This window comes from Flavobacterium saliperosum (genome assembly GCF_900100625.1).
Lineage (GTDB): Bacteria > Bacteroidota > Bacteroidia > Flavobacteriales > Flavobacteriaceae > Flavobacterium > Flavobacterium saliperosum.
The window spans coordinates 237,111-294,781 of record NZ_FMTY01000003.1; the positions used below are offsets into that span (position 1 = coordinate 237,111).

53 protein-coding genes (1 of these 53 only partly in view) are annotated in these 57,671 nt (G+C 40.4%); 29 read left to right on the forward strand and 24 right to left on the reverse strand.

The features are described 5' to 3' along the window. On the forward strand, positions 1-218 hold the 3' portion of the coding sequence (locus BLQ05_RS07390) for a 3-oxoacyl-ACP synthase III family protein (RefSeq protein WP_035654800.1). The gene continues 790 nt to the left of window position 1, outside the view; only the last 218 of its 1,008 coding nucleotides appear in the window; its start codon lies beyond the left edge, outside the window; it ends in the stop codon at positions 216-218. Between the two features lie 94 nt (positions 219-312). Here the strand turns inward: BLQ05_RS07390 and BLQ05_RS07395 are convergent, their stop codons facing one another. Next, entirely contained in the window at positions 313-2,820 is a 2,508-nt protein-coding gene (locus BLQ05_RS07395) for a TonB-dependent receptor (RefSeq protein ID WP_035654798.1), read from the reverse strand. A 295-nt stretch (positions 2,821-3,115) separates the two neighbouring features. On the opposite strand from BLQ05_RS07395, the gene argS reads away from it, so the two are divergent. The 18 genes from argS to BLQ05_RS07480 all read left to right on the forward strand — a co-directional run bounded on the left by argS (position 3,116) and on the right by BLQ05_RS07480 (position 22,670). After that, complete coding sequence (gene argS / locus BLQ05_RS07400; protein WP_023577173.1) at positions 3,116-4,891, forward strand: arginine--tRNA ligase; 1,776 nt, start codon at positions 3,116-3,118, stop codon at positions 4,889-4,891. Positions 4,892-4,988: 97 nt separating this feature from the next. Next, on the forward strand, positions 4,989-6,440 hold the full coding sequence (locus tag BLQ05_RS07405; protein ID WP_023577172.1) for an SGNH/GDSL hydrolase family protein: 1,452 nt from the start codon (positions 4,989-4,991) through the stop codon (positions 6,438-6,440). Next, positions 6,430-7,851 carry a GDSL-type esterase/lipase family protein gene (locus tag BLQ05_RS07410; protein WP_035654759.1) on the forward strand — a complete coding sequence of 474 codons (1,422 nt, stop codon included), beginning with the start codon at positions 6,430-6,432 and terminating at the stop codon, positions 7,849-7,851. The genes BLQ05_RS07405 and BLQ05_RS07410 overlap by 11 nt, the downstream gene beginning before the upstream one ends. 1 nt (position 7,852) lies before the next feature. Further along, complete coding sequence (locus tag BLQ05_RS07415) at positions 7,853-9,538, forward strand: MBOAT family O-acyltransferase (protein ID WP_023577170.1); 1,686 nt, start codon at positions 7,853-7,855, stop codon at positions 9,536-9,538. 64 nt (positions 9,539-9,602) lie between these two features. Beyond that, positions 9,603-9,935: a hypothetical protein gene (locus BLQ05_RS07420; protein WP_035654758.1), complete on the forward strand. Its 333-nt coding sequence runs from the start codon at positions 9,603-9,605 to the stop codon at positions 9,933-9,935. Between the two features lie 67 nt (positions 9,936-10,002). Beyond that, positions 10,003-10,194 carry a hypothetical protein gene (locus tag BLQ05_RS07425; protein ID WP_023577168.1) on the forward strand — a complete coding sequence of 64 codons (192 nt, stop codon included), beginning with the start codon at positions 10,003-10,005 and terminating at the stop codon, positions 10,192-10,194. 232 nt (positions 10,195-10,426) lie between these two features. Continuing rightward, positions 10,427-10,762: a hypothetical protein gene (locus BLQ05_RS13710; protein WP_143000921.1), complete on the forward strand. Its 336-nt coding sequence runs from the start codon at positions 10,427-10,429 to the stop codon at positions 10,760-10,762. Between the two features lie 76 nt (positions 10,763-10,838). After that, complete coding sequence (locus tag BLQ05_RS07430) at positions 10,839-11,192, forward strand: hypothetical protein (protein ID WP_143000922.1); 354 nt, start codon at positions 10,839-10,841, stop codon at positions 11,190-11,192. 7 nt (positions 11,193-11,199) lie between these two features. After that, the gene (locus BLQ05_RS07435; RefSeq protein WP_023577166.1) at positions 11,200-12,801 is read left to right on the forward strand and encodes a hypothetical protein; all 1,602 of its coding nucleotides are present in this window, start codon (positions 11,200-11,202) and stop codon (positions 12,799-12,801) included. Positions 12,802-13,014: 213 nt separating this feature from the next. Further along, positions 13,015-14,328 carry a TolC family protein gene (locus BLQ05_RS07440; RefSeq protein ID WP_023577165.1) on the forward strand — a complete coding sequence of 438 codons (1,314 nt, stop codon included), beginning with the start codon at positions 13,015-13,017 and terminating at the stop codon, positions 14,326-14,328. A gap of 10 nt (positions 14,329-14,338) precedes the next feature. Next, entirely contained in the window at positions 14,339-15,424 is a 1,086-nt protein-coding gene (locus BLQ05_RS07445; protein WP_023577164.1) for an efflux RND transporter periplasmic adaptor subunit, read from the forward strand. Positions 15,425-15,463: 39 nt separating this feature from the next. After that, positions 15,464-18,652, forward strand: a complete 3,189-nt coding sequence (locus tag BLQ05_RS07450) for an efflux RND transporter permease subunit (RefSeq protein ID WP_023577163.1) — start codon at positions 15,464-15,466, stop codon at positions 18,650-18,652. A gap of 2 nt (positions 18,653-18,654) precedes the next feature. Next, on the forward strand, positions 18,655-18,960 hold the full coding sequence (locus BLQ05_RS07455) for a hypothetical protein (RefSeq protein ID WP_023577162.1): 306 nt from the start codon (positions 18,655-18,657) through the stop codon (positions 18,958-18,960). Positions 18,961-18,962: 2 nt separating this feature from the next. Then, entirely contained in the window at positions 18,963-19,151 is a 189-nt protein-coding gene (locus BLQ05_RS07460; RefSeq protein WP_023577161.1) for a YgaP family membrane protein, read from the forward strand. Positions 19,152-19,248: 97 nt separating this feature from the next. Beyond that, positions 19,249-19,719 carry a hypothetical protein gene (locus BLQ05_RS07465; protein ID WP_023577160.1) on the forward strand — a complete coding sequence of 157 codons (471 nt, stop codon included), beginning with the start codon at positions 19,249-19,251 and terminating at the stop codon, positions 19,717-19,719. 119 nt (positions 19,720-19,838) lie between these two features. Continuing rightward, positions 19,839-21,179, forward strand: coding sequence for a signal recognition particle protein (gene ffh / locus BLQ05_RS07470; protein WP_023577159.1), 1,341 nt, complete (start codon positions 19,839-19,841; stop codon positions 21,177-21,179). A gap of 117 nt (positions 21,180-21,296) precedes the next feature. Further along, positions 21,297-22,178, forward strand: coding sequence for a bifunctional 5,10-methylenetetrahydrofolate dehydrogenase/5,10-methenyltetrahydrofolate cyclohydrolase (locus BLQ05_RS07475; RefSeq protein ID WP_023577158.1), 882 nt, complete (start codon positions 21,297-21,299; stop codon positions 22,176-22,178). Beyond that, positions 22,179-22,670, forward strand: a complete 492-nt coding sequence (locus tag BLQ05_RS07480) for a GNAT family N-acetyltransferase (RefSeq protein ID WP_023577157.1) — start codon at positions 22,179-22,181, stop codon at positions 22,668-22,670. Between the two features lie 31 nt (positions 22,671-22,701). On the opposite strand, the gene BLQ05_RS07485 is transcribed toward BLQ05_RS07480, so the two are convergent. The 4 genes from BLQ05_RS07485 to rluF all read right to left on the reverse strand — a co-directional run bounded on the left by BLQ05_RS07485 (position 22,702) and on the right by rluF (position 27,393). After that, positions 22,702-23,412, reverse strand: coding sequence for a sterol desaturase family protein (locus BLQ05_RS07485; protein ID WP_081711862.1), 711 nt, complete (start codon positions 23,410-23,412; stop codon positions 22,702-22,704). Then, positions 23,412-24,668, reverse strand: coding sequence for a radical SAM/SPASM domain-containing protein (locus tag BLQ05_RS07490; RefSeq protein ID WP_023577155.1), 1,257 nt, complete (start codon positions 24,666-24,668; stop codon positions 23,412-23,414). Before BLQ05_RS07490 ends, BLQ05_RS07485 begins: the two co-directional genes overlap by 1 nt. Continuing rightward, a complete protein-coding gene (locus tag BLQ05_RS07495) occupies positions 24,661-26,346 on the reverse strand; it encodes a hypothetical protein (RefSeq protein ID WP_035654755.1) in 1,686 nt (561 codons plus the stop codon). The genes BLQ05_RS07490 and BLQ05_RS07495 overlap by 8 nt, the downstream gene beginning before the upstream one ends. 219 nt (positions 26,347-26,565) lie before the next feature. Then, positions 26,566-27,393, reverse strand: a complete 828-nt coding sequence (rluF, locus tag BLQ05_RS07500) for a 23S rRNA pseudouridine(2604) synthase RluF (protein WP_023577154.1) — start codon at positions 27,391-27,393, stop codon at positions 26,566-26,568. Between the two features lie 94 nt (positions 27,394-27,487). Here rluF and BLQ05_RS07505 point away from each other — a divergent pair, with 94 nt between their 5' ends. Beyond that, a complete protein-coding gene (locus BLQ05_RS07505; RefSeq protein ID WP_023577153.1) occupies positions 27,488-29,149 on the forward strand; it encodes a S8 family peptidase in 1,662 nt (553 codons plus the stop codon). A gap of 2 nt (positions 29,150-29,151) precedes the next feature. Here the strand turns inward: BLQ05_RS07505 and BLQ05_RS07510 are convergent, their stop codons facing one another. From BLQ05_RS07510 to BLQ05_RS07520, 3 genes are read right to left on the reverse strand one after another with little or no spacing between them, the layout of a single operon-like run. Further along, complete coding sequence (locus BLQ05_RS07510) at positions 29,152-30,006, reverse strand: alpha/beta fold hydrolase (RefSeq protein WP_035654753.1); 855 nt, start codon at positions 30,004-30,006, stop codon at positions 29,152-29,154. Positions 30,007-30,041: 35 nt separating this feature from the next. Beyond that, a complete protein-coding gene (locus BLQ05_RS07515) occupies positions 30,042-30,821 on the reverse strand; it encodes a zinc ribbon domain-containing protein (protein WP_023577151.1) in 780 nt (259 codons plus the stop codon). A 3-nt stretch (positions 30,822-30,824) separates the two neighbouring features. Beyond that, positions 30,825-31,940 carry a Nif3-like dinuclear metal center hexameric protein gene (locus tag BLQ05_RS07520; protein ID WP_023577150.1) on the reverse strand — a complete coding sequence of 372 codons (1,116 nt, stop codon included), beginning with the start codon at positions 31,938-31,940 and terminating at the stop codon, positions 30,825-30,827. Positions 31,941-32,022: 82 nt separating this feature from the next. Between BLQ05_RS07520 and lpxK the strand changes: the two genes are divergently transcribed. After that, positions 32,023-33,048, forward strand: coding sequence for a tetraacyldisaccharide 4'-kinase (lpxK, locus tag BLQ05_RS07525; protein ID WP_023577149.1), 1,026 nt, complete (start codon positions 32,023-32,025; stop codon positions 33,046-33,048). Further along, positions 33,020-33,832: a purine-nucleoside phosphorylase gene (locus BLQ05_RS07530; protein WP_035654750.1), complete on the forward strand. Its 813-nt coding sequence runs from the start codon at positions 33,020-33,022 to the stop codon at positions 33,830-33,832. Before lpxK ends, BLQ05_RS07530 begins: the two co-directional genes overlap by 29 nt. On the opposite strand, the gene BLQ05_RS07535 is transcribed toward BLQ05_RS07530, so the two are convergent. Genes BLQ05_RS07535 through lipA form a run of 3 tightly spaced genes read right to left on the reverse strand, consistent with a single transcriptional unit; the run spans position 33,819 to position 37,928 of the window. Further along, the gene (locus tag BLQ05_RS07535; RefSeq protein ID WP_023577147.1) at positions 33,819-36,014 is read right to left on the reverse strand and encodes a tetratricopeptide repeat-containing hybrid sensor histidine kinase/response regulator; all 2,196 of its coding nucleotides are present in this window, start codon (positions 36,012-36,014) and stop codon (positions 33,819-33,821) included. The two genes, BLQ05_RS07530 and BLQ05_RS07535, sit on opposite strands and share 14 nt — an antisense overlap. A gap of 33 nt (positions 36,015-36,047) precedes the next feature. Beyond that, the gene (gap, locus tag BLQ05_RS07540; protein ID WP_023577146.1) at positions 36,048-37,049 is read right to left on the reverse strand and encodes a type I glyceraldehyde-3-phosphate dehydrogenase; all 1,002 of its coding nucleotides are present in this window, start codon (positions 37,047-37,049) and stop codon (positions 36,048-36,050) included. Between the two features lie 6 nt (positions 37,050-37,055). After that, positions 37,056-37,928: a lipoyl synthase gene (gene lipA / locus BLQ05_RS07545; protein WP_023577145.1), complete on the reverse strand. Its 873-nt coding sequence runs from the start codon at positions 37,926-37,928 to the stop codon at positions 37,056-37,058. Between the two features lie 157 nt (positions 37,929-38,085). On the opposite strand from lipA, the gene nhaA reads away from it, so the two are divergent. Next, entirely contained in the window at positions 38,086-39,246 is a 1,161-nt protein-coding gene (gene nhaA / locus BLQ05_RS07550) for a Na+/H+ antiporter NhaA (protein ID WP_023577144.1), read from the forward strand. Between the two features lie 36 nt (positions 39,247-39,282). Here the strand turns inward: nhaA and BLQ05_RS07555 are convergent, their stop codons facing one another. From BLQ05_RS07555 to recF, 7 genes are all read right to left on the reverse strand, one after another. Then, positions 39,283-40,116: an energy transducer TonB gene (locus tag BLQ05_RS07555; protein WP_023577143.1), complete on the reverse strand. Its 834-nt coding sequence runs from the start codon at positions 40,114-40,116 to the stop codon at positions 39,283-39,285. A 167-nt stretch (positions 40,117-40,283) separates the two neighbouring features. Next, positions 40,284-40,802 carry an RNA polymerase sigma factor gene (locus tag BLQ05_RS07560; RefSeq protein WP_023577142.1) on the reverse strand — a complete coding sequence of 173 codons (519 nt, stop codon included), beginning with the start codon at positions 40,800-40,802 and terminating at the stop codon, positions 40,284-40,286. A 38-nt stretch (positions 40,803-40,840) separates the two neighbouring features. Beyond that, entirely contained in the window at positions 40,841-41,947 is a 1,107-nt protein-coding gene (locus BLQ05_RS07565) for a glycosyltransferase (RefSeq protein ID WP_023577141.1), read from the reverse strand. A 90-nt stretch (positions 41,948-42,037) separates the two neighbouring features. Beyond that, a complete protein-coding gene (locus tag BLQ05_RS07570; RefSeq protein WP_023577140.1) occupies positions 42,038-42,652 on the reverse strand; it encodes an FMN-binding negative transcriptional regulator in 615 nt (204 codons plus the stop codon). A 218-nt stretch (positions 42,653-42,870) separates the two neighbouring features. Beyond that, positions 42,871-43,905 (reverse strand): UDP-N-acetylmuramate dehydrogenase, encoded by a 1,035-nt coding sequence (gene murB / locus BLQ05_RS07575; protein ID WP_262486495.1) that lies wholly within the window; start codon positions 43,903-43,905, stop codon positions 42,871-42,873. A gap of 171 nt (positions 43,906-44,076) precedes the next feature. After that, positions 44,077-44,772, reverse strand: a complete 696-nt coding sequence (locus BLQ05_RS07580; RefSeq protein WP_023577138.1) for a thioredoxin domain-containing protein — start codon at positions 44,770-44,772, stop codon at positions 44,077-44,079. Positions 44,773-44,797: 25 nt separating this feature from the next. Then, entirely contained in the window at positions 44,798-45,877 is a 1,080-nt protein-coding gene (recF, locus tag BLQ05_RS07585; RefSeq protein WP_023577137.1) for a DNA replication/repair protein RecF, read from the reverse strand. 134 nt (positions 45,878-46,011) lie between these two features. Between recF and BLQ05_RS07590 the strand changes: the two genes are divergently transcribed. The 6 genes from BLQ05_RS07590 to BLQ05_RS07615 all read left to right on the forward strand — a co-directional run bounded on the left by BLQ05_RS07590 (position 46,012) and on the right by BLQ05_RS07615 (position 52,163). After that, the gene (locus tag BLQ05_RS07590) at positions 46,012-46,803 is read left to right on the forward strand and encodes a tetratricopeptide repeat protein (RefSeq protein WP_023577136.1); all 792 of its coding nucleotides are present in this window, start codon (positions 46,012-46,014) and stop codon (positions 46,801-46,803) included. Between the two features lie 75 nt (positions 46,804-46,878). Further along, positions 46,879-47,373, forward strand: a complete 495-nt coding sequence (ribH, locus tag BLQ05_RS07595) for a 6,7-dimethyl-8-ribityllumazine synthase (protein WP_023577135.1) — start codon at positions 46,879-46,881, stop codon at positions 47,371-47,373. 189 nt (positions 47,374-47,562) lie between these two features. After that, entirely contained in the window at positions 47,563-49,443 is a 1,881-nt protein-coding gene (gene mutL / locus BLQ05_RS07600) for a DNA mismatch repair endonuclease MutL (RefSeq protein WP_023577134.1), read from the forward strand. Continuing rightward, a complete protein-coding gene (locus BLQ05_RS07605) occupies positions 49,440-50,186 on the forward strand; it encodes a rhomboid family intramembrane serine protease (protein WP_143000923.1) in 747 nt (248 codons plus the stop codon). Before mutL ends, BLQ05_RS07605 begins: the two co-directional genes overlap by 4 nt. Before the next feature lie 69 nt (positions 50,187-50,255). Beyond that, positions 50,256-51,116, forward strand: a complete 861-nt coding sequence (locus BLQ05_RS07610) for a rhomboid family protein (RefSeq protein ID WP_023577132.1) — start codon at positions 50,256-50,258, stop codon at positions 51,114-51,116. A gap of 9 nt (positions 51,117-51,125) precedes the next feature. Beyond that, positions 51,126-52,163 carry an endonuclease/exonuclease/phosphatase family protein gene (locus BLQ05_RS07615; RefSeq protein WP_023577131.1) on the forward strand — a complete coding sequence of 346 codons (1,038 nt, stop codon included), beginning with the start codon at positions 51,126-51,128 and terminating at the stop codon, positions 52,161-52,163. Here the strand turns inward: BLQ05_RS07615 and BLQ05_RS07620 are convergent, their stop codons facing one another. The 6 genes from BLQ05_RS07620 to BLQ05_RS07645 form a co-directional block, all read right to left on the reverse strand. Further along, the gene (locus tag BLQ05_RS07620; protein ID WP_023577130.1) at positions 52,164-52,775 is read right to left on the reverse strand and encodes a WbqC family protein; all 612 of its coding nucleotides are present in this window, start codon (positions 52,773-52,775) and stop codon (positions 52,164-52,166) included. It lies immediately after the preceding gene. A 67-nt stretch (positions 52,776-52,842) separates the two neighbouring features. Continuing rightward, on the reverse strand, positions 52,843-54,534 hold the full coding sequence (lepB, locus tag BLQ05_RS07625; protein ID WP_023577129.1) for a signal peptidase I: 1,692 nt from the start codon (positions 54,532-54,534) through the stop codon (positions 52,843-52,845). A 170-nt stretch (positions 54,535-54,704) separates the two neighbouring features. Further along, entirely contained in the window at positions 54,705-55,409 is a 705-nt protein-coding gene (gene dapB, locus BLQ05_RS07630) for a 4-hydroxy-tetrahydrodipicolinate reductase (RefSeq protein ID WP_023577128.1), read from the reverse strand. 10 nt (positions 55,410-55,419) lie between these two features. Beyond that, positions 55,420-55,986, reverse strand: coding sequence for a DUF5683 domain-containing protein (locus BLQ05_RS07635; RefSeq protein WP_023577127.1), 567 nt, complete (start codon positions 55,984-55,986; stop codon positions 55,420-55,422). A 1-nt stretch (position 55,987) separates the two neighbouring features. Beyond that, positions 55,988-56,887 carry a ParB/RepB/Spo0J family partition protein gene (locus BLQ05_RS07640; RefSeq protein WP_023577126.1) on the reverse strand — a complete coding sequence of 300 codons (900 nt, stop codon included), beginning with the start codon at positions 56,885-56,887 and terminating at the stop codon, positions 55,988-55,990. A gap of 7 nt (positions 56,888-56,894) precedes the next feature. Then, entirely contained in the window at positions 56,895-57,662 is a 768-nt protein-coding gene (locus BLQ05_RS07645; RefSeq protein WP_023577125.1) for a ParA family protein, read from the reverse strand. Positions 57,663-57,671 lie beyond the last annotated feature (9 nt).

Consider the following 57,671-nt stretch of genomic DNA (forward strand, 5'->3'; position numbering starts at 1 on the left):
CGAATTTGCGTATCTCTCAGTTTATTCAGCAGAAATTCCAATTAACCGACGATCAGGTATATAACAACATCCAAAAATACGGAAACACAACAGCCGCTTCTATTCCGATTGCTTTAACTGAAGCATGGGAAAAAGGAAAAATAAAAGAGGGTGATTTGGTGGTTCTGGCAGCTTTCGGGAGCGGATTTACCTGGGGAAGTGTGATTATCCGCTGGTAAAAAACGGATAAATCAAACTACAATAAAAAACCTCGGAGTTGACCATCTCCGAGGTTTTTTGGTTAAATATAATTGAAAAACTAAAAACTCACATTTAGAACATTCCGCCACTACCTTGCGTTTCGTTGGTATCACGTTGTTTGCGTTGTAATTCTCTGTTCTTTCCACCACCGAACATTAGGTTAAACCCAACATATAAGGTTTGGCTCTCCCAGTAAAAAGCCCCGTGTTGTCTGTACGGAATATCGCCGTCAAAAGCAAAACGCATGGTGTTGAAAATATCATTGGATCGGATCGTAATCGTACCTTTTCCTTTCATCACATTATACGTCATCCCTAAATCGGCTTTGTACATTGGCTTTCTTTCGAACTGAAGACTCAAGTCGCGTCCTCTGTACATTCCGAACAATTGAACACGTAAATTTTTGTTAAGTGTGAACGTATTGTTTAGTCTCGTGTTGAATGTCGTAACATCCACTTCGGCATTTTCAAATTCGTCAGTAGTCGCGTTTTGAACCGTACCGCGTACTGTTTTGAAATAGGCATCAGCACTAGCATTAACCGCCCACCATTTTGTGAATTTAAGGTTGCCTGAGGCTTCTACACCGTAGGCATTATTGTCGTTGAAATTGTCGAAAGAAAGTATTTTTCGGTTTTCATCGTTCGGATCATTAAACACTACTCTTGAAATTTCATCATTGATTCTTCTGTAGAAAACACCTGTGGTAACAGAACCCAATTTGGTGTTTCTGGTGTAATTAATTTCAAATGAATTCGTGAACTGAGGTACTAAATCCGGATTACCTCTTGATTCCATCGTAGGCGTTGTCCACTCTCTGATCGGATTGATTTGTCCAATACTTGGTCTGTCCACTCTTCTGGAATAATTGAAGTTGAAAGAGTTTTTCTCATTTACAGTGTATGTAAGGAAAGCAGACGGATAGGCTGTGAAAATATCATCGGTTACCGTTTGGGATTTGTCGTCAGCCGGATTTGTGGAAAGCGTTTCAAAGTTGGCTTCAATTTTATATGCCTCTACACGTACACCTAATTGTGCGCTCCATTTGTTCCATTGCTTGCCGTAATTGGTGTAGACTGCATGGATATCTCTTTTGAAATCGAAATTATTGGCTGCAAAATACGTCCCGGAAACATTGTCGAAATTACTGTCGGTTTTTTGCAATCTGGTTTCGGCTCCCACTTCGATTTTTGAAGTTTCCGATAACGGATTTACATAATCAAGGTTTAACTGCGTATAATTCGTTTTCGTGTCGATTAAATTGGTTCTGTATGAATCTTCGGTTGGCGTGTATTGCGTATCGATATAATCTGTGTTTTCATTGTTTTTCGTTTTTGAAAAATTCGCCTGAAATTCTAAGTTTTCACCCTTTTTAGCAAAATCGTGTTTAAAAACCATATCATACGTCTGGTTTTTGTTTTCGTTTTCATTGCGGAACAACTGCTGTGTATCTCTGTTGGTTCTTGTGAAATAAGTTGCCGGATCTAAAGGATCAACCGGACCGGGAACATTCGGGTTGTCATCAAGAAAAACCGAAGTATTGTCAAAATAATCAACAGTAGTGCTTCCGAAACCGTCTGAATGGGTAATGTTCTGGTTGGTATACGCAGATATCGTGTTCTTTTCGTTGATATAAAAATCCATTCCGAATTTCAATAAATGCGAGTTGTTAAGATTTCTGAATTTAAACTCCTGGAAGCTTTCACGCGTTGGGTTTTCACTGGTAACATCTCCATGGTTGGCATTGATACCGTGATTGTATCCGTAGTTGGTGTAGAAATTCACTTTTCCGACTTTATAATTCATGTTTAAAGCGGAGTTGGTTTTTGGCGTAATACCAAATGTCACACCCGTATTTAAAGAGCCGTTAAACCCTTGGTTTGCATTTTTGTGAAGAATGATGTTGATGATTCCGCTCATTCCTTCCGGATTGTATTTTGCCGAAGGATTGGTAATCAACTCAATTTGTTTGATGGAAGCCGATGGGATTTGCTGTAACAACTGTGCTGCATCGACATTGGATGGTTTTCCGTCAATCAGCACACGTACATTGCTGTTTCCTCTTAAACTTAATTCTTTGGTTTGCGGATCAACGCTTACTGTTGGAACATTGTTAAGAATGTCTGATGCAGTTGTTCCCGAGGCAACCAAATCTTTGCCGACATTCACCACTTTGCGGTCGATTTTCTGAACAATGTTAGAACGCTCAGCAACGATATTTACGCCTTCCAATTGGGTGGCTTCGGATTCAATCGCAATCGTACCCACGTTTAGTGACTTGTCGGAAGTGCTTAAAACAATGGCTTTTGTATACGTCTTATATCCTATGAACTGAACTTCTAAAGTGTAGCTTTTCAGTTCCAGATTGGGAATGTTGAAATTTCCGTTTTCCTGAGAAATGGCTCCGGTTACTACTTTAGCGCCGTCTTTTATCGAAACCGAGGCATAACCAATGGGTTCTTTGGTGGTTTTATCAACGATTTTACCGGAAACACTGCCCGGATTTCCTGCTGCTGCGGGAGCCTGTGCGAATGTCGAGCTGATAGAACCCAACAAACAAACGATGAATAATTTAAGTTTCATGCTTTTGATTTTTTTCCGATGCGCTCCAAATGGTTCGGCTGCGTTTCGGGTTGATTGATGATTATTTGATTGTATTCTTTTCATTAAAAATATTTTTGGGGCAACTGTTACCATTTCGTAACTCACGAATAATAGACTCATAAAGGGATCAATTGTTACATAATTTCCATAAAAAATTACGCATTAGTAAATTGTATTCGATAAAGTGTTGAATTTCAGCGTTAAAATTTGTGATTTTCTAATTTTCAATTTCTGCAATTAAACGTATCTTTGCACCCTTAAAAAATCAAAGATTATGATACTTCAACAAATTCTTACGGAAAAAATCCAGAAAGCAGTTCAGGATTTATTTGATGTTACACTCGAAAAAGTGGAATTTCAGGCTACCCGTCGGGAATTTGAGGGAGACATAACGGTAGTGATTTTTCCGCTATTGAAACTGGTGAAAAGCAACCCGGTGGAATTGGGGAATAGAATTGGGGATTATTTGGTTCAGAACGTAGCTGAAGTAGACCGTTTTAATGTGGTTTCCGGTTTTTTGAACATCGTGATTTCCGATGCGTATTATCTGAATTTCTTCAACGAAATTAAAAATACCAACAACTTCGGTTTCGTAACTCCAAAAGAGGATGCCAAAGCCATTATGGTTGAGTTTGCTTCACCCAATACCAACAAACCGTTGCATTTAGGACACGTGAGAAACATTCTTTTGGGATCTTCCGTAGCTGAAATCATTAAAGCTTCGGGTAAAAAAGTATACAAAACCCAAATTATCAACGACCGTGGCATCCATATCTGTAAATCGATGTTGGCCTGGCAAAAATTCGGAAACGGAGAAACACCTGAGACATCTGGTTTAAAAGGCGATAAATTGGTTGGGAAATATTATGTAGAATTCGATAAGGCTTATAAAACCGAAATTGCTGCTTTAATGGCGCAAGGCAAATCGGAAGAAGAAGCCAAAAAACAAGCACCCATGATTCTGGAAGCACAGCAAATGCTTTTGGACTGGGAAGCCGGAAAACCTGAAGTGGTAACGCTTTGGAAGACCATGAACCAATGGGTATACGATGGTTTCGCAGTTACTTATAACGGTTTGGGTGTAGATTTCGATTCGTATTATTACGAAAGCAACACCTATTTGTTAGGAAAAGAAGTGGTGCAGTTCGGATTGGAAAAAGGCATTTTCGAAAAAGATCCAGACGGTTCGGTTTGGATTGATTTAACCGAGGATGGTTTAGACCGAAAAATAGTATTGCGTTCGGACGGTACAGCCGTTTACATGACGCAGGATATCGGAACCGCGATTCAGCGTGTGAAAGACAATCCGGATGTGGGCGGAATGGTCTATACCGTAGGAAACGAACAGGATTACCACTTTAAAGTATTGTTCCTGATTCTGAAAAAATTAGGTTTCGACTGGGCCGAAGATTTATATCATTTATCGTACGGAATGGTGGAATTGCCTTCCGGAAAAATGAAATCCCGTGAAGGAACCGTGGTAGATGCCGATGATCTAATTGAAGAAATGGTGGTAACCGCACGAGAAATATCGGAAGAATTAGGAAAACTGGAAGGCTATTCCGAAGAGGAAAAAGCGAAGTTATACACTACCATCGGAATGGGGGCGTTGAAATATTACATGCTGAAAGTGGATCCGAGAAAAGGAATGATGTTCAATCCGGAAGAATCGGTTGATTTTGCCGGAAACACGGGGCCTTTTATTCAGTATACCTATGCGCGAATCCAATCGATTTTAAGAAAAGCCGATTTCGATTTGAGCAAAGACGTTGTGGTGGAAATCCACGAAAAGGAAAAAGAATTATTGAAACAAATTGAGGCATTCCCGGTTGTCATTCAGGATGCGGCCAAAAACCACAGTCCGGCTCTGATAGCCAATTATACCTACGATTTGGTCAAAGAATACAACTCGTTTTATCAGTCGGTTTCCATTTTAGGCGAAGAAGACGAAATGAAGAAAATCTTCCGCGTGCAATTGTCTAAAAAAGTAGGCGAAGTAATTAAATCGGCATTTGGTTTGCTAGGAATCACGGTGCCGGAGAGAATGTAAATAAAAAGTAGTTAGTTGAGAGTAATTAGTAGTTAGTAAAAATAGAAAGAGGGAATACCTAACTCCTAACGACTAATCCCTAACACCTGAATATAAAATGAATCAAAATAAATCATACTTTGTTCCATCGCTCACAATTTTTGCAGTTTCCATAGCGGCATTTTTGGTGTTCAAATCGTTCTTGCCGAAGAAATTGTTTTCCGAAAGTACGGTTAACGCTAAAAATGTGGTGATCGACAGTCTGCTTTTGGAGGCAATCGAAGAAGAAAATACTGCCGAAGAAGGCGATACCCTTTCCAATCAGCCTATTTCTTTTGCAGCGGTTGACGGTATCACGTTTCCTGATGAGACTTTTAGCGATTACAGGGGTTTTCAGCATTTAGTGCAATTTTATGAAAAACTGTATCAGTTGGAAACCACGCAGCAAGGCAATGTACGTATCGCGTATTTTGGCGATTCGATGACCGACGGCGACATGATTGTGCAGGATTTCAGAACGAATTTCCAGAACGAATTTGGCGGCCAGGGCGTAGGTTTCGTGAACATCACTTCCGAATCCGCAGCGTCGCGTAATTCCATCAAACACGAATTTTCACCAAACTGGAAAACACAATCCTATCTGAACGTAAAAAATCCGAGAAAACCTTTCGGCGTAAACGGACATGTGTTTTTCGCGAATGATACCGCAAACGTGGAGTGGGTAAAATACAAAGCAAGTAAAATTAAAAACCTTACGGAACTCTACAATCCGACGCTTTTCTACGGAAAATCATCCAATAAGAGTGGTAAAATTGCGTTGAAAGTTGGCAACGATACGATTTACAAAAAATTGTCGCCCAACAAATTGGTGAATACACTAGTAATCGGAAACACCACCAAAAACCTGAAAGTCGATTTCATAAAAGCGGATTCGATTCCGGTTTACGGATTGAATTTCGATGACGGAAAAGGTGTTCACGTGGATAACTTCTCGAATCGAGGGAATTCCGGTTTGCCGATTTCAACCTTCAATACCGAAGTAATGCGTCAGTTTCAGGAGAAATTAGGCTACGATTTAATCGTTTTGCATTACGGAACCAATGTGTTGAATTACGGTTCTTTAAATTACACCTGGTACGAAAAGCGCATGAAAAAAGTGGTGAATCATTTGAAAGAATGCTTTCCCGGTGTAGCCATTTTGATTATTTCCACGGCAGACAAATCCACGAAATACGATTTGGAAATGAAAACCGATTCGGCAGTGGTTCCATTATCGACAGCACAGAAAAAATACGCGATTCAGTCGCAAGCCGGTTTCGTGAATTTATACACCTTAATGGGAGGGGACGGTTCGATGGTGAAATGGGTGGAAGAAACGCCGGCTTCGGCCAATAAGGATTATACCCATTTTAATTATCGCGGGGCCAAACGGATTTCGTCGTTAGTGTACGATCAGATTTACGGTGGGTATCAGCAATTCAAAAAACTGCGTGCCAACAGAAAACCAGTAAAGCCAGCTGTTAAGAGAGACAGTGTAACCGTTAAAACAGACAGTGTTCATGTGGAATAAATTGCTCCTATTGTTTTCCGGATTGCTCTTTTCCGTAACGCTGTCCGCCCAAGTGATTGATTCTACCACGGTGGAAGTCGATACGCTGGGAATGGAAGCGAAGCTGAGTTACGGAGAAAATGCGATTTCCAATACCAAAGCGATAGATCGTTTTTTTGAAAAATTGTACGTCCTTGAAACGGCTAAAACCGGAAAAGTGCGTGTGGTTCATATTGGAGATTCCCACATTCAGGCCGATTTGTTTACGGGTGTTATCCGAAAAAAGCTTCAGGATACATTCGGAAACGGCGGGTTGGGATTTTCCTTTCCGCACAATTTGGCAAAAACCAACGGCAGTCACTACATCCGTTATTCTTCCAACGAATCGTGGAATAATCACCGGTTGACTAAAGAAAAAAACGGCAGTCCGATTGGTTTAAGCGGCATTTCATTGACGACCCGGGCGAAAGATTTTGCATTGGAAATCAACGTAAAAGACAACGCCTACCAATTCAATACGCTAAAAATCGTCACTCCGGAAAATACTCCGATGTTCGATGTGGCCACGAGTTCCAAAACCATTGTGCTGGAATCGAAAGTGCCGAAGAAAATCGTACATAAAATCAAAAATGGGGAAGCGATTTCCATCATCGCCGACAAATACAATATTTCCGTAGCCGAATTGAAACGTGCCAACGGTTTGAAATCGGATAAGATCCGTGCCGGAAAAACGCTGAAGATCCCAACGAATGAAATGCAGAAACGAAGCCTTAAACGTTCGGAATTTATTCCGCTTTCGCTGAATGAGGAAGCTCAAGCGCACTCGTTTTATTCGGAAACCCTTATGGATAAAATCTACCTGATTCCGAATAAAAAAGCCACTGCTTTCGCTTTGAACGGATTGGTTTTTGAAAGAAACGAACCCGGAATCACGTACAGTGCCATTGGTGTAAATGGTGCCAAAGCGTCTGACTATAACAAATATCCGTTGTTTTTCGAACAGGTTGCCGCATTAGAAGCAGATTTGATAATCGTCTCCCTGGGAACAAATGAAACGTTTGATAAAATGCCGGTTCAGGATTATATGAACGTGCTTAATGCATTTATTGCCACTATCAAAACCAAGAATCCGAATGCGGAAGTTTTGGTGTTGTCGACGCCGCCTTCCTTGTTGTACCGTCGTTCCCTGAATCGTTTTGCCGATGAGTATGCACGTGCCATCAATACGCAGGCGACCACGGTGAATCACGCTGCTTATGATTTGTTTGCGATTATGGGCGGGATGTATGGTGTGAACCGAAATTACCGTCAGGGTTTGATGTCGGGGGACAAAGTGCATTATTCCAAAGCCGGTTACGAAAAACAAGGTGCCCTTTTCAGTGAAGCGTTGCTGAACGCCTACGAGAATTTTAAAGTAAATAAGAAAAATTAATATGCAGGATTGGTTTACCCAAAATATAGCCTCACTCTTTACAAATTTAACTGCCGAAACGGTTACCGACTGGTTTGTTTACAATCCGAAGGAACCGATTTTGTTCAATACCGGTTTGTTCCTTGGAATGTTCCTGATTTTCTACAGTTTTTACATTACGCTTAAAAATACGTTTTATCCGCGTTTGGTATATGTAATCCTGTTCTCCTTGTTTTTCTATTACAAATCGAGCGGTGTTTTCTTTTTGTTGTTGCTGGGTTCTTCGATAGTCGATTATAATTTAGGGAATCTGGTCCACCGCACGCAAAGCGTACTGAATAAGAAATTGTGCCTGGCCTTCAGTGTGGTGTTGAATTTAGGCTTTTTAGGGTATTTCAAATACACGAATTTCATCATTGATACCTATAATTCGGTTTCCGACGGGCATTTCGAATTTCAGAAAATCATCCTTCCGGTGGGGATTTCGTTCTATACGTTCCAGTCGATAAGTTACATCATTGAGATTTACCGTAAGGAAATAGAGCCCACGAAAAGCTATGTGGATTACCTGTTTTTCGTATCGTTCTTCCCGCAGTTGGTAGCCGGACCTATTGTTCGTGCCAAAGATTTCCTGCCGCAGATTTATCAGAAATTAAACGTGACCAAAGACGATATCAACCGCGCCTTTCTGTTGATTATTGGCGGATTGATTAAGAAAACGGTGATTTCCGATTACATTTCGATCAATTTCGTGGATCGTGTTTTTGACGCACCTTCCGCATATACCGCTTTCGAAAATTTAATGGCCTCTTACGGGTATGCGATTCAGATTTACTGTGATTTCTCCGGATATTCCGATATGGCGATTGGGGTGGCTTTGTTGTTAGGATTCAAATTACCCACGAATTTCAGAACACCGTATCAGTCGGCATCGATTACCGAATTCTGGAGAAGATGGCACATTTCGTTGTCCACCTGGTTGAAAGACTTTTTATACATCTCGGTAGGGGGTAACCGTAACGGAACCTTTGCCGGATTTTTATTCCCAGCCTTGTTCTTTTTCGGATTGATTGTTTGGGGCATCACGTATGCGCCAACCAGTAATGTTCCTTTGATTATAGCAATTGGTTCCACCGTTCTTTTTGCCCTGACGTTTTTATTGTCTAAGGAAAAAGAGCGTACTATGTTTACCAATGTCAACCTGATGACCACCATGTTATTGGGCGGATTGTGGCACGGCGCGAGTTTGCGTTTCATCATTTGGGGCGCTTTGCACGGAATGGGACTGGCAGTTCATAAAATCATCATGGAGTTTTTTCCATCCAAAAAAGAGGAGAAAAAATCATTTTTCGGATACGTTTGGTTGGTGATTTCGGTACTGATAACGTTTCATTTCGTAACCTTCTGTTGGATTTTCTTCCGTGCGAAAGATTTTACCATTGCTTTGGAATTAATCAACAACATAGGAAAAGTAACTTTTGATTGGGAACAATGGATGGTTATTGCTCAAGGGTATAAAAATGTATTTTTGTTGATGGCTATCGGTTTTTCATGGCATTATTTACCCGAAAAAATGATTAATGCGATGCAATCGGTCTTCAAATCACTCCCGATTATTGTAAAAGCACTCGTGTTAGGATTGGTTTATTGGCTGGTGTATGCCACTGCTTCTGCGGGGCCTCAGCCTTTCATTTATTTTCAGTTTTAATTTTAATAAAATATTAAGTTAGCAAAAATTATCATAATTCATTTTTTTTTCTACATTTGAAGCAATGAAATTTTTGACAGCGATATTAACTTTTTATTTTGTGCTTCTGATGGGGACACCAACTTTGCGTGTGGTAAAGTCTCATATGAAAGCGCATTGTACGGCTACGGCTAAAAAAGGATGTTGTCAGAAAGAAGAAATACCCGAAGGCTGTCAGAAAGAAAAATGTGTGCTGAACATGAATTTTTCGGCAGGACAGTTCATCGTGCAACAGATTCAGAACCTTTCAATACCAATTGAATTTGAAACGGAAAAAAAAGAAAACCTGATTTACGAAAAATCGTTTATACCCAATTATTATAATACGTTTTGGCATCCTCCGGAAGGCATTTCCTAAATCCGAGATTACAAATTCAAAATAAACAAAATAAAAAATCAATAAATTAATTTTAAAAAATATCAATATGAAAAATATCGTAGCAATTTTAGCAGTAGCATTATTTACAGTTTCAATGAATGTAAATGCACAAGAGAAAAAAACCAGCGGACCTGCTAAAAAAGAAGCAACCACTAAAAAAGAAGAATGCTCTAAAGAAGAGAAAAAAGCTTGCTCAACAGGTGAGAAAAAAGCTTGTTGTTCTGCAAAAAAAGCATAATTCTTTAAGATTACCAGTAAGACGCCTCGAGAAATCGAGGCGTTTTTTTTGCTTTGTAACATAAGTTACAGATTATTGTTTATAAAATTATAATTTCACCAAGATTCTAAAAGTAGAATACTGCTTTTTTTTCGGTTTAGAGAAAAATCTGTTTAGGAAATTCTTTAGTGGTATTCATGGAATAATCCTAACGTGTTGGTGTAAAGTATATTAAAATTCATATATTAGGATTGTGAAATTTTTGGTCTACATAGTATGTGCTTATCTGATTGTACTGACGGCGTTGCCTTCGGTGCGGTCTGTTAAGTTGCATCACATTGGGTCGAAAGCACTTTCTTGTGAAAAAAAATCCTCAAGTAGCAGTTTTCCTGAGGGTTGTGAAAAAAGTAAATTCATAACCAGTTTAAATTTCAGTCCGCTACAGTTTGTAAGCGAATTACGGTTGACTCCAGATCCTTTTATTCTGGAAGCCGCTATCGGAAAAAACCAGTCCCATTACGAGAAGATATTTATCCCTAAATATCAGAATACGATATGGCACCCTCCCAAGACTTCTTCTTTGCTATAAATTAAATTCTCAATTATTATTAATGATGTCGGTTACTGTTTTATTCGGTTTCGGACACACTTATTTATACCTAATTATGAAGTCTATACTATCAATTTCAATAATGCTGTTTGGTCTGGCGTTTTTATGTTTGGGAAGCCAGTCCGCCACCATCCAATCTTCAAAATATTCTTTAGAAAAAGAAACGCCTTTCGCATTGGCACATTCTCAAGCCAACAAAGTTGTAACATCCGAAAGTTGTGTTCGTTGTCATGATTGTTCGGGAACCAATTTAGAAAATGACGAAACAATTCAAAACATTGTGACCCCTTCCCGTATCGGTGTTGAAAAAGCCGCGGATCAAGAATCAACATCGGAATCGGTTTTTGATGACACCCCAACTGTAAAACCGGAAGTGGCAGATCGTTTTGTTCAAAGGGAATTAAATTAAAGTACAGATGAAAAATTATATTTACATAGTGCTGCTGCTGTTTGCAAGTCATTCCGCATTGGCTCAAAGCACCTTTGCTTACGATGTGGTGCTTACACCGGTAACAGTTTCCGGTTTGCCGGGATTGCATTCGTATGCCTTTGCCCAATCGAACGGAAAATGGCTGATTATCGGTGGAAGAAAAGACGGAATTCACGCACGCCAGCCTTTTAACGCTTTTCCGGGTGCCCAAAACAATACCGACATTTATGTGGTTGATATCGCAACGCAACAATCGTGGTCGGCTTCTTTAAATTCTTTGCCAACTGGAATCAAGGAACAATTGCAATCCACCAACATGAATTTTCATCAGGATGGGGATGCGTTGTACATTATCGGCGGGTATGCTTTTTCCGTTACGGCAAATGACCATAAAACCTTTACTAATCTGACATCGGTTAATGTTCCCGGTCTGATCAATGCCATCATAGCCGGCACACCCATAGCGTCTTATTTTAAGCAGATTTCCAATGATGTTTTCGCCATAACGGGCGGGCAATTGGCAAAAATAGACGGTACCTTTTATCTGGTGGGAGGACACCGTTTCGACGGACGGTACAATCCGATGGGCAACCCAACATTTACACAGACCTATTCCAATCAGATCCGGAAATTTACCATCGACAACTCAGGAACCCAATTAAGTTATGCCAATTATCAGGAGATTACGGATGCGGTTCATTTGCATCGTCGGGATTACAATCTGTTGCCTCAGGTGTTTCCGGACGGCGAGTTGGGATACACCATTTCATCCGGCGTTTTTCAGATTAATGCCGATTTACCTTTTTTATACCCTGTGGATATTAAGAGCGGAGGGTACTTTCCGCAAACACAGTTCAATCAATATCTGAGTAATTATCATAGCGGGAAAGCCTGTTTGTATGATCAAACCGAAAACAGTATGCACAATTTGTTTTTCGGAGGAATAAGTCAGTATTATTATCAGAACGGAACTTTGATACAGGATGACACCGTTCCGTTTGTGAAAACAATAAGCAGAACTACGCGCTCGGCTGACGGGACTTTAACCGAATACCAGTTGCCTGTAGAAATGCCAAGCCTGAAAGGATCGGGCGCCGAGTTTATTATGAGCACTAATTTACCTCATTATTCCAACGAAGTGATTAAGCTCAGTGATATTACGGCAGATGAGTTTGTAATCGGGCATCTTTACGGCGGAATCCAAAGTTCTTCCAAATCGGCCTTTACAGACAATCAGGTAAATTTAACCAGTGCCGATCCTACGGTTTATGAGGTTAAATTAATCAAAAACCCGGCTTTGAGTGTTGCGGAAATTGATGGCAGCAATCCTTATTCCTTTACGGTTTCACCCAATCCGACCACATCAGATGATGTTAATGTGGAGTTCACACTAATAAAAGAAGTGCCTCTGGACTATTTGATATCTTCTTTAGATGGTAAGATTATTGAAAATGGTGAAATTGTAGGGACCAATATTGGCTTGAATACCATGAGTTTCGGTTTATCCAAAGCTAAGACCAATGTGGTAATCATCACGTTTGTTTTTGATAATAAGTATTTCGTTTCCCGCAAGGTAATCCGCAAGTAAAAATTTTAAAAAACAATCATCAGTAAAAGACACCTTTTTTGGGTGTCTTTTGTTTTACAGATGTTTTTAGTATTGGTACTAGTGGCCTTTTGTAATGTTTTTTCATATAAGCATTCTAGTGTTTAGTGGATTCGAGAGGAGTGTAACACTTGTTACTGACTATACTTTTTGTCCGTCATACATTTGCTTCATAATCAGAGATAAGTAAATGTTATGAAAAATAAAATTCAACTGTTATTATTAGGATTCCTTGTTTTTACGCAAGTGATGATGGCGCAGGATACGCTGCGTATTTCCAAAAACGATTTGTGGCAGAAAGCTTCCGAAAAGAACTTACAGCTCAAAATCGCCAATCAGGAATTCAAATCCGCTCAGGCCGATTATCGCCAGTCGAATTCGCTTTTCTTACCGAGTATCTCCGCTTCGCATACGGCCATGACCACGACCAATCCGTTAATGGCTTTCGGTTCGAAACTGAATCAGGAGATTTTAACCGCAGCCGATTTCAACCCGGCGTTACTGAATGATCCTAATCAGACCCAAAATTACGCAACCAAAATTGAAGTCTTGCAACCGATAATCAATGTGGACGGAATTTACGGCAGACAGGCGGCCAAAGCGAAGATGGAAGCCTATCAGTTGCAAACCGAGCGTTCCAAAGAATACCTGGAACTGGAATTGAGCAAAGCGTTTATGCAGTTGCAATTGGCATATAAAGCGGTAACGGTTTTGGAAAAAGCAAATACTACTTCCGAAGCGACACTTAAATATGTAGAGAACAATTTCAAACAAGGGTACCTGCAAAAAACCGATGTATTGTCTGTTCAGGTGCGTGTAAATGAAGTGAAAAACCAACTGCAATACGCCAAAAGTAATGTACAGAATGCTTCCGATTATTTAGCGTTTCTGCTTCAGGAAGACATGACCGGAAAAGTATACCAGCCCACAGAAGCTTTGGAAAACACCATCGCGGTGACTTCGGTAACGGCAACATTGTCTGACAACCGTAAAGATCTTCAGGCGATGAACAAGTCCAGTGAGGCGTATCGTAAAATGATGCAGTCCGGAAAAATGAGTTTTCTTCCGCGTTTGAACGCTTTCGGAGCGTATGAATTATACGATACTAAAATTTTCGGAATGGCAGCCAACGGTTATACGGTAGGCGCACAATTGTCATGGTCCTTATTCGACGGGTACAAGTCCGTGGGAAAACTTCAGAAAGCAAAAGCCGATTTCCAGAAATCCGAATTGGAGCTGAAACAGTACAAAGCACAAAGTCAGCTGGAACTGAACAAAACCAACCGTCAGTTATTGGACGCCGAAAATAAAGTGAACCTTTCGAAACTGGCTTTCGAACAATCTCAGGAAGCGCAAAGAATCCGAAAAAACCGATTCACACAAGGTCTTGAAAAAACCACCGATGTATTGCAATCGGAAACCCAAGTGGCCCAAAAAGAACTGGAATATTTGCAAGCCGTTTTCGAATACAATTTCACCCAACAATACCAACAATTTCTAACAAAATAAATAACCAACCATGAATAGAATCAGTAAATCTTTAATGATAATCGGAACCGCTGTTTTAGTGGCGAATTGTTCCGGCGATAAGAAACAGGAAGCTGTTACACAACCGACAGTTTCCGTAAAAGTGAGTACGCCTTCCGGTGATTCAGGCAGTCCGTTTGTAACCGCCAGCGGAAAAATTGAAGCCGAAAACAGTGCCAACTTAAGTACCCGAATGATGGGGTATGTAACCAAAGTGAACGTAAAAGTTGGTCAGAATGTAAAAGCCGGGCAACTTTTGGTAACGGTGAACAGTACCGATTTACAGGCGAAAAAAGCACAGGTGGACGCTTCCATTATTCAGGCAGAAGCCGCTTATAAAAATGCGAAGAAAGATTACGATCGTTTCGTAAACCTGTACAGTCAGCAAAGTGCGTCGCAAAAAGAACTGGACGATATGACGGCGCGTTACGAAATGGCAAAAGCCGGACTCGAAGCCGCACGACAAATGCGAAATGAAGTACTGGCGCAGTTTTCCTATTCGAACATAACCGCTCCGTTTTCAGGTGTAGTAACTAATACGTTTGTGAAAGAAGGCGACATGGCGAATCCGGGGATGCCGTTAGTGAGCATCGAAGGTTCGGGACGTCTCCAGGTAACCGCGATGGTTTCGGAATCGGACATCACCTCCATCAAAAACGGAATGCCGGTGAAAGTATTGGTGAAATCCTCCAACAAGGAACTAACTGGGAATGTATCGGAAATAAGTTTGTCGGCTAAAAATACAGGAGGACAATATTTAGTAAAAGTGAATTTGGATAAAACGGATGCGGCTACCTTATCCGGCATGTTTGTCAACGTACACTTTCCTGTTGAAAAAACGGTTAAAACAACCGAAAGCGATGTGGTTTTAGTACCCGAAAGCGCTTTGGTGAAACAGGGTCAGTTGACCGGAGTTTATGTGGTTGGGTCCAATAACACCGCGCTATTGCGTTGGATTAAAACCGGGAAATCGTTCGGGAATCAGGTAGAAGTGCTATCCGGCTTAAATGCTTCTGAAAGTTATGTTACTGAAGCCGAAGGGAAATTGGTTAACGGAGCGAAAATCAGTATTCAGTAACTGTAAACCGTTAACAGTAAACTTTAAACGAAAGAAATTATGCAAGAAGGTATTTCAGGAAAAATAGCCAATTTCTTCATCAACTCAAAACTAACCATCTTGTTGATGGTGGCGTTGATGATGATAGGCGTATACAGCTCGTTCTTAATTCCGAGGGAAGAAGAACCGCAAATTAATGTTCCGATGGCCGACGTAATGGTAGGTTATCCGGGAGCCAGCCCAGCCGAAGTGGAAAGCCGTGTGGTAAAACCGCTGGAGAAAGTGATTTCCAATATCAAAGGGGTGGAGCACGTACACAGTATGGCCATGAACGGTCAGGCGATGTTGATTGTTCAGTTTTATGTGGGTGAAGACATCGAACGCTCGTATGTGAAATTGTACGACGAATTGAATAAAAATGCCATGAATATGCCGCAAGGCGTGATGCAACCGATGGTAAAAACACGTTCCATAGACGATGTTCCGATGCTGGGACTGACCTTGTGGAGCGAAAAATACGATGATTATCAGTTACGTCAGATTGCCGGTGAGTTAACCAACGAAATCGAGAAAGTAAAGGACGTAGCCATTACCAATAAAATCGGAGGAAGAAACCGCGAACTGAAAGTAGTTTTGGACAAAGACAAGTTAGCTGAAAATGGAATCGATGCGCTTTCGGTAGTGCAGATGATCCAGGCCAACAATCAGCAATCGCAGTCCGGAAGTTTTGTAAGCAAAGACCAAGAGTATCTTTTAACTACAGGGAATTTTTTAACCTCGGATGAAGATGTGGAGAATCTGGTTGTGGGTGTAAACAAAAACATGCCGGTGTATTTAAAACAGGTGGCGGCCGTTCAGGACGGACCTTCATCGCCAAAAAGCTACGTCTCTTTTGGATACGGAACCGGAAATGAGGCGCGAGCGAAAAACACTTCGGAATATCCCGCGGTAACCATTTCGGTAGCCAAAGTGAAAGGTGCCGATGCGATGAAAATCTCCGAGAAAATCATCACGAAAGTAGAAGCATTAAAGAAAACATTGATTCCGAGTGACGTTCACGTGGAAGTGACCCGTAACTACGGCGAAACCGCGTCGCATAAAGTAGGCGAGTTGTTGCTGCACCTGGGTGTTGCGATTATTGCCGTGACGCTTTTGGTAATGTTTGCCATGGGATGGCGCGGCGGATTGGTGGTTTTCTTCTCCGTACCGCTAACGTTTGCACTGACGCTTTTCAGTTATTATTTATTAGGATATACCTTAAACCGAATCACCCTTTTTGCCCTGGTGTTCGTGGTGGGAATTGTGGTGGATGACAGTATTATCATCGCCGAAAACATGCACCGTCACTTTAAAATGAAGCGACTGCCGTTCAAACAGGCTGCGATTTATGCGATTAATGAAGTCGGAAATCCTACTATTCTGGCGACATTTACGGTTATTGCGGCTATTTTACCGATGGCTTTCGTATCGGGAATGATGGGGCCATACATGAGTCCGATGCCGATTGGCGCTTCCATTGCGATGATCTTGTCGTTGTTCGTTGCCTTGACAGTAACACCTTATCTGGGGTATCATTTGCTTCAGGAAAAGGACGAACAAAAACATAAAGAGGAGCAAGGTCTTGAAACCAGTTGGATTTATAGAATCTACAATAAGGTGGAGCGTCCGTTTTTGGAAAGTTCCAAAAAGCGTCTGATTATGTTCGGCATTACGATTGTATTGTTATTGGGTTCGGTACTGATGTTCTTTACCAAATCGGTAGCCGTGAAAATGCTGCCTTTCGATAACAAGAACGAATTCCAGGTGGTCATCGATATGCCGGAAGGAACTACGTTGGAACGCACTGCAGCGGTAACGAAAGAAATTGCGCAATACCTTTCCGGGCGCCCTGAAGTGGTGAGTTATCAGAATTATGTCGGAACCTCGGCACCAATTACCTTTAACGGACTGGTGCGTCATTACGACCTGCGTGGCGGAAGTAATATGGCCGATATTCAGGTGAATCTGCTGCATAAGGAAGACCGAAGCGAACAGAGTCACGACATCGCGAAAGCCGTGCGTCCGGAGATTCAGAAGATTGCCAAAAAATACGGTGCGAATGTGAAAGTGATTGAAGTGCCGCCGGGACCACCGGTTTTGTCAACTTTGGTAGCCGAAATTTACGGACCGAATTATGAAGAGCAGATTGAAGTCGCCAATCAGGTGAAAACCATACTGGAATCGACGTCTGATATCGTGGATGTAGATTGGATGACCGAAGACAATCAGACCGAATACAAACTCGAAGTTGATAAGGAAAAAGCCATGTTGTACGGTGTAGCGCCTCAACAAGTTGTTGCTACATTAACCACAATCATGAAAGAATATCCGGTTTCCCGATTGTACGATGAAAATTCAAGCGACAATATCGGAATCGTATTGGCTTTGGATGATAACGAGAAAACGAGTCTGCAGGATATTCAGAACATTAAGATCAAATCGGCGCAAGGAACTATGATTCCGGTGAGCGATCTGGTAAAAGTGAAAAATGAAACCCTGAAAAAAACGATTTACCGTAAAGACCAAAAACGCGTAGTGTATGTTACAGCGGATATGGCGGGAGTATTGGAAAGTCCGGTATATGCGATTTTGGGAATGAACGAGAAATTGCAGCAGATGAAACTGCCGAAAGGGTATAAAGTAAACGAACTGTACATGGAACAACCTTCGGATGAAAGCGATTTCACCGTGAAATGGGATGGCGAATGGCAGATTACCCTGGAAGTGTTCCGTGATTTGGGAGCGGCCTTTTTAATCGTGATTATTGTGATTTACATGCTGATTGTGGGCTGGTTCCAGAACTTCAAAACGCCGATTGTCATGATGATGGCCATTCCGCTATCGTTAATCGGAATTGTATTGGGTCACTGGTTGTTAGATGCTTTCTTCACCGCAACTTCCTTTATCGGAATGATTGCTCTGGCGGGAGTTATGGTGCGGAACTCGGTGCTGCTCATCGACTTTATCGAAATCCGACTCAAAGAAGGAGCGCCTTTAAAACAAGCCATTATTGAAGCCGGAGCGGTACGAACCACCCCAATTTTATTAACAACCGGGGCCGTGGTAATCGGAGCTTCCATCATTCTGTTTGACCCGATTTTCCAAGGGTTGGCGATTTCACTGGTGGCCGGAGCGATTGTATCGACATTATTAACATTGATTGTAGTTCCGCTGATTTATTACATAACCGAAAAACATAAATACGAATAACGATGAAAATGATGCTCATAACCTCCGTAAAAGCTTTTGAAGACAATATCAAATTGTTTTTAAAGGAAGCAGGAATTCAAAGTTATACCTATCAGGATGTTAACGGATTTAAAGACTGCTCCGGACTGTCCGTAAAGGATAACTGGTTTGCCAATGATAAGAGTGAGTGTGAATCGGTTTTGTTTCATGTTTTTACTGAACAAATTAAAACGGATGGTTTTCTTCAAAAAGCCAAAATGTTCAATGAAAAACAAGCGACAGCGAACGCTATTCATGCCGTAATAATTAACACAGATAAAACTTTATAATTATGATAAACAGAATTGTTAGAGCCGTAGCCGGCACGTTTATACTGATCAGTTTGTTATTGGCAGTGTATGTCAATCAGAATTGGTTGTGGTTCACAGGATTTGTGGGAATCAATTTGCTTCAGTCGTCATTCACCAAATGGTGTCTGCTGGAAGACATTCTCCGAAAAGTCTTCAAGATTCAGGATTAAATCAGAAAATAACCGTCGTAAGGCGGTTTTTTTATGCAATTTTATTCAGAAAAAAGCGTTAATTTTATTCTGAGTTTTTAATGTTTAAAATTTTGATATGAAAAAAATAGTAAGTCTTTCAGCAGCGGTTTTTCTGCTAATGGTTAGTTTGGGTTGTTCCGATGATGATGACAATAGCAATTCGTCTTCGTCAAATAACAGTCAGACGATAACGGCAATACGAAATGCGGTTTCTTCGGGAACTTGGCGCATCACCTATTTTTACGATACCGATACGGATGAAACCGCAAACTTTACCGGATACAATTTTACTTTTGGTGCCAGTAATGTGTTAACGGCAACCAACGGTGGTAATACCTACACCGGAACGTGGTCAGTAACCGACAGTAACAGCAATGACGACAGTCCGAGTGATGTCCATTTCAATGTAGGATTTACAGCGCCTCTCAACTTTGAAGATTTAACCGATGATTGGGAAGTGTTGGAACATACGGCTACCAAAATCAGATTGACCGATGTAAGCGGCGGTGGCGGCGGAACCGATTTTCTGACTTTCGAAAAGAATTAAATACAACACCAGTCTACGGACTGGTTTTTTATTCCTTAAAACCCAAAACTTTGCACCACTGTCACTTTGCACCTTTGCGACTTTATATTATCTTTGCACCTCATTAAACAAAAACTATCATGTTTGATAATTTAAGCGATAAACTCGATAAAGCCTTCCATATATTAAAAGGGCACGGAAAAATTACCGAAGTAAACGTAGCGGATACTTTGAAAGAAGTACGCCGTGCTTTACTTGACGCCGACGTTAACTTTAAGATTGCCAAAGATTTTACCTCTCGTGTAAAAGACAAAGCAATTGGTCAGGACGTACTAACAACATTACAACCGGGTCAGTTAATGGTGAAACTCGTTAAAGACGAGTTGACCGAATTGATGGGTGGTGATGCGGCCGGAGTAAACCTTTCTGGAAATCCGTCTGTGATTTTGATGTCGGGTTTACAAGGTTCGGGTAAAACGACTTTCTCCGGGAAGTTAGCAAATTTCCTGAAAACAAAAAAAGGAAAAAAACCGCTTTTGGTTGCCTGTGATATTTACCGTCCGGCGGCTATCAATCAGTTGCATGTGGTTGGAGATCAGATTGGTGTTGAGGTATATTCGGAACCCGAAAACAAAAACGCGGTTTCCATTGCCGAAAACGCGATTAAACACGCAAAAGCAAACGGTTTTAATGTCGTAATTGTCGATACCGCCGGTCGTTTGGCAGTAGACGAGGAGATGATGACCGAAATCGCCAACGTACACAAAGCCATCCAGCCTCAGGAAACCTTATTCGTAGTGGATTCCATGACAGGACAGGATGCCGTAAATACGGCAAAAGCGTTTAATGACCGATTGAATTTTGACGGGGTTGTATTAACGAAATTAGATGGTGATACCCGTGGTGGAGCCGCAATTTCGATTAAATCCGTAGTAAATAAACCGATTAAGTTCATCGGTACGGGGGAGAAAATGGAAGCGATTGACGTTTTCTATCCGGCGCGTATGGCAGAACGTATTCTCGGAATGGGAGACGTTGTTTCCTTAGTGGAAAGAGCTCAGGAGCAATACGACGAAGAGGAAGCACGTAAATTACAGAAGAAAATCGCTAAGAATGAATTCGGTTTCGACGATTTCTTAACGCAAATCCAACAGGTGAAAAAAATGGGTAACATGAAAGACCTTGTCGGAATGATCCCGGGAGCCGGAAAAGCGTTGAAAGATGTGGAGATTGAAGACGATGCTTTCAAACACATCGAAGCAATCATTCATTCGATGACCCCGGCAGAACGAACAAAGCCAGCGTTATTGGATGCAAAGCGTAAAATCAGAATCGCAAAAGGTTCCGGAACCGATATCCAACAGGTAAATCAATTGCTGAAGCAGTTCGACCAAATGAGCAAAATGATGAAGATGATGCAGGGCGCAGGCGGTAAAAACCTGATGCGCATGATGGGCGGAATGAAAGGAATGAGACCATAAATATAAAGACGTGAGCAATCGCGTCTTTTTTTATATAACAACAACACAATTAAGAAGCCAGGTTTTCAGGTTTTTATAACTTTTACTTTCTGACTTCTGACTTTAAACCAAATTAAAATGCAACTACTGGACGGAAAAAAAGTATCGGAAGATATTAAAAATGAAATCGCTGCCGAAGTACAGCGCATGAAAGACAATGGCGAAAAAGTGCCTCATTTGGCGGCTATCATCGTAGGAAACGATGGGGCCAGTTTAACGTATGTGGGCAGTAAAGTAAAAGCCTGCGAGAGAGTTGGTTTTGAATCAACACTGATTAAAATGCCAAGTACCACTTCGGAAACCGAATTACTGAAAAAAATCAAGGAATTAAACACCAACGACGATATTGACGGATTTATCGTGCAGTTACCGCTTCCGGAACAAATTGATACGCAGGAAGTGCTGATGGCCATTTGTCCGAGCAAAGATGTAGATGGATTTCACCCGGAGAACTTTGGTAAAATGGCTTTGGACATGAGTACGTTTATCCCTGCAACGCCATTCGGGATTTTGGAATTGTTAGAGCGTTACAACGTAGATACAGCCGGAAAACATACGGTGGTTATCGGAAGAAGTCATATTGTAGGCCGTCCGATGAGTATTTTGATGGGACGTAAAGGCTTCCCCGGAAACTCAACCGTAACCTTAACGCACAGTCATACCAAAAACATTACCCAGATTACTTCTCAGGCCGATATTATCATTACGGCATTAGGTGTACCCAATTATCTGAAAGCCGAAATGGTAAAGGACGATGTAGTGGTTATCGACGTGGGAATTACCCGTTTAGCCGATGAAACCAACCCGAAAGGATATGTGATTACCGGTGATGTTGATTTTGAAAACGTAAGCAAAAAAGCCTCGTTCATTACGCCGGTTCCGGGAGGAGTAGGACCTATGACCATTGCCATGTTGTTGAAAAACACCCTTTTGGCAAGAGAAAACAGAATGTGTAAATAAATGCGAATACTTCAAGCTGATAAAGACCAATTGTACATCGTACGTGATTTAGCCTACACAATCTGGCCGGATGCTTATGGTGAAATCCTTTCGGAAGCGCAGTTGGATTATATGCTGGAAAATTTCTATGCCATTCCTGCCTTGGAAATGCAGATGGAAAACCATCACGTCTTTTTATTGGCCGAAGAAAACGGTGTCTTTTACGGATTTGCCTCTTATGAAGTAAATTGTAATGCTACCGGAAAAACCAAGCTGCATAAAATTTATGTTTTACCTGAAACGCAAGGAAAAGGATTAGGAAAACTTCTTTTGGCGGAAGTGGAAAAAGCAGCTTTACAAGCGGGAAACCGCATCTTGTTTCTCAATGTAAACCGGTACAATATCGCTCAGGAATTTTACAAGCGTCTCGGTTTTGATATTGTCCATGAAGAGGATATCGAAATTGGAAATGGTTACCTCATGGAAGATTTCGTTATGGAAAAACCGTTATAAAATACAACCCGAGACGTAAGTCTTGGGTTTTTTATTTATAGGTCTTCATGATTTTATCCCAGACTAAAAAATAGAACCCAAAATTATGTTTCCCGTTTTTGTGATGCAGGTCATGATTCTCGGGAGTATTCTGAAAATTATTTTTTAAAAAAGGGGCTGTTATATTGTATCCTAAATGAATCCAGATATTGTAAAGGGTTAGAGTTGTTGAAAAAAACAACAGTGCAACAGGATGTACCGGCAGTAAAAAAACAATTACAGGTATGATACCTAAAGAGATTAATGCCTCTACAGGATGGAAGGAGAATGTTGTCCAAGGATTGGGATTGTGGGAACGATGATGGATTTTGTGAAAACGGTACAGGAACGGCAGTTTGTGCATTAACCAATGGGTCCAGTAAAAATAGGCGTCATGAAGAACAATCATAACAGCAATGCTGAAAACAAGATACGGGTATCCATATTCTTCTATGGAAAGATAAATTCTTGTCCACCCGCTCTGATACCAAGAAATGAGCAGTAAAGTGGAAAAACTGTAAATGAGAAGGGTCATTCCGCCATAAATAAACTCTGTTTTTAGCTGGGCTGTTGAAGGATGTTTTTTGTTTAGTTTTAAATGAAAAAAAGATTTCTGTTTTTGTGTGTAAAAAATGTAATACAGTATGCCTGCAATAAAATAGTATCGGAAAGCAAATACTGCCATCGATGCTATAATGGATTGGTATTGATCAGTAAAAAACATCAGTCGGTACTTCCTTTAAATTGTTGGCATCCGTTTGTTTGTAATTCTTCCAAAACCGTTGGAAAATCGTCATTTAAAATGTTTCCGCTCTTTTTTTGGCAAAACGGACAAGCGTTCAAATCGCCATCGGAATCCACATATAAACTTCTGTTGCCTGCCCCGTAACACCCCATTCTTCTCTGGTAATAGCCATGATAGCTGATCAGTGGAAAATCCTTATACTTCGGCGAATAATTCATTTCAAGATAAAATTTTTCCAACAGCTGAATTTGCTCTTCCGTTAAATCAACTTCTTTTTCTTTATAATGCCCTACCGCTCTCGGTTCCAAAATCTGAATGAAAGATACCCCCATTTTTTTGGCGAGCAATGCGTACTGCATCAGGTTGTTTTGAGTGACAAAATCGCGCGTCACACAAATGGAGAGCGCCGTAGTCAAGTCGTTTTCAATGGCATTATGAACGGCTGTCTCCACCCAATAATAAGCGTCTTTAAATCCGCGAAACATATTGTGCTTTTCATGGAGATAATGGTCTAAACTTATCATTACACCTTTCACACCCGCTGCTTTGATTTTTTCTGCGTTTTCATTGTGTAGTTTGAATCCGGAAGTCAGCACCCAGAAATCGGTTCCTTTTTGTGCTTTACGGACGATATCCGCAATCAAATTCACTTTAAGTAAAGGTTCGCCACCGGAAAGATGAATCTGGCTGATGCCTTTTTCCTGAAGCCGCGCAATCGTCTGATGAATTTTGTCTTCCGATTGTGTTTCTTTCTGGTTGAGGTTATCCCATTCGTAACAATGCTCGCATTGCAGGGAACATTTTTTAGTGATGGCTACATAGGCACTTGTAAAGCGATTGGTTTTTCCTTTTATCGGAACGATTCGGTTCATTTCCGAGGCGATAAAACTTTTGAACGATGCGCTATTCCGGCTCCATCCCGGGGTGTAAAGACTCCAGTAATAGGTTTTGCCCACATTGGCGAGTTTATAGAGTCGGTGTTCCCCGATGTTTTTTCGTCTTTTTTTATCCAATGCCAAGGGAACCGCTAACCAGTGCCAGGGGTTAGAATAGTTTTTTACTGCGATTTTTATAATAGTGAACCGAAAAAGCAGTTCAATCCATTCTTTGCGGAATCCGGTTACCAAATGTTGTTTATTGTCCGAACGCGTTTGTTGCGCCAATTCGGTTTTGGAATCAGCATCCTTCTGAAAAAGATGCATCGGATTTACAAAGTAATTTACCTGATTATTCATGATTGAAAACGATTTCGTTTAAATTTTTGGAAGTTGTTATTCTCAGGAATTCTTCTTCGGAATAGTCAGATAACCTGCCGGGATTACGGAATGTTTTCAGTTTTGAAAAATCCGGATTGCCAGTATAATTTCGGATGTATTCGTAATAGCCTTTGTTTTTAAGATAGACAGTCTGTTTCATCCCTTTTTGGGTAGTAGGAGCGTTGTATCGGACGGTAACGGCATTGTCGGGATTGGGCTGAACCAGATACTTTTTGTCTTCAGAGGTGAGCAGATTGGTTACCTCTTTTCCGTTTTCATCGATGGCAGAATTAGGTTTGATAACGGAAACGTTTAATTTCGGGTTGTCCGTCTGGTCGAGCGCGACATAATCGACTTCCCAAAACATAAATCCAGTTTCGAGTTTTATTTCGATGGTTTCCGAATCCGTTGCGATGTTGTTTATCGGTACAACAAGATCACGAAAAGCCATTGGTCCGGTAGGGTTTATTTTTTCAACCAGTTTCCATTTTTCGTTGGATTTCACATAAACAGAAAGGGGAATGTGTTGCTCATCCCGCCATTTTATGACTTTATCAGAGGTCATTTTTCGCTGCTGTTTTTGAAACGTATTATAGTATGAACCAAACTGTTCGTTGAATTTACCGTACAGATAATCGAACCAAAGTGAATTTTTGGCTCTTAAAACCAATTTTTTTTGGGTGGAACCGGTGTTTTTAAAGTTGAAAACCATTTCATTCGATTTTGATTCGGGTAGTTTTTTATCGAACAAATAAGAGTGGTCGTCTTTTAGCAGTGCAGGTTTTAGGTCGGATGGTGTATTGTTACTGCTAACCTCTTGTGGGGTAACAGGATTGGAAATGCATTGAATCGCACCTTTCTGATCCAATAACACGGCTGAATTTTCAGGATGTTCAATGGTGATTAATTCCGCAAGGTCGGTGTATTGTACTTCCAATAATTCATTGGTGATTTTTAAAACATATTCGCCGTTATCCGGATTGAATTCCGGAAGCAGAAGATAATCGGTTCGTTCCAGCGATGGAAGGATGGCGCCCGGATACAGTTCTCCGGTAAAAACATAGGAATCTCCATTTTTTATATAGACATAGGGGCAAGAGCTTTTGAGGAGCAAAATTAGTATGAATACGAGTGCTAATGAAGCAAGTGTAATTCCTGTCGCTGATAAGGCAATTCTTCCGTGATTCAATTCGTATACTTCCACTTTTGAGATGTCGGAAAACGGAATTGTAATGACATCCGGAGTCACATCGATTTTTTTGTCGGCATAAAAATGAATTTCATAATGCTTTTTTGATTTGCTTCTGTCGAACCGTGCGGATGTTTTTCCCTTTTTCAAAGGATAGAGTAAATGACTGTTGTCAATTCCATTTGGAACTGCCGTGATTTCTTTTTTCACATCATCCAACACTATCTTGTCGAGATTCACCTCTCCTCCTTCAAAATGCAGAATTACATATTTCTTAGGTTTTTCCGATGTATACTTGTATGCAGATGAAAAGTTGTCTTCTTTTGCAGGTAAAGATCTGACTTTATAATAGGAACAACCGATGGTTAAATTTAAAAAGGCAGCTACAATGAAATAAGTAAAAGGTTTTAGCTTTTTTCTCAGCAGTTGTAAAGCGGAAGGGGACGTTAATCTTTGTTCTCTTTTCATAATACAATTTGTTAATTCGTAAAATGTTTAAAATCAAAGATTTGGAGTTACTAAAGTTAGTAAATATTAATGAGAGATAACTGACTTTTGTAAAAAAAAAGTAAGGTTTCTTGTTATAAAAAAGGGTTTTGAAAACGGTATAGGCTGTACACTTAGAGAAATTGAAGGGAAAAATAAACCCCAAGAGCAAATCCCGGGGTTGTATTGAAAAGAATTAAATTAGGTATCGTTTCTGGAATTACGACGATTATCATTCCTTGGCGGCAACGGTTTTCTGTGCTCCCGCTGAATGGGTCTTTTTGTTTCCACTTTTGGTAAACTCGCTTCTTCCGTTTTACTGGACGGTTCGATAAGCTGGTTGAGTTCCTGAATTTCGGCATCGGTTAACTCGCGGTAACGACCCACCGGAACATCTAAGGATATATTAATGATTCGGGTACGCTTTAAAGCCGTTACTTCATATCCTAAATACTCACACATACGACGGATTTGTCGGTTCAAACCTTGTGTAAGGACAATCCGGAACACAAACTTACTGATTTGTTCCACCTTGCATTTTTTGGTAACGGTATCCAGAATCGGCACACCATTTCCCATGCGTTGGATAAAACGGTCTACTATGGGTTTGTTAACGGTTACCACATATTCTTTTTCGTGATTGTTACGCGCACGAAGAATCTTGTTCACGATGTCACCGTCATCGGTCATGAAAATCAAACCTTCACTGGCTTTGTCCAATCGTCCGATAGGGAAAATACGCTTAGGGTAATTGATGTAATCCACAATGTTGTTTTTCACACTCTGATTAGTTGTACATTCAATTCCTACCGGCTTGTTGAATGCCAGATAAATGGGTTTGGAAGTTTTTTCACGAATCAGTTTTCCATCCACGCGGATTTCGTCGTCCAACGAGACTTTGGTGCCCATTTCGGGAACGACGCCATTGATGGTTATGCGGCCTTCTTCCAACAGTCTGTCTGCTTCACGACGGGAGCAATAGCCTGTTTCGGAAAGGAATTTGTTAATACGGGTTTTGTTTTCTTCCATGATGCAAAAATAGCACATATTTAAATAATAGACTGCTCCTCCTTAATAATGCGCTAACTTTTTTTATATCTTTGAACCTTAATTCGTTAGCCGATTGAAAAAAATACTGGTACTATTACTTTTTTCTACTGTTTCTCTTTTTGCCCAAAGCAGAAAAGGGGAGTTTCAGTTGGCACCCAACACCGGACAACACGAATTGTATGTGTCTTTTTTTGATGTCCTTGTTTTTCAGGATGATAATTATGAACAGGTCCTTTCCCAAAAGGATGAAATCAAAGAACTGATTGCTCAATACGCCATTCGTTTTCATAAAGGCATTCAAATTTCCGATGAGAAAACGGAGGCTTTTTTTGAAGCAGCCAAGCAGAACGGACACGACGGAAAATCGGTTCTGAAACTTAAAAATATCGTCCGATTTGAAATCGAGAATCCTACCAATGAGCGTTTGTTGGCTTTAGCCACACAATTGGAAAAACTGGATGTTGTAGAATATTGCAGTCTGATGCCCCTAGAGCCCATTGCGCCTCCGGGTGACATTGCGCCCGCCACACCCAATTATGAAAACAACCAAACGTATTTGGATGCCAATCCGGGTGTGAACATGCGTTATGCCTGGGGATTGGGCTTGACAGGAACGGGAATCCGAATTCGGGATGTGGAATACGGATTTAATAAAAATCACGAAGAATTAGTAGATCGCAATGCCTTTATTGCTCCTGGGATGACGATTTCAACCAGTGCAACCCCATCTTATACGGAACACGGCACATCGGTTTTTGGAATTATGTATGCCGATAAAGGTACTTATGGCGTATCAGGGATGGCATATGACGCTGCGGAGATGGTACTGTTTCCGGAATGGCAGCAGACCGGATACAGCCGGGTGAATGCCGTAACACAGGCAATTGCGAATTCGGTTGCCGGGGATGTCATTGTGTATGAAATGCAGGCTTACGGTCAGGGAGGTAATTTCGTTCCGGCCGAATTTGATAATCCGGTTTGGGATTTGACCAAGGCTGCCACAGATGCCGGAATTGTTATTGTGGAAGCGGCTGCCAATGGAAATCAGAACCTGGATTCGGCCTATTACGCTTCTTATATGGCGAGAGGAAATTCGGGAGCAATAATTGTGGGCGGTGGAATACCCGATATTTCACATAACCGTATTTCTTACAGCACTTATGGTTCGCGTGTGGATGTACAGGGTTGGGCAAACAATGTTCGTGCCTGCGGAACCGGCGATTTTATCATGATTGGTGGTGATTTTAATCAGAGTTATACCAATTTCTCGGGGACGAGTTCGGCAACACCTATCGTAGCATCGTGTGTGGTGGTTTTACAGTCGTATTACTACGGTTTGACCGGATTGTATCTTACCGGAGCACAAATGCGTCAACTGTTGCAGCAAACCGGAATTCCGCAAGGAACAAGTGTCGCCGGAAATATTGGACCGTTGCCCGATATGCAGGCGGCTATTTTGCAAATCAACCAGAATTTGAGTGTTGCTGACAATGAAACCATCCGCTTTACGGTATTTCCTAATCCGGTAACCGATCGACTGAATGTGCTTATTCCTCAGTTAAAAGATACTGTTGCGCGACTGGAAATTTATACGGCATTAGGACAAAAAACGGCGGAGTACACACTACAGGCGGGTACCAATGAAATTGCTTTCGGAAACTTACCGCAAGGCATTTATTTTGTAAAACTTACCGACGGGAAAAGAACCCAGGTCAAGAAAATCGTGAAACGATAGTTTTATTCTTCGAAAAGAAAGAGGTGTATTTTTTCGTATAATTCCTTATCGTGCAAACTGTGGCCTAATCCTTTAGTTTCAATAAATTGGGATGATTTCCAGGCTTCAGCGATTTGTTTTCCTTCATTAAAAGCAACTACCGTATCATCAATGTCGTGGGCAATCAGTCCTTTAAAATTGAAACCCGAAGCGAATTTTTTTCCGGAGAATTCGGATGGATGAATGTTAAAACGCTCCACAATTTTTTCTTTCAGCAGTTGAAACACTTTATCGTTGAGGCTTATGGTTTTTTTATAATTGCTTAAAATGAGTTCAAATTCACTTGGAGAGCCCAGCAACACCATTTTTTGTAACAACGGATTGTTGTATTTGTATTGATAGTACAAACAGGTAGCGCCGCCCATGGAATGTCCGATAATGTATTGCGGTTGGTATTTTTCCATGAGTGTATTGACATGCTTGGCGTATAGCGGGATGTTAAATTCAATTCCGCTCGAAAGTCCTTGACCGGGACCGTCTAAAGCAATAATGGTGCATTTTGATTTTTTCAGAAGGATGATGAATTCTTCCCAACGTGAGGCATTGCTTTCCCAACCGTGTACCAAAAGTATTTTGTTTTCATTGCCTCTCCACGTATAGGTTTGAATTGTGCAGTCTTCGTGGAAAAGCACTTCCTGTTCGGCCTCTTTTAAGATGTCGGGAATGGCGTTTGGAAGCAGTTTCCCTTCGCGTGGTTCACTGAAAAATTTATAGGCCAGTCCGGCTGCTTTTTTTGGAAATACGTAACCCATCAGGTTAATGTAGAGCCCAATAGATTTAGTGAAGGTAAAGTATGCTATTTTGTTAACGAGTTCCATAAAAAAAGTCCCGATGTTTCGGGACTTTAAGTTAACTATATTTTAGCAAATAATTGCTGAATTTTTTCTTTTTCTTCGTCAGCCAGAGCACTGTCAACTAAAATTCTTCCACTGTGTTCATCAGTGATGATTTTTTTGCGGGAAGCGATTTCCATTTGTGTTTGCGGCGGAATCGTGAAGAACGATCCTGCAGAAGCACCACGCTCAATAGAAACCACAGCTAAGCCGTTTCTAACACTGGTACGGATTCTGTCGTAAGCCCCTAATAAACGCTCTTCGATTTGTCCGCGGAATTCTTCTGACTTACCGGATAAGAAGTTTTCTTCTTTTTCCGTTTCAGCCATAATAGCGCTTAATTCTGCTTTTTTGTGTTTTAAATGGCTTTGTTTGGCGTCTAATTTTTCTTTAGTTTCACTTAAAACCACTTTTTTGTGCTCGATGGAAGCTTTCATTTCTTTAATGTGCTTCTCTGCCAATTGAATTTCCAACTCCTGGAATTCCACTTCTTTTGTTAAAGCGTTGAATTCTCTGTTGTTACGGACTTCTTTTTGTTGCGCCGAATATTTTTTGATTGATTCTTTATGCCCTTCAATAGCATTCTTTTTGTCTTTGATTTGTTCTTCGATAGATTCCAAATCACCTTTTAATTTGTCTAAACGAGTGCTTAACCCAGCTACTTCATCTTCTAAATCCTCCACTTCAAGAGGTAACTCCCCTCTAACATTTCTGATTTCATCGATTCTTGAATCGATAAGCTGTAAGTCATAAAGAGCTCTTAATTTTTCTTCTACACTTAATTCTTTAACGTTTGCCATATTTTAAAAGTACTTAACCGGATTTGTATTTTCTTGCGATAAAATGATTCCACCAAAAAGCGATGAAGGTGCAAAATTACTAATTTTTTCCGTAAGATAATCAACTATATGGTTTTTTGTAAATCTTTCACTTTCAAAGTGCCCGATGTCGGCTAAAACAACCTTGTTTTCGGCTTCATAGAACTGATGGTATTTCAAATCGGCAGTAAGAAAAATGTCTGCTCCGGCCGCTATGGCGTTTTTAATGGCAAAACTTCCGGAACCTCCTAAAACCGCCACTTTTTTAATGGGTTTGTTTAAGAATTCACTGTGACGAATACTGCCACACTGCATTTTTTCCTTAACGAATTTCAAAAAATCCTGTTCTTTCATTGCAGTGGATAATTCTCCAATCATTCCCAATCCGATATGCTGATGTTGGTTCTGTAATCCGTAAATTTCGTAGGCCACTTCTTCATAGGCATGATTCGAAAACAACGCTTTCAGGACTTTACCCTGCAAATGTTTTTCAAAAGTGACTTCAATTTTAATTTCCTCATTTTCCACAAATTCAAAACGTTCCCCAATTTGCGGATTGCTGTCTTCATTGCCCATATAGGTTCCGATGCCTTTTGAATTGTAACTGCAGTCTTCATAGTTGCCGATTTTTCCGGCACCGGCGTCGAATAGCGCATTACGTAATTCCTCCACGTTTTCGGGAATGGTATAGGTAACCAGTTTTTGAATGAAATTTTGTTTCGGAACCAGTATTTTGGTATTGATTAGTCCTAAAGCATCACAGAAAATCTTGTTGACTCCTTTTTTGTGATTGTCCAAAGCGGTATGAACGGCATAAATGGCGATATCGTTTTTGATGGCTTTGATAATGGCGCGTTCCACATAATTCTTTCCGGTGATTTTTTTTAAGCCCGAAAATAAGATAGGATGAAAGCAAACTACCAGATTGCATTTTTTAGTAATGGCTTCGTCAATAACAGATTCCAAAGCATCGTGACAAACCAAAACGCCGGTAGCTTCCGTATTGGCATCTCCGACTAACAGTCCGACATTGTCAAAATCTTCTGCATAGGCTAGAGGCGCCATTTCTTCTAAAACCGAAAGGATTTCCTGTATCTTCATTTGAAATAATTTTCTGTATAACAAAGTAACGAATAAACCGATAACTTTTTTCAAAAAGATAAAAAATAGCTACATTCGTAGTATGAATTTTTTCCGCAAAATACTCTTTCCGTTTGCCGTTTTGTACGGATTTATCACTGCCATCCGCAATTTTTTGTTTGATAAAGGAATTTTGAAATCGGTTGCGTTTGACATGCCAGTCATTGCAGTCGGTAATTTAAGCGTAGGTGGCACCGGAAAAACCCCTCAGATCGAATATTTGATTCGGTTATTATCGGATAATCATAAAATTGCAACCTTGAGTCGGGGTTACAAACGGAAATCGGAAGGTTTTGTTTTGGCTGATGCCACTTCCAATGCTGAAATTTTGGGAGATGAACCCTACCAGTTTTATCAAAAATTCCCTAACATTCAGGTAGCAGTCGATGCGAACCGAGTAAATGGCATTACGCAATTACTTTCACAAATAAATAAGCCCGAAGTCATTTTGTTGGATGATGCCTTTCAGCACCGAAAAGTAAAAGCGGGATTTTACATACTGCTTACGGCTTATAACGATTTGTATTGCGACGATTTGATTCTCCCGGCCGGAAATTTAAGGGAAAGCAGGAGCGGAGCGGAGCGGGCTGATGTGATAGTGGTAACAAAATGTCCGCCAGAATTGACACTGCAACAACAGACGGAAATCAAGTCCAAATTAAACCCCGCGGCGTATCAGCAAGTATTTTTTACCTTTATAGAATACGATAACGAGGTGTATTCGGAAGAGAAGAAATTGTCGGTGGCAGAAATCGCCACTGTTGATAAATTACTTTTGGCCGGAATTGCAAAACCGGAACCTTTTTTCGCATATTTGCAGGCTGCGAAATCGGGAACGATGGTTTTTTCGGATCACCACGATTTTACGAAGCAGGATATAGAAACAATAAAAGAAAAAGCAAAAGACAAAATTATCATTACCACCGAAAAGGATTTTGTTCGTTTAAAAGGGAAAGTACCCAAAGAACAATTATTCTGTTTGCCTATTAAAAGCTCGTTCGTAAATGATAAAGCGGATTTTGATAAAACAATTATGAATTATGTGGGAACAAGTACAGCAAACCGTTAATTACATTAAGGCTAAAACCAATTTCATTCCGGAATACGGTGTTATTTTAGGGTCGGGTTTGGGCGGATTTACAAACGATATCGAAATTGAATTTACCTTACCTTATGATGAGATTCCGAATTTTCCGGTTTCTACCGTGGAAGGGCATAAAGGTGCTTTAGTTTTTGGAACGATCGAAGGAAAAAAAGTGGTTGCCATGCAGGGACGTTTTCATTTTTATGAAGGTTACGACATGAAGCAGGTTACGTTTCCGGTTCGGGTAATGAAATATTTAGGCGTAACGAAGCTTATTGTTTCAAATGCTTCCGGAGGTGTGAATCCGGATTATAAAGTGGGTTCGGTGGTTATCATTAAAGATCATGTAAACATGATGCCGGAACATCCGTTACGGGGAAAAAATGACGAACGTTTCGGTCCGCGTTTTGTGAACATGAGCGAGCCGTACAGCAGAAATATGATGGCTAAAGCAAAAGAAATTGCGGCGTCTCTGAATATTGAGATTCACGAAGGTGTCTATCTTGGGTTGCAAGGACCAACATTCGAAACTTTGGCAGAATACAAAATGGTGAAAGCAATAGGATGTGATTGTGTTGGAATGTCTACCGTTCCGGAAGTTATTGTGGCACGTCATATGGAATTGGAAACGTTCGGGGTTTCTGTAATTACCGATATGGGTGACGAAGAAAGCATCGGTACCATTACCCATGCTGAAGTTTTGGAGGCTGCAAAAGAAGCAGAACCAAAAGTAAGAAGTCTGATTAAAAATTTAATTATTCAGTATTAATTCGCTGATTGATGGTGGTTGCAATTACCTCGTAGAACTTTTCAGGATTGAACGGTTTTGTAATCACCTCATTCATGCCGAAGGATAGCAGCATTTCTTTGTTTTCATCCAATGATATTGCGGTAAGTGCTACAATAGGGGTTTCGGGATCGAATTTTCGGATTTGTTCCGTAGCAATGGTTCCGTTGATACCTGGAAGGTGAACGTCCATTAAAACCAAATCATAGGTGTTGTTGCGCATGTGTTCCACCGCATCTTCTCCGTTTTCAATGATATGGCATTTCATTTTCTTTCTTTCCAGCATTTTTTGGGTAATCATCTGGTTGATTTTGTTGTCTTCCACCAAAAGGACGTTTTTGCCAAGCAGCCATTTGTCATCATAAAGCGGACCGGTTTTTTTCTCTAATTTCTTATCACTTGCTTTGAAGGATAAGTCAAAGTAGAATCTTGAACCTTTGTTTTCTTCACTGTCCAATTTGATTTTTCCACCCAATAAATAAACCAGTCTTTTTACAATCGCAAGTCCCAGGCCAGTTCCGCCGTATTTTCTGTTTATCTCTACGGAACCTTGAGTGAAGCTGTCAAAAATAGTTTCTATTCTGTCTTTTGGAATACCAATTCCGGTGTCGCGTACTTCGAAATGGATTTTAACCGAGTTTGGTTTTTCCCTTTTAACGGATGCCGCAACCCAAACGTTACCGTTCTTGGTAAATTTGATGGCGTTGTTAATCAGGTTGATGAAAATTTGGGATAATTTCGTTGGGTCACCGATTAAGGTGGTGGGTATTTTTTCGTCCAATTCCAAATGATAGACCGTTTTGTTCTTATTGGCAATTTCCGCAAAAGAACCTAGGATGTTTTCAAGCAAATCCCGTAAATCGAAATCGATTTTTTCCACTTCCACCACATCCGATTCCACGCGGTTGATTTCAAGAATGTCGTTAATGAATGTCAACAGATAATTCCCCGAAAACTTAAGGGAGTTCAGGTAATTCATTTGGCTTGGTTTCGGGTTGTCTTCAATAAGAATGTGCGTAATTCCATTGATGGCATTTAAGGGAGTTCGCAATTCATGACTTACTGTGGAAAGAAATTCGGCACGGGCTTTGGAGGCTCTTTCCGCTCGTTCCTTTTCAACTTCCAGTTCTTGGTTTTTGTCTTTTAGAAGTTGATTGGTTTTTGTTCGTATAATGTTGTTTTTATAGAGTGAAAGACTCAAAAGGGATAAGATGGAGATCAGAGCGATACTCAGAATACTGATTAGTTTGGAAAACTTAATGGATTTTTCCTGCGCTTTATTTTCACGGTTTATTTTGTCGATGGTTTTTAACTGCTCTGTAGCGATGTACTTTTCATAAGCGGGAACATCAACTGTTTTTGTTCTGATGTTGAAAAGAGAATCCCTTATTGTTAAGAATTCTTTTAAATAATGATGGGAAAGATTGGTGGATTTAGTGGTGTCATACAATTCGCTTAAGCGTTTCAGTATTCGCAATTTTTGATTGGTATTTGAACTTTCTTTGGAAATAGCATAAGCCTTTTCCAGATTTTTAATTGCCGCTTTGGGATTTTTATCGGTTTCAATTTCAGCTAATTGAAAATAGGCTTCCGCTTTGGCTTCAAAAATACTTCCCGTACTGTTTTTGTTTATAATGGCATTAAACTGTTTTTTGGCATTGGGGATGTCACCTTTTTGTTTGGAAATAATTCCTTTCTGCAAATTAATTAAGTCTGCCGCATCAGGGATATTAATGGTTTTGTATTCAGAGGCTGCTTTGTTGAAATAATTTTCGGCAAGGCTCAAATTGTTTTTTTCCAAATAGCTCAAACCAAGGCTGTAGTAACAAAAAGCACTGTTTAATGACGGGTTTAAATTGTTGTAAATGGTTGTGCTTCGGATGTAGTTTTCAACCGCTTCGTCAAACCGGCTCAGTTCATGATAAATGCTTCCAATGGATAGGTGACTGTCGGCAAGTTCTCTCTTTAACTCGTTTTTGGTGGCATACTCTTTGGCTTTTCTTGCATAGAGCAGCGCTTTGTCATAATCAAAACTGCTTTTGTGGAAATTGGAAACTTCAAGGTAATACGAAACACTGTCAACTTTAACAGTTGCATTTTTCTCTTGGGAAAAGCAGTTAAATGTTGCTGATGATAAGAAGAGTAAAATGTATAGATACTTCATGTTTATGCTTGAAATTCGCATAAATATAAGGAATTATTTTTTAGAAATAAAACTAATGAGGTCAATTATTCTTGAGGAATAGCCAATTTCATTGTCGTACCAGCCCACTACTTTTACCATTTTATCAATAACCGATGTCAGTTGTGCGTCGAAAAGACACGAGTTGGTATTTCCTAAAATATCAACCGAAACTATGGGGTCTTCTGTGTAATCCAGGATTCCTTTCAGATGGGTTTCTGCTGCTTTTTTGAAGGCGCTGTTAATTTCTTCTATGGATACTTCTCTTTTTACATTGAAAGTAATGTCGGTCAACGAGCCGTCAGGAACGGGAACACGAATGCCGCAACCGCCCATTTTACCCTGCAGATGCGGAAAAATTTTGGTTATCGCTTTTGCTGCTCCGGTTGTAGTGGGAACAATCGATTGTGAGGCGCCTCGGGCTCTGCGTAAATCTTTATGCGGTTGGTCGTGAAGGCTTTGGTCGGTAGTATACGAATGAACGGTTGTGATGTAAGCCTGTTCGATACCGCACAATTCTTCGATCACCTTAATCATCGGTGCAGCGTTATTGGTGGTACAGCTTGCGTTAGAAACGATGCGTTCGCTTCCCTCAAGAATGTGTTCGTTAACGCCTAAAACAACGGTTTTTATGGTGTCCACTTCGGCTGGAGCGGAAAGGATGACCTTTTTTGCGCCTGCAGCAATGTGTTTGAAGATGTCTTCGTAGGTTTTATATTTTCCGGTCGATTCAATAACAAAATCGATATCAAGATTTTTCCAGTTCAGGTTTGCAATTTCTTTTTCACAAAAGAATAAGAACGGTTTTTCGGTGACAATGATGGAAGTGTCGTTATAGGAAACCGGATAAGGCAACACGCCGTGAATACTGTCGTATTTTACCAAATGCGCCATGGTTTTTATATCGGCAATGTCGTTTATGGCAACCACTTCAATCGTGGGATGATTGAGTAATAATCGGAACAGGTTCCGGCCAATACGACCAAATCCGTTGATTGCTATTCTAGTTTTTGCCATCCGAAATTATAAAATATGTTTTTGGGCATGGTAGGAGGAGCGCACCAAAGCACCACTTTCCACATGACGGAATCCTAATTCTTTTCCGATTTGCTCGTATTTGGCAAACTGTTCCGGTGTGATGAATTCTTTTACCGGAAGGTGTTTTTTACTGGGTTGCAAATACTGTCCGATGGTTACGATATCCACATTCGCCTCACGCAAATCTTTCATGGTTTGAATTACTTCTTCTTCGGTTTCGCCAAGTCCTAACATGATGCCGGATTTGGTTCTGCGGATGCCTTGGTCTTTCAGATATTTTAAAACTGCTAAACTTCGGTCGTATTTTGCCTGAATACGTACTTCACGGGTTAAACGACGTACGGTTTCCATATTGTGCGATACTACTTCCGGACTCACTTCGACGATACGGTCAATGTTTCTTTCGATGCCCTGGAAATCGGGAATAAGGGTTTCCAGTGTTGTTTCCGGATTCATTCTTCGGATGGCTTTCACCGTCTCCGCCCAAATGATGGAACCACCGTCTTTCAAATCGTCACGATCCACACTGGTAATAACCGCATGTTTGATGTTCATGATTTTAATGGATCGGGCCACTTTTTCCGGTTCATCCCAGTCTACGGTTTCGGGTCTTCCGGTTTTTACACCACAAAAACCGCAAGAACGCGTGCAAACATTTCCGAGTATCATGAAAGTGGCTGTTCCTTCTCCCCAACACTCACCCATATTCGGGCAACTACCCGACGTACAGATCGTGTTCAGCTTGTATTTGTCCACCAATCCTCTTAATTCGGTGTATTTTTTTCCTGTCGGAAGCTTTACGCGTAACCATTTTGGTTTTCCTACCGGAAGTATGTTGGATTCTAAAACAGTGTCCATGTTCTCAAATATTTGTAGCAAAGATAAGCATTGTTGTTAATTTGACGATTGGTTTAACGCATTTTTAATAGGGTAAACAATAAAGGCTTTCGAGGGTTTTCCTGTCCGGATAAAATGTGTTATTTTAGCGGGAATTAATTTTAAATGCCACCATTGGATGAGAGTTTCTAAGTTGTTTACCGAATTTTTCGAAAGTGAAAAGGCTTCCGGAATCGTTTTGATAATTTGTACCCTGGTTTCCTTGTTTTTAGCAAATTCTGTGCTTCAGGAAAATTACGGACATCTTTGGCATTATCAGATAGGACATCATTCGGTGGAACATTGGATTAACGACGGACTGATGACCATTTTCTTTTTACTCATCGGTTTGGAGTTGGAGCGTGAGGTGTATATAGGTGAATTGTCCAAACTGAGAAATGCGCTTTTACCTATAATTGCGGCGTTAGGGGGAATGCTCGTGCCTGCGGGGATTTATATGATTTTTAATCACGGAACGCCAACCCAATCCGGAGCCGGAATTCCGATGGCAACCGATATTGCTTTCGCATTGGGCGTTTTGTCGTTGTTGGGAAGCAAAGTGCCGACATCATTGAAAGTTTTTCTGACGGCGTTGGCGGTTATTGATGATTTGGGCGCCATTTTAGTCATCGCTCTTTTTTATACCGATAACCTTTCGCTTTTGAATTTAGGGATTGCCTTAGCGATAATGGGTGTTTTATTCGTTTTTAACCGAATGAAAGTCAACAGCTGGATTCCGTATATCGTTGGTGGAATAGGAATGTGGTATTTCATGCTGAATTCCGGTATTCACGCTACCATTTCCGGAGTTTTGTTAGCTTTTGTTATTCCTTTTGGCGATGGGAGTGAAAAAACGATTTCCTATAAATTGCAGCATTTGCTTCACAAGCCGGTAGCTTTTTTTATTCTCCCGGTTTTCGCTCTGGCCAATACTGCGATTGTAATTGGTGATGATTGGATGGAAGGTCTGAAACACGAAAACAGTATTGGTATTTTTCTCGGATTGGTTGCCGGTAAGCCTCTTGGGATTTTATTGTTTTGTTTTCTGGCAGCTGCTTTAGGGCTTTGTCAATTACCGAAAGGGTTAAAGTGGAAACACATCTTTGCGACAGGTTTTATGGCGGGAATAGGTTTTACAATGTCTATTTTCATCACACTTCTGGCCTTTAAATCACAGCCTGAAGACATTACTATTTCCAAAATAGCCATTATGATTTCCTCACTGGTGGCCGGAATAATAGGGTATGTGTTTTTGAACAGGTCGCTTAAAAACACTGAAATTATAGAAGAGGAATTATAAACAATAAAAAAGCAGAACTTCGGTTCTGCTTTTTTGTTAGTGTTCCACATTAACAGTGATGGGTAAGTTATAGGCGGTTCTCACCGGTTGTCCGTTCTTATACCCCGGTGACCATTTGGTTTTCATGTTGTTTAAGACTCTTGTCGCTTCTTTGCCAAGGCTGTAACCCGGATCTCTTGTTACTCGAATGTTAGATAGCGATCCGTCTTTTTCGATAACAAAATATACCATAACCTGTAAGGTTTTAATGCCTTCGTCTACTTCCGGCGTTTTGAAATTCTTTCCTACAGTTTTTAAAAAGGCGCTGATGCCACCGGGATATTGTGGCTGTACCTCTAATGAAACCGGCATTTCAACAATAGCGCTTCCTCCAGTGCCGTTTCCGTTTTCGTTTGTTTTTGGCGCAGTTACCAGTGCGTTGCCTGTAGTTGTTATTCCTTCGTTGGTTACCTGTCCGATTTGCGCTTTTTCCAATTCCTTGTTGGTGGCGACTTCTTCCGTAACTTTTTGTTTTTCCGCAACCACCATATTAACATGTTTGATTACTTTTTCATCTGTTAGCGGTTTTGAAATTTCCGGACCGGCCTCTTCTTTTTTCGGTTCTTCTTTTTTGAAAACATCGGCGTCAACCGGAATGATTTCTTCTTCTGACGTATCCGGGATTACCAAGGCCGTTGTTTTATCCGGTTTAAGATAACTGATTGCCACAGGAATTGCTGCTACCGTACCAAATAAAGCCATTGCGGAGAAAAATGCTTTTACAGTTGTTTTCGGATTTTCGGTTCGTAACTGATACGCACCATAGGCTTTGTTTCGTCCTTCGAAAACCATGTTTACCCAACCGGTTTCGTAAATGTTGATTTTAGACATAATAGATAGTTTTTGAGGTTAATTAAATAGCTATTTTTATTTAATAACGAAAACTATGCTATCATAGTATTTAAAATGTTAAATATTTGTAAAAATATTTTTCAATTAACATTTTTAGTTGTTAAAAATCAATAATAATACTTTTTATCTGAATGAAATTCAGCGTTTCAGCGTTTTTGTTGAATGATTTCCGCGAGAAGTTTTTTGGCACGCAAAAGTTTGATTTTTACGTTATTTAAAGGTTCTTCGAGTTCGTCGGCAATTTCCTGATAACTCATTTCCTGAAAATAACGCAATTGTATCACTTCCTGGTATGCCGGTTTCAATTCTTTTATGAACAAAAGCAATCGGGCAAGGTTTTGTTCTTTGATGATTTCGTCTTCCACCGTAGGTGTGGTGTCGGCAACATCATACGCCTGACGGTCTTCTTCGTCGTTAAAATCCACGAATAAGGATGATTTTTTCTTGCGAAGCATGTCGATGTGCACGTTTTTGGCAATGGCAATCAGCCAGGTGTTGAACCCGAATTCCGGATTGTAAGTGGCGATTTTGTCAAACGCTTTGGCGAAAGTTTCAATGGCAATATCTTCGGTGTCGGTTTCATTTTCGGTGCGTTTGAGCATAAAGCCATAGACCTCGTTCCAGAAAAAATCCAATAAAAAAGTAAAGGCTACCTGGTCGCCCATTTTAGCCTTTTCGATGTTTTTCTGTATGATTTCTGAAGTTATTTCCAATGTACGGGTTTTGAAACTAAATTAGTGAAAAACACATTCAACTGTGTGAAGATAAGGATTATTTCGATGATTGGGAACCAATACATTACGTCTTTTTCTTTCAGTTTCCCGGCGGCATAACCCAGAGTCGTCCAGGCGAAAATGTATCGGAAAACAATCAATCCGCCCACAATTATCCATTGGAACTGTATCGCCAGTAGCAAAACGGCTAAGATTAAAAAGGTCAATTGTGAGAAATAATACAGGCCTAACTGAAACTTGTCAAAACCTTTATACAATTTGGCTGTGGAAACATGGCGGCGCTTTTGACGGAACCAGTCTTTCCATGTCAATTTAGGTTCTGATATCGTAAAACTGTCCGGCGTATAACAAACGGTAGTGTTGCTTCCCTTAGCTGCCTGGTTGATAAACAAATCGTCGTCACCGGAGCGCACATTCATGTGGTCTATAAATCCGTTTACCCTAAAAAATTCCTCGCGTTTGTAGGCTAAATTTCTTCCGACACCCATATACGGTTTGCCCATTTTTGCCCATGAAAAATATTGTGTTGCCGTAAGCATGGTTTCGAATCGGATGATTTTATTCAGGAATGAACCTTTGATTTTTTCGTAAGCGCCATACCCTAAAACGATGGTTTTGTGCATGGTAAACTGCGCACTCATGTTTAAAATCCAGTCTTTGGAAGTCGGATAACAATCAGCGTCCGTAAAAAGTAAATATTCTTTGGAAGCGGCTTTAATGCCTAAGGTTAGAGCGAATTTTTTATTGCCCCAGAAGGCTTCGTTGTTTTGTACTTTGACCAATTTCACATTGGGATACTGACGTTCAAAAGCTTCGAAAATTTCAAGGGTATCGTCGCTGGAAGCATCGTCAATCAAGACAATTTCATAATCGGGGTAATTCTGCTCGGCTAAAAGCGGGATAAACTTTTTTACGTTTTCCTCTTCGTTTTTGGCGCATACAATTACCGAAATCGGGATGCGTTTTGGAGTGATTTTCTGCGCTTTGGCAAACGCGAATTTTCCAAAAACTACCAGATAGTAAAACAGTTGGATGGCGATGATTCCGATAAAAATGTAAAGTAAAATTAGCAGCATAGAGAATCCGAATCGGTGTTAAAATTGTGGTGCAAATGTACAAATCCTATGTTACATTTCAACCGTAATTCTTTAAAATAGCGGGATAAATTACTTTCGCTGTTTTACCATTTCACCGGCGATGTCCTGCGCGTTTTGATGAGGACATTTCCGGAGTTCCGAAATAATGCGTATGTGGTTTTTGTCGTCGCGGTTCTGCGAAAGTTTTTTTACCGCCTGAATTTCATTTATCTCGATTTCAAAAGCCACAAAACCATTGGTTTGTCTCATGGTTTCTTCGGATAAATTTTCAATTTTCACCGGATTTTTGGAAGTGGCTTCGTATTTGTCCACCAGTTTTTTCAAGGCGAAAAGCATTTCATCGCCCTCAATGATGCTGATTTTACCGTACACGTGAACGGCGATGTAATTCCACGTAGGCACATTTTCATGATCGTACCAGGAAGACGAAATATAGCTGTGCGGACCCGAAAAAATAGCCAGAACCTCTTTGTTGTTTTCAAAAGCCTGCCATTGCGGATTTTCTTTGGAAACATGTCCGAACAACACTTCTTTGCCTCGCGCATTAGTTTCCAGTTCCAATGGAATGTGCGTTCCCCAAAGTTTTCCTTCGGTCTGATTTATGAGAATGCCGAAACTGTTGCTTTTTAAAAAGCTTTTGATTTCTTCGGCGTTTTCGTTTTTGTAAAGTTCAGGGATGTACATTGGAAATTAGAAGTTAGAAATTAGAAGTTAGAAATTAGAAATGAGAAATTAGAAATGAGAAATTGAATGTTTGTAATCGTATTTCTAGTTTGTCTATAAGTAAGGATTGCTTCTTTGTTTTCTGCAATCTTTTTTCTGTTGACTGTCAACTGTAATCTGCCGTCTGGTAACTATTTCCTGCTAACTGAGACTGATCACTAATTACTGACTACTAATCACTAAATAATATTCACCTCCGCTTCAATCGCAATGCCGTATTTCTCCAAAATGGTTTTCTGAATGGCTTTAGAAACATTTAAAATTTCCTGCCCGGTAGCGTTGCCGTAATTTACCAGAACCAAGGCTTGTAGCGTGTGAACACCAGCATCGCCAAAGCGTTTTCCTTTAAAACCGGCCTGTTCGATGAGCCAGCCGGCAGGAACTTTCACTTCGTTTTCGCCAACCGTATAATGTGGCATGTCCGGAAATTGTGCGTGGGCTTTTTCGTAAACTGCTTTCGGAACAATCGGGTTTTTAAAGAAACTGCCGCTGTTGCCAAGCTCTTTCGGATCGGGTAATTTGCTTTTACGGATGGCAATCACCGCGTTGCTGACGTCCTGAATCGTAGGATTGGCAATGTTATGTTTTGCCAATTCCCCATCGATGGCGCCGTAAGACGTATTGATTTTGTGGTTTTTCTTAGTCAGTTTGAAAACTACAGAAGTGATCACGTATTGGTTTTTTGCTTCGTTCTTGAAAATACTTTCGCGGTATCCGAATTTGCATTCGGCATTGGTAAAGGTTACGATTTCCTGGGTTTTGATGTTCATCGCTTCACAAGAAACCATGGTGTCTTTTATTTCGGCACCATACGCACCGATATTTTGGATAGGCGTAGTGCCCACATTTCCGGGAATCAATGACATGTTTTCAATACCGCCAAAATTCTGCTCTAAATTCCACAACACAAATTCGTGCCAGTTTTCGCCGGCATTGCCCTGAACCCAAACAAAATCAGCGTCTTCTTTCAGGATGTTTTTGCCTTTCAGATTCACATAAATGACCAAAGCATCGATGTCCTGCGTTAAAAGCATGTTGCTTCCGCCACCCAAAATGAATAATTTTTCGTTTTGATGTTCTTTCAGGATTTGTGCCAGTTCCGTTGTATTACCGACTTCCACAAACGATTTCGCTTTGGCTTCAATGCTGAATGTGTTGTAGTTTTTTAAGGAGAAATTGTGTTCTATCTGCATACTGTTTTTGTTTTCCTGCAAGGTTTTTGAAATTTTGCAGGTTTTGTTTCCAAACAAACGAATGGTTTATCTAATAGCCCCGATTAGAGGGGAAATTACCTTTGTCAAAGTTTTAAACTTTGACAAAGGTAATTGTAACGGAAAGCGGGAAAAGGGTAGACAAAAATGCCCAAGCCATTCGCTTCAAATTACTTATTGCAATTGGGCTCTTAATTCGGCTTCCGATACGAATCCGGTTTTTTTCCAGACTTCTTTTCCGTCTTTAAAAATAAGCACCACTGGAAGTTCGCTGTAACCCAAACCGTTAAAAAGCGCTTTGTTTTTATCGGCATCCACGCGGACAATTTTGGCTTTGCCTTCGTATTCTTTTTCCATTTTGGTCAGGTAAGGCGCCATTTTTTTACAAGGACCACACCATTCGGCATAAAAATCGATTACCACTACTTTGTCCGAAGCAATCAGTTTTTCGTACTCCGATTTGCTCATACCGATGTCGGTTTTCTTTTGCGTGTTGGGATGTGCCGCACTCCATTTCATATAGCCGCCTTCCATGTCGTAAACGGTGGTGAAACCTAATTCTTTCAGTTTGTTGGCTGCTTTTTTACTTCTTCCGCCGGCAAGACAGTACACGAAAACCGGTTTTGATTTGTCCAGTTTTTGTACTTCGGTTTCAAACGAATCGCCGTTCCAGTCGATATTTTTGGAATTGTCCAAATGGCCTTCCGAATATTCGCCGGTAGTTCTAACGTCGACCAATTGTGCGTTTTCGGTGGCTTTTAATTTTGTTTCAAAATCAGTAACGGCAATGGTTTCCACATTCTGACCTTTACTGCAGTTGCTGAATAATAAAGCGATGGTAAGGGTTGCTAAGAATTTTATTGTTTTCATTTTTTTTGATTTTTGTTGTGTAAAATTACAAATTAAATAGTTTGTATGACTGATGTGTTGACTTTACGATGCTTTCGGTGCGTTCGGGATGAGTATCGGAAATAAACAACTGGCCGAAAGTTTCGTCGTTGACCATTTCCACGATTTTGCTTACGCGGGTTTCGTCCAGTTTGTCGAAAATATCATCGAATAATAAAATGGGTAAAACGCCACTTTGTTTTTTGATGAATTCGAATTGCGCTAGTTTTAAGGCAATCAGGAACGATTTTTGCTGCCCTTGCGAACCGAATTTCTTTATCGGAAAGGTGTCGATTTCAAAAGACAAATCGTCTTTGTGGATACCGACGCTCGTGTATTGTAAAACGCGGTCTTTGGCTAAATTTTCTTCGAAAAGCTGTAACAGCGGTTTTTCGGAGAGCTGACTTTCATAGACAATCTGTACCGTTTCTGCCGAATTGGTTATGGATTGATGGTGTTGGTTGAAAATCGGAATGAAATTCTCCAGAAATTGTTTTCTTTTTTCGAAAATCGAAGAGCCTAAAACGTCCAATTGCTCGTTATAGATGGAAAGGGTGTCGTTTTCAAACGTTTGGTTTGCCGCGAAATATTTCAGTAGGGCATTCCTTTGTGCGATGATTTTCTGATATTGGATTAATTGCTGCAGATAGGTGCTGTCCAATTGCGAAATCACGCTGTCGATAAATTTTCGACGGGTTTCGCTGCCTTCGATAATTAAATCCTGATCGGAAGGCGAGATAATTACGAGTGGAATGAACCCGATATGATCGGAAAAACGCTCGTATGGTTTGTTGTTGCGTTTCAGGATTTTTTTCTGACCTTTTTTCAGACTGCAAATGATTTGTTCCTCACGTTGGTCTTTTTCAAAGACGCCGTCCACTACAAAAAACTCCTCGCCGTGTCGGATGTTTTGAACCGCAAGCGGATTAAAGTAACTTTTCCCGTACGACAAATGATAAATAGCATCCAGAATATTGGTTTTTCCGATACCGTTTTTCCCTACGAAGCAATTAATTTTCGCTTCGAAGTCGAAAGTGGCTTCGGTGATGTTTTTGTAATTAAAAAGGGAAAGGCGCTTTAGATACACGAGAAATCCGAATTATTTCAGAGAATTTAAATCATTTTTTTAAAGTGGGTGCAAATTATTGAAAAATATCGACAAAAAGGATTTCCATATATGAATAAAAATTTTATTTTTGCCGTTCATTAAATTAAAAATAGATGGCAACATATAACAAAAGAGGGTATAAAGCTCCAAAACCAAAAGACGAAGCGGCTGAAGATCAAATTGACGTTGATACATTAGACAACATTAAAGAGGAAGATAGCGCAACGGCAGAGGTATTTAATACTTTGGATGAAAGCGCTAATAAACTTGAGGATTGGGTTGCTAAAAATCAAAAATACATTTTCGGTGTTGTAGGTGCTATTGCAGTTGTGGCAGCCGGATATTTATTATACAACAAATTTATTGTTGAACCGAAAGAAGACGAAGCGGCGAACGAAATGTTCCAGGCTCAACAGTACTTCCAACAGGCAGTAGACGGTCAAACCGCTAATGATTCTTTATACAATCTTGCGTTAAAAGGTGGTGAAGGAAAATTAGGTTTCATCGGAATTACCGATAACTATTCCGGTACCAAAGCGGCTAACCTGGCTCATTACTATGCAGGTATGGCGTATTTAAATACAGGTAAGTTTAAAGAAGCGGTTGAGCAATTGGAGCAATTCAAATCGGATGACATGTTCCTGAAAGCGATTGCTACCGGAGCTATCGGAGACGCTTTCTCTGAATTGGGTCAGAAAGAAGATGCGTTAAGCTATTACCAAAAAGCGGCTGAAGCTAACGCAAACGATTTTACCACACCAAGATATTTATACAAAGCAGGTCAAATGGCTTTGGAAATGGGTAAAAAAGCGGAAGCGTTGAAATTCTTTACCGAAATCAAAGACAAATACGAAACTTCTCAGGAAGGTGCAGGTATTGATGCAATGATTGCAATGGTTGAGTAAATAGAAGGCAGAAGACAGAATTTAGAATTCAGTTTCTTTTTTCAAACTTCTAATTTCAAACTTCTAATTTAAATTATGGCAACAGCAAATAAAAATTTATCCAATTACGATAAAAACACAATCCCAAATGCGAAAGATTTTCGGTTTGGGATTGTTGTTTCAGAATGGAACGATAAAATTACCGAAGGATTGTATTCCGGAGCCGAAGCGGCACTTTTGGACTGTGGTGCTTTACCGGAAAATATTATCCGATGGAATGTTCCCGGCAGTTTTGAACTGGTTTACGGTGCACAACGCATGATTGTAACACAGGAAGTGGATTGTGTCATCACCATTGGTTGTGTAATCAAAGGCGAAACGATGCATTTCGAATTCGTTTGTGAAGGCGTAACGCAGGGAATTAAAGATTTGAACGTGCAAACGGATGTTCCGGTAATTTTCTGTCTGTTAACCGATAATAACGAACAACAGTCGATCGATCGAAGCGGCGGCGTTCACGGCAATAAAGGGACTGAAGCGGCAATCGCTGCCATCAAAATGGCCGATTTAAGAAGAACGACCAATCAGTAAGCAGGATTTTGATTGGCTGTAAAAGGAAATCATTTTACAACGAAAATACAATATCAGAAAGCCTATTCGTAAGAGTAGGTTTTTTATTTTTTTATGATTCCATTAGGTATAATAACAAATTCCTTTTCCTTAAATTTGTGAACCATGAGGCTGATTCATAACTCATAATCTATAATTCATAATTACTTGATGTCAAGCATAATTCAATTACTACCCGATCACGTTGCCAACCAGATAGCCGCCGGAGAAGTCGTTCAGCGACCGGCTTCCGTGGTGAAAGAATTGGTGGAAAACGCGGTCGATGCTGGCGCTACCGAAATCAAACTTATCGTAAAAGATGCGGGAAAAACCCTGATTCAGGTAATTGACAACGGAAAAGGAATGTCGGTTACCGACGCGCGTTTGTGTTTCGAACGCCATGCCACTTCCAAAATCCGTCAGGCGGAAGATTTGTTTTCACTGCACACCAAAGGGTTTCGAGGTGAAGCTTTGGCTTCCATTGCAGCGATTGCCCATGTGGAAATGAAAACCAAACAGGATCAGGAAGAATTGGGAACACACATTGTTATTGAAGGCAGCAAATTTGTTTCTCAGGATGTGGCGGTATTGCCCAGAGGCACTTCTTTTTCAGTCAAAAATTTATTTTTCAATATTCCTGCCCGTCGTAATTTCTTAAAATCTGATACGGTGGAATTTCGTCATATTGTGGATGATTTCGAACGCGTGGCTTTGGCACATCCCAATATTCACTTCATGTTGTTCCATAACGGAAGCGAAATGTTCAATTTGCCGCAATCCAATCTGCGTCAGCGTATTGTGAATGTTTTTGGCGGAAAGACCAACGAAAAATTGGTTCCGGTGAATGAAAGTACCGAAATTGTCGGTATTCAGGGATTTGTGGGGAAACCCGAATTTGCCAAAAAGAACCGTGGCGAACAGTTTTTCTTCGTGAACGACCGATTTATTAAAAGTCCGTATTTGCATCATGCGATTATGGCAGCCTATGAAGGGTTGCTGAAAGACGGAAGTCAGCCGAGTTATTTCTTATACCTCGATGTGCCTCCGCATACGATAGATATCAACATTCATCCGACCAAAACCGAAATCAAGTTTGACGACGATCAGGCGTTGTATGCGATTTTGCGTTCCTCAATAAAACACAGTTTAGGACAGTTTAACGTAGCGCCGATATTGGATTTCGAACGCGATGCTTCGTTGGATATTCCGTATGATTACAAAGAAAAAGAAAGCGAAACGCCTTTAATACAGGTCGATTCGAATTTTAATCCGTTTGCTGCTGAGCTGCCTTCGCGAGGGTTTTCAGCGTCTTCGGTAGGCTCGCATTCTTTTGGTTCCGGTTATAAAAAACAAGACCATAATGCAAGTTGGGAAAGTCTGTATGTTGGATTGAAAACGGCTACCGATGAAATCGACGTAAGTGAAATCCAATTTGAAAGCGAGGAAGTGACCGGTTCCCTTTTCAGTGAAAACGAAGTGGAAACCGCCGGAAACAGAACTTATCAGATTCAGAAAAAATACATCGTCAGTCCGATTAAATCCGGAATGATGATTTTATATCAGGAACGGGCACACCAGCGTATTTTATACGAGCAATTCCTGACAAGTATTACGATGCATCAGGCGGCGAGTCAGCAGTTGTTGTTTCCTTTGGAATTGCATTTTTCGCCCTCGGAAATGACGATGATAAAAGAATTGCGATCGTCGTTGGAAAATACCGGTTTCGTTTTTGATGCGATGACTACGGAAATCCTTGTAATTTCGGGATTACCGGTGAATGTGGCGGAAAGCGAAGTGAGTGTGCTTCTGGAAGAACTGATTCACGATTTGCAGGGCGAACTTCCGGAGAGTAGTTTCAGTCAGAGTGACCGTATTGCCAAATCGATGGCACGAAGCCTTTCGGTGAAAACCGGCGCCTATTTAACCGAAAAAGAACAGGAAAGTATCGTGAATTCTTTATTTGCGTGTAAAGAACCCAACGTATCACCATTTAATAAACCGACTTTCATAACCATGGGTGTGGAAGATTTAGACAAACGTTTTGCCCTATGATGAACATGACCGAAACTGTAAAACAGTTAATTATAATTAATGTGATTTTTTTTGTGGGCGCCCAGTTTGTTCCCGCAGCGCAGGATTTTTTGGCGCTTTTCTATTTTGAAAATCCGAGTTTTAAAGTTTGGCAACCCATTACGCATATGTTTATGCATGGCGGATTAATGCATATCTTATTCAATATGTTTGCGTTGTATTCTTTCGGAAGTGCCTTGGAGCATTTCTGGGGTGGAAAGAAGTTTTTGTTTTTCTATATTTCGTGTGGTTTGGGATCGGCTTTGTTGCATACGGCTGTAAATTATTTCAGTTTTCATGATGGTTTGAATTTTCTGATGGAAAACGGATTTCAAAAAGAAGAAATTATAAAAATTTTAGCCGAAGGGAAATTTGACACCCGTTGGCAGGAAATAATGGGAAATACTAATTTTACCAGTTTCTTACAAAGTTATATTGTGCCTGTTGTTGGAGCTTCCGGTGCCATTTACGGACTCTTGGTGGCTTTCGCGTTCATGTTTCCCAATGCCGAACTGGCTTTGATGTTTATTCCTGTTCCGATAAAGGCAAAATATTTTGTTCCCGGCTTACTGTTGGTCGATTTGTTTTTGGGTGTTTCCGGAAAATCGATTTTCGGAGGAAGCAGTGGAATTGCCCATTTCGCTCACATAGGAGGTGCTCTTGTTGGGTTTATTATGATGTCGTACTGGAAAAAGAATCAGTTTAATGACAATCGTTGGAATTAAAACAGAAGGCAGTAATCAGTACCGCTAATCCGTTTGCAGAAGTTCTAAATTCTAATTTCTAAATTCAAAATGAATATTTTAGACGATTTTAAATTACAATACAAAACCGGGGATATTACCCAGAAACTCATCTTTTGGAATGTGGGTATTGCGATTCCGTTTTTCATTTTAAGCGCTTTTGCACCGTCGGTTTTTCAACATGTGATTGATTGGTTGAGTCTGTCGTCAACTGTTTCCAAAGTTGTTGTCAAACCCTGGACGTTTATCACATATGCTTTTCTTCATGCCGATTTTTGGCATCTGTTGTTCAATATGATTGTGTTGAATTTCTCCAGCCGCCTGTTTCTGACGTATTTCACTCAAAAACAATTCTTCGGATTGTATCTGTTGGGTGCTGTTTTTGCGGGATTGGTGTTTGTACTGTCCGATTTGTTTCTTCACAGCAATACCATTTTAGTGGGCGCTTCGGGAGCGATTATGGCGGTTCTGATTGCTGCGGCAACCTATTCGCCGTTGTCGGAAATCCGGTTGCTGTTAATCGGAAACGTGAAGCTGTGGCACATTGCGCTGGTATTGTTTGTTTTGGATCTGATTCAGATTCCGATGAGTAATACCGGCGGACATCTGGCGCACATCGGCGGATCGCTTTTTGGTTTTTTGTACATCAAACTGTTACAAAACGGAACCGATTTGAGTAAAATAGTGTCGAATGTTATCGATTATTTTGTTTCTTTGTTTTCCCCAAGAAAAGCTACCCCGTTTAAAAAGGTTCACAGAAATGCGAACCAACAGACACAAACCAAACCGACGAAGCCGCAAAAGGACATGACGCAACAACAAATCGATGAGATTTTGGATAAAATCAGTAAATCGGGTTACGACAGTTTAACCAAGGAAGAGAAAGAATTTTTGTTTAAAGTAGGGAAGTAGAAACAACGAGTGAAGAACTTATCAATTATCAATAAAATAGCCTTTTTTTTCAACATCGTTTTGGCGATGCTTACGTTTGTGGCGTATTTATTGCCTTTTCTTGCTCCTAAAATGTTTCCTTTTCTGTCGGTTTTAACCTTGGTGATGCCGTTAATGCTGATACTCAACCTGGTCTTTTTGTTTTATTGGTTGTTGCAATTTAAGAGGCAGGTGCTACTTTCTGCTTTTGTTTTTTTAATCGGAATCACGTTTTTCAATAAATTCTATAAATTTTCGGGAAAAGATCTGATTGTAGAGGACAATGACTTTACTGTGATGAGTTATAACGTGCGTCTTTTCAATGTTTTCGAATGGATGAGCAAACAGAATATTTCCGAAGATATAGTTGATTTTGTGGCTTCACAGGACCCGGATATTTTATGCATACAGGAATATTCCACGTCGGCTGATGTGAAGTTTTCGGATTACAAGTACAAATACATCCTGATGCAGGGTGATAATATCCGAACCGGGCAGGCTATTTTTTCGAAATTTCCCATCATTGAAAAAGGGGAAATCGATTTTCCGGAATCCGATAATAACGTGATTTTTGCCGATATTAAAATGCGTCGTGATACCATTCGGGTGTACAGTATTCATTTGCAGTCCACTAAAATCAGTCCGGATATTAACGAGAAAATTGATGAAGCCAAGTCAAAAAAAATATTCCGAAGAATGAGCGAAGCTTTTAAAGAGCAACAGTTGCAGTCGGAACTTATAAAGGAACATAAAAACGAATGTCATTATCCAATGATTGTTTGTGGCGATATGAATAACAGTGCGTTTTCCTACGTGTACCGTAACATTAAAGGCAATATGAATGATGCGTTTGAAGAGGCCGGGGAAGGTTTCGGAAAAACGTACGATTACGAATTCTATCCGGCGCGTATCGATTATATTCTAACGGATAAACGGTTTGAAGTAAAGAATTTTAAGAGTTTTGACAACTTCGTCAATTCCGATCACTTTCCGATTACTACCCGATTGATGTTAAAGCAGGAGGAGTAATTATAAGGATTGTTTTTTCAGATAATCCACCGCATAACGTCCTTCATTGAACAACAAATCCAGAATACTCAAATTGTTGATGAATCCGTGTTTGTCATCGAAAACCTGAGTGTACGGTTCGAAAACCAATGTATCTTTTTTACCGTTAGCCAAATGACGGAAATCTGTTAACCCTTCCACTTCATGGAAATATTCGGTAGTTTTTTCGATGTCGAATTTCACCCCTAAACATTCGGTAACCACTTCGATAGTCTGAAAATTCAGGTCCATCATGAATTCGTGTTTCTTTTCGAAAAGCGCACGGATATCGTCTTCAAAATACTCGAAGAAAGGTGACGTTCTATAAGCAGCTTCCAGCGATTTAAAATGGTTTTTACGCCAGTCGAAATCGTTTTCAATGCGCACGTCTTTAAATTTCTGATGTGCTGTCTTGCTGTGCTTAATCGGAATATTCAACATCTGAATGCCGTTAGGCGAATAAATATACATCCTGTTGCGATTGGTTTGTTTCTGGAAATTGTCTTCCATTTCAAAGGTAATCGAATCGGCTTTTACCATCGCTGTAAAATGGCTGATGGAAGGAAAGTAGGTAGGGTGTAATAAAATATTCATGTTTGGGTATTGTTATGAGAGTACTGTTCACAGCTTAATGATAACTGCAAACAATAAACTCTAAACGTTATGCATTTTTCGCTTTTCTCTTTCTGTAAAAATTATATCCAAAATAACCCAAAAGAGCAATCAGGAAGTATTTGAAATAAGAAACCGGTTCGCCGTCTCCGCCTACGGTGGTGAACAAGCGCTCCCAACGTATCTTATCAATGGCTTTGCTCCAAGGAATGTTTTGGTCCAAACTCATCCAGATAAATACCGGTTTGCCCACAATATGATCGGCAGGTACAAATCCCCAATAACGCGAATCTTCCGAACGATGACGGTTGTCTCCCATCATCCAGTAGTAATCCTGTTTGAAAGTATAGCTTTTGGCGATTTCTCCATTGATGCGGATTTCATCTCCGTTTACTTTTACATCATTGTGCTCGTATTCCGTAATAAGGTATTTATAAAACGGAAGTGTTTCTTTGTTAAGTTCAACTGTTTTTCCTGCTTCGGGAATATAAATCGGACCATAGTTATCAATGCTCCAGTCTTTTGAGTGAGGGAAACAAGAAGTGTTGGTCGCGTCTTTCGGAAGAATAACTCTCACAATGGAATCGAAAGCCTTACTGTTGCGTAATTCTTCCGCTCCCTTAAGTGTTAAATTCACATCGGCTTTGGCATCGTAAAGTTCCTGAGCATATAAACCGATGCTGGAGGTTAAGTTCTGTGATAAACCTTCAGCGGATGTGATAACCGTTAAGGAGTTGTCTTTATTCTGCGTATAATCCGTAACATAAGGTTGTATGGCTGTCAATTGGTCCTGACTCGTTGGTTTTACGATGTATTTTCTGGAAAATTCGGTTGACCCCGTGTTTTTAACCAACTCCATATTGACCCCTTTTTTGGCGTAAGCGATGTGCATGAACTGAGGTTTGGCTCTTTCCGGTAATATGGATTCTTTGTCATTAATATAGATGATACCGTCTTTTATGGACAGACTATCACCCGGAATTCCCACGCAACGTTTTACGTAATTGGATTTTTTATCGATAGGTTTTTCGGCTCTTCTTCCGGAACGGTCAAAAAACTGATATACGGTATCCATCGGCCAGTTGAAAACTACGATGTCATTACGCTTTATTTTTTGGATTCCCGGGAATCGGAACGAAGGTAATTGCGGGAAATTCGAATACGATTTGGATTTAACCAGAGGAATACTGTCATGAACCATCGGCGCGGCAACAGTTGTCATTGGTGTTCTCGCACCGTAATGAAACTTACTTACGAATAAAAAGTCGCCAATCAGCAATGATTTCTCCAAGGAAGAAGACGGGATGGTAAAAGGCTGAATAAAATAAGTATGCACCAAAGTCGCAACGACTAAGGCAAAAAGCAATGCGCTAACCGTATTTTCGGTTTTTACCTCATTTTTATTCGGTATATAAGTTACTTCTTGTGTATAGTTAATATAGTAAATGTAAAACCCAAGGGTTACGATACCTAAAGTGGTATCCATCTCTGATTTTTTACCAAAAGCCCGTAACGTTTCCACCCAAATAACCGGAAACATAATCAGGTTTACTACCGGAACAAATAATAAAACGGTCCACCAGGTAGGGCGGTCGATGATTTTCATTAATACGATGGCGTTGTATATGGGAATGGCGGCTTCCCATCTTTTTCTGCCTGCTCTTTCATATAATCTCCATGTTCCTAAAAAATGCACTGCCTGAATAATTAGGAAAAAGATAAACCATTGTATTAGTGTCATAATTGAGATTTTTAGATTTTTAGACTTCTTATATTTTTAGATTTTTGTACGGTTAAATCTTAATCTTTCAGAAGTTTTATAATTCATTTTATTTTATCTTATCTTTTGCTTTTTATGTATGCTGTTTTATTCTTTTGTTTGGAATCTAATAATCTAAGAAATCTGATAATCTAACGATTTAGATTCAAAACGTCTTTCATTGTGAAAACACCTTTTTTATTTTGTAACCATTCGGCAGCAATTACAGCACCTAATGCAAAACCTTCACGGCTGTGGGCGGTGTGCTTGATTTCAATCTGATCCACGTCCGAATCATAAAAAACACTGTGTGTACCCGGTACATTTTCGATGCGTTTCGCCTCAATATGAATCTGATCCGGTTTTGGGCTTTCTAATGTCCACGAAGTATAATCCGAATTTTCTATCACTCCGTTGGCCAATGAAATCGCCGTTCCGCTTGGTGCATCCAGTTTTTGCGTATGATGAATTTCTTCCATCGACACTTTGTATTGCTCCAGATTGGCCATCATTTTTGCCAGATAATTGTTCAGTTCAAAGAAAATATTCACTCCCAGACTGAAATTCGATCCGTAAATGAAGGCACCGTTTTTGGCTTTACACAATGCAACCATTTCGTCATAATGTTCCAACCAACCGGTCGTTCCCGATAGTATAGGGATATTAGTCTCCAAACAGGCTGAAATGTTACTCACTGCCGCTGAAGGCACGCTGAAATCGATGGCAACATCAGCAGTTGAAAGGCCTTCATAACCCATATCCTGATCTTTTCGCAGCACAATTTCATGACCTCTTTCCAAAGCAATGCGTTCGATTACTTTGCCCATTTTTCCATAGCCTAAAAGTGCAATTTTCATGATATTCGGATTAGAAATTATAATTCAGCGTAAGTCCTATGTTGTGTTTGTAATTGATTTCGTTTTGGTACAAATCCGGGCGAACCGTAAGATTTTCATTTACGTTGAACTGCATTAAGTGCGCGTCAACATTGGCGTCTACAACATTCAGAATGTAAATAGCGGCTGTAATGAAAGCGGATAAATCCCTGTTTCTGCGGTAAAACTTTTGTCCGTCAATTAATCGGCTATTGTCTAAACGACCGAAATAAGGGTCTTCCGGGTCATAGGTGTTGTTCAGACGTTTCTTGTATTCGTCGCGAAAACGCTTGTATTTTTTGTTGTTATCGGCGTAGAAATAAATTCCGGCACCCAATCCCACATAAACAATAGGTACTTTCCAGTATTTTTTATTGTACACCTGACCAAGTCCCGGGACCAATGCCGAATAAAACGCGGCTTTGGAAGGGGCTAAGACATTCATTTCGTCTGATTTTACAGAATCCGTGGCAATCAACAGCGGCACTTCGGTTTGTGAAAAACCGGATTGCGATGTAAAAAACAGCGTAAAGAAGCATATGATTAGGAATCTAGTCACACTATCCGTTGATTAGTTTGATAATTCGGTTGAAGTCTTCTTCCGAATGGAACGGAATGGTTATTTTTCCTTTCCCGTTTCCGGCTACTTTTACGTCTACTTTGGCTCCGAAGAAATCGGTAAACGCTTTTTTCTTATCGTTACTTACTTCGAACGAAGTACCTTTTGGCGCTTTTGCAGGAGCAGGTTTTAAGCTTTCGTGATAGGCTTTCACCAACGCTTCCGTTTCACGAACCGAAAGATTCTGGCTTACGATTTTCTGATATATATCCGTTTGAATGTCATGGTCTTCCACGTTGATAATCGCACGACCATGCCCCATAGTGATGAAACCGTCGCGAATACCCGTTTGGATAATCGGGTCTAATTTAAGCAATCGTAAATAATTGGCAATCGTAGAGCGTTTTTTGCCCACACGGTCGCTCATTTGCTCCTGTGTTAACTGAATTTCGTCAATCAAACGTTGGTAGGATAAAGCGATTTCAATCGGATCCAAATCATGACGCTGGATGTTTTCCACCAAGGCCATTACCAAGGAATCGTTATCGTTTGCCAGGCGGATATAGGCCGGAACTGTTTTTAGTCCGATTAATTTCGAAGCGCGCAAACGACGTTCTCCGGAAATTAACTGGTATTTGTTGAAGTCGGTTTTTCTTACGGTAATAGGTTGAATTACACCCAATTCACGGATGGAAGATGCCAATTCCTGTAACGATTCTTCGTTGAAATTGGTTCTGGGCTGAAAGGGATTGATTTCAATCGCTTCAATGTCAAGTTCGATAATGTTTCCAACAACTTTATCTGCGTTTTTGTCCTCCGCCGATTTGATATCGTTTTCAGGGTCTTTTAATAACGCCGATAATCCTCTTCCTAATGCCTGTTTTTTTATCGCTTTTGTCATACAACTACTAATTGCTGTTTTTCTTGATTATTTCTTCTGCCAAACTCAGGTAATTCGTTGCGCCTTTGCTGGTTGCGTCATAATTGATGATGCTTTCGCCAAAACTTGGTGCTTCACTCAGCTTGATGTTTCTTTGAATGATGGTATCAAAAACCATATTGTTGAAGTGTTTCTGTACTTCTTCCACAACTTGGTTCGATAAACGCAAACGCGAATCGTACATCGTTAACAATAATCCTTCGATATCCAGTTCCGGATTGTGGATTTTCTGAACGCTTTTGATGGTGTTCAATAATTTCCCAAGACCTTCCAAGGCGAAATACTCGCATTGAATCGGAATTACAACCGAATCTGCGGCTGTTAGAGCATTCAACGTCAGTAAACCTAACGATGGCGCACAGTCGATGATGATGTAGTCGTACTTATCTTTTACGCTCGCCAATGCCTGTTTCAGCATGTACTCGCGGTTTTCCTTGTCAACCAATTCAATTTCAATAGCGACCAAGTCAATATGTGCCGGAATTACCGAAACATTCGGAGCCGAGCAGGAGATAGTTGCTTCTTCGGGTGTATTGCTGTGTTCCAGAATCTGATAGGTTCCTATCTCGACACTTTCCACGTCAATTCCTAATCCGGAGGAGGCATTTGCCTGTGGATCAGCGTCAATTAGCAGTACTTTTTTCTCTAAAACGCCTAAAGAAGCCGCTAAATTAACTGAAGTCGTAGTTTTTCCAACGCCACCTTTCTGATTGGCTATAGCAATGATTTTACCCATTTTGTCTTT

Bases quoted from the DNA above. Each gene is read 5' to 3' on its own strand.
- BLQ05_RS07395 (WP_035654798.1), bottom strand. From the start codon at position 2,820: ATGAAACTTAAATTATTCATCGTTTGTTTGTTGGGTTCTATCAGCTCG.
- argS (WP_023577173.1), top strand. From the start codon at position 3,116: ATGATACTTCAACAAATTCTTACGGAAAAAATCCAGAAAGCAGTTCAG.
- BLQ05_RS07405 (WP_023577172.1), top strand. From the start codon at position 4,989: ATGAATCAAAATAAATCATACTTTGTTCCATCGCTCACAATTTTTGCA.
- BLQ05_RS07410 (WP_035654759.1), top strand. From the start codon at position 6,430: ATGTGGAATAAATTGCTCCTATTGTTTTCCGGATTGCTCTTTTCCGTA.
- BLQ05_RS07415 (WP_023577170.1), top strand. From the start codon at position 7,853: ATGCAGGATTGGTTTACCCAAAATATAGCCTCACTCTTTACAAATTTA.
- BLQ05_RS07420 (WP_035654758.1), top strand. From the start codon at position 9,603: ATGAAATTTTTGACAGCGATATTAACTTTTTATTTTGTGCTTCTGATG.
- BLQ05_RS07425 (WP_023577168.1), top strand. From the start codon at position 10,003: ATGAAAAATATCGTAGCAATTTTAGCAGTAGCATTATTTACAGTTTCA.
- BLQ05_RS07430 (WP_143000922.1), top strand. From the start codon at position 10,839: ATGAAGTCTATACTATCAATTTCAATAATGCTGTTTGGTCTGGCGTTT.
- BLQ05_RS07435 (WP_023577166.1), top strand. From the start codon at position 11,200: ATGAAAAATTATATTTACATAGTGCTGCTGCTGTTTGCAAGTCATTCC.
- BLQ05_RS07440 (WP_023577165.1), top strand. From the start codon at position 13,015: ATGAAAAATAAAATTCAACTGTTATTATTAGGATTCCTTGTTTTTACG.
- BLQ05_RS07445 (WP_023577164.1), top strand. From the start codon at position 14,339: ATGAATAGAATCAGTAAATCTTTAATGATAATCGGAACCGCTGTTTTA.
- BLQ05_RS07450 (WP_023577163.1), top strand. From the start codon at position 15,464: ATGCAAGAAGGTATTTCAGGAAAAATAGCCAATTTCTTCATCAACTCA.
- BLQ05_RS07455 (WP_023577162.1), top strand. From the start codon at position 18,655: ATGAAAATGATGCTCATAACCTCCGTAAAAGCTTTTGAAGACAATATC.
- BLQ05_RS07460 (WP_023577161.1), top strand. From the start codon at position 18,963: ATGATAAACAGAATTGTTAGAGCCGTAGCCGGCACGTTTATACTGATC.
- BLQ05_RS07465 (WP_023577160.1), top strand. From the start codon at position 19,249: ATGAAAAAAATAGTAAGTCTTTCAGCAGCGGTTTTTCTGCTAATGGTT.
- ffh (WP_023577159.1), top strand. From the start codon at position 19,839: ATGTTTGATAATTTAAGCGATAAACTCGATAAAGCCTTCCATATATTA.
- BLQ05_RS07475 (WP_023577158.1), top strand. From the start codon at position 21,297: ATGCAACTACTGGACGGAAAAAAAGTATCGGAAGATATTAAAAATGAA.
- BLQ05_RS07480 (WP_023577157.1), top strand. From the start codon at position 22,179: ATGCGAATACTTCAAGCTGATAAAGACCAATTGTACATCGTACGTGAT.
- BLQ05_RS07485 (WP_081711862.1), bottom strand. From the start codon at position 23,412: ATGTTTTTTACTGATCAATACCAATCCATTATAGCATCGATGGCAGTA.
- BLQ05_RS07490 (WP_023577155.1), bottom strand. From the start codon at position 24,668: ATGAATAATCAGGTAAATTACTTTGTAAATCCGATGCATCTTTTTCAG.
- BLQ05_RS07495 (WP_035654755.1), bottom strand. From the start codon at position 26,346: ATGAAAAGAGAACAAAGATTAACGTCCCCTTCCGCTTTACAACTGCTG.
- rluF (WP_023577154.1), bottom strand. From the start codon at position 27,393: ATGGAAGAAAACAAAACCCGTATTAACAAATTCCTTTCCGAAACAGGC.
- BLQ05_RS07510 (WP_035654753.1), bottom strand. From the start codon at position 30,006: ATGGAACTCGTTAACAAAATAGCATACTTTACCTTCACTAAATCTATT.
- BLQ05_RS07515 (WP_023577151.1), bottom strand. From the start codon at position 30,821: ATGGCAAACGTTAAAGAATTAAGTGTAGAAGAAAAATTAAGAGCTCTT.
- BLQ05_RS07520 (WP_023577150.1), bottom strand. From the start codon at position 31,940: ATGAAGATACAGGAAATCCTTTCGGTTTTAGAAGAAATGGCGCCTCTA.
- lpxK (WP_023577149.1), top strand. From the start codon at position 32,023: ATGAATTTTTTCCGCAAAATACTCTTTCCGTTTGCCGTTTTGTACGGA.
- BLQ05_RS07530 (WP_035654750.1), top strand. From the start codon at position 33,020: ATGTGGGAACAAGTACAGCAAACCGTTAATTACATTAAGGCTAAAACC.
- BLQ05_RS07535 (WP_023577147.1), bottom strand. From the start codon at position 36,014: ATGAAGTATCTATACATTTTACTCTTCTTATCATCAGCAACATTTAAC.
- gap (WP_023577146.1), bottom strand. From the start codon at position 37,049: ATGGCAAAAACTAGAATAGCAATCAACGGATTTGGTCGTATTGGCCGG.
- lipA (WP_023577145.1), bottom strand. From the start codon at position 37,928: ATGGACACTGTTTTAGAATCCAACATACTTCCGGTAGGAAAACCAAAA.
- nhaA (WP_023577144.1), top strand. From the start codon at position 38,086: ATGAGAGTTTCTAAGTTGTTTACCGAATTTTTCGAAAGTGAAAAGGCT.
- BLQ05_RS07555 (WP_023577143.1), bottom strand. From the start codon at position 40,116: ATGTCTAAAATCAACATTTACGAAACCGGTTGGGTAAACATGGTTTTC.
- BLQ05_RS07560 (WP_023577142.1), bottom strand. From the start codon at position 40,802: ATGGGCGACCAGGTAGCCTTTACTTTTTTATTGGATTTTTTCTGGAAC.
- BLQ05_RS07565 (WP_023577141.1), bottom strand. From the start codon at position 41,947: ATGCTGCTAATTTTACTTTACATTTTTATCGGAATCATCGCCATCCAA.
- BLQ05_RS07570 (WP_023577140.1), bottom strand. From the start codon at position 42,652: ATGTACATCCCTGAACTTTACAAAAACGAAAACGCCGAAGAAATCAAA.
- BLQ05_RS07580 (WP_023577138.1), bottom strand. From the start codon at position 44,772: ATGAAAACAATAAAATTCTTAGCAACCCTTACCATCGCTTTATTATTC.
- BLQ05_RS07590 (WP_023577136.1), top strand. From the start codon at position 46,012: ATGGCAACATATAACAAAAGAGGGTATAAAGCTCCAAAACCAAAAGAC.
- ribH (WP_023577135.1), top strand. From the start codon at position 46,879: ATGGCAACAGCAAATAAAAATTTATCCAATTACGATAAAAACACAATC.
- mutL (WP_023577134.1), top strand. From the start codon at position 47,563: ATGTCAAGCATAATTCAATTACTACCCGATCACGTTGCCAACCAGATA.
- BLQ05_RS07605 (WP_143000923.1), top strand. From the start codon at position 49,440: ATGATGAACATGACCGAAACTGTAAAACAGTTAATTATAATTAATGTG.
- BLQ05_RS07610 (WP_023577132.1), top strand. From the start codon at position 50,256: ATGAATATTTTAGACGATTTTAAATTACAATACAAAACCGGGGATATT.
- BLQ05_RS07620 (WP_023577130.1), bottom strand. From the start codon at position 52,775: ATGAATATTTTATTACACCCTACCTACTTTCCTTCCATCAGCCATTTT.
- lepB (WP_023577129.1), bottom strand. From the start codon at position 54,534: ATGACACTAATACAATGGTTTATCTTTTTCCTAATTATTCAGGCAGTG.
- dapB (WP_023577128.1), bottom strand. From the start codon at position 55,409: ATGAAAATTGCACTTTTAGGCTATGGAAAAATGGGCAAAGTAATCGAA.
- BLQ05_RS07640 (WP_023577126.1), bottom strand. From the start codon at position 56,887: ATGACAAAAGCGATAAAAAAACAGGCATTAGGAAGAGGATTATCGGCG.
- BLQ05_RS07645 (WP_023577125.1), bottom strand. From the start codon at position 57,662: ATGGGTAAAATCATTGCTATAGCCAATCAGAAAGGTGGCGTTGGAAAA.